Annotated in this window: 49 protein-coding genes and 1 pseudogene (2 of these 50 cut by a window edge); 31 read left to right on the top strand and 19 right to left on the bottom strand. The window is 73.2% G+C overall.

The annotated features are described in order from the left end of the window. Together ACZ4NT_RS16855 and ACZ4NT_RS16850 are read left to right on the top strand one after the other, a co-directional pair. Positions 1-622, top strand: partial view of an 8-oxoguanine deaminase gene (locus tag ACZ4NT_RS16855; protein WP_467726009.1) — the final stretch only. Its footprint begins 755 nt before the window's first position; only the last 622 of its 1,377 coding nucleotides appear in the window; its start codon lies off the left edge, out of view; it ends in the stop codon at positions 620-622. Between the two features lie 364 nt (positions 623-986). Continuing rightward, positions 987-2,330 carry a nucleobase:cation symporter-2 family protein gene (locus ACZ4NT_RS16850; RefSeq protein ID WP_467726124.1) on the top strand — a complete coding sequence of 448 codons (1,344 nt, stop codon included), beginning with the start codon at positions 987-989 and terminating at the stop codon, positions 2,328-2,330. Between the two features lie 122 nt (positions 2,331-2,452). Here the strand turns inward: ACZ4NT_RS16850 and ACZ4NT_RS16845 are convergent, their stop codons facing one another. Then, a complete protein-coding gene (locus tag ACZ4NT_RS16845; protein ID WP_121406841.1) occupies positions 2,453-3,268 on the bottom strand; it encodes a chitosanase in 816 nt (271 codons plus the stop codon). A gap of 191 nt (positions 3,269-3,459) precedes the next feature. Next, positions 3,460-4,944: an MFS transporter gene (locus ACZ4NT_RS16840; RefSeq protein WP_121407553.1), complete on the bottom strand. Its 1,485-nt coding sequence runs from the start codon at positions 4,942-4,944 to the stop codon at positions 3,460-3,462. Between the two features lie 90 nt (positions 4,945-5,034). Between ACZ4NT_RS16840 and ACZ4NT_RS16835 the strand changes: the two genes are divergently transcribed. Beyond that, positions 5,035-5,436: a winged helix-turn-helix transcriptional regulator gene (locus ACZ4NT_RS16835; protein WP_467726007.1), complete on the top strand. Its 402-nt coding sequence runs from the start codon at positions 5,035-5,037 to the stop codon at positions 5,434-5,436. 70 nt (positions 5,437-5,506) lie between these two features. Here the strand turns inward: ACZ4NT_RS16835 and ACZ4NT_RS16830 are convergent, their stop codons facing one another. The 4 genes from ACZ4NT_RS16830 to ACZ4NT_RS16815 all read right to left on the bottom strand — a co-directional run bounded on the left by ACZ4NT_RS16830 (position 5,507) and on the right by ACZ4NT_RS16815 (position 8,798). Further along, positions 5,507-5,929, bottom strand: coding sequence for an acyl-CoA thioesterase (locus ACZ4NT_RS16830; RefSeq protein WP_121406844.1), 423 nt, complete (start codon positions 5,927-5,929; stop codon positions 5,507-5,509). 129 nt (positions 5,930-6,058) lie between these two features. Further along, the gene (locus ACZ4NT_RS16825; RefSeq protein ID WP_467726005.1) at positions 6,059-6,688 is read right to left on the bottom strand and encodes a hypothetical protein; all 630 of its coding nucleotides are present in this window, start codon (positions 6,686-6,688) and stop codon (positions 6,059-6,061) included. A gap of 68 nt (positions 6,689-6,756) precedes the next feature. Beyond that, positions 6,757-7,356: a histidine phosphatase family protein gene (locus ACZ4NT_RS16820; RefSeq protein WP_121406848.1), complete on the bottom strand. Its 600-nt coding sequence runs from the start codon at positions 7,354-7,356 to the stop codon at positions 6,757-6,759. Positions 7,357-7,589: 233 nt separating this feature from the next. Beyond that, positions 7,590-8,798 (bottom strand): pyridoxal phosphate-dependent aminotransferase, encoded by a 1,209-nt coding sequence (locus tag ACZ4NT_RS16815; RefSeq protein ID WP_467726003.1) that lies wholly within the window; start codon positions 8,796-8,798, stop codon positions 7,590-7,592. Positions 8,799-8,884: 86 nt separating this feature from the next. Here ACZ4NT_RS16815 and ACZ4NT_RS16810 point away from each other — a divergent pair, with 86 nt between their 5' ends. Next, positions 8,885-9,517 (top strand): winged helix-turn-helix transcriptional regulator, encoded by a 633-nt coding sequence (locus ACZ4NT_RS16810; protein ID WP_467726001.1) that lies wholly within the window; start codon positions 8,885-8,887, stop codon positions 9,515-9,517. 73 nt (positions 9,518-9,590) lie between these two features. Here the strand turns inward: ACZ4NT_RS16810 and ACZ4NT_RS16805 are convergent, their stop codons facing one another. The 3 genes from ACZ4NT_RS16805 to ACZ4NT_RS16795 are packed head-to-tail and all read right to left on the bottom strand — an operon-like array spanning position 9,591 to position 13,215. Next, positions 9,591-10,406, bottom strand: a complete 816-nt coding sequence (locus ACZ4NT_RS16805) for a hypothetical protein (RefSeq protein ID WP_121407554.1) — start codon at positions 10,404-10,406, stop codon at positions 9,591-9,593. Next, complete coding sequence (locus ACZ4NT_RS16800) at positions 10,406-11,671, bottom strand: VWA domain-containing protein (RefSeq protein WP_467725999.1); 1,266 nt, start codon at positions 11,669-11,671, stop codon at positions 10,406-10,408. The genes ACZ4NT_RS16805 and ACZ4NT_RS16800 overlap by 1 nt, the downstream gene beginning before the upstream one ends. A gap of 32 nt (positions 11,672-11,703) precedes the next feature. Then, entirely contained in the window at positions 11,704-13,215 is a 1,512-nt protein-coding gene (locus tag ACZ4NT_RS16795) for an IucA/IucC family protein (RefSeq protein ID WP_467725997.1), read from the bottom strand. A gap of 139 nt (positions 13,216-13,354) precedes the next feature. Between ACZ4NT_RS16795 and ACZ4NT_RS16790 the strand changes: the two genes are divergently transcribed. The 3 genes from ACZ4NT_RS16790 to ACZ4NT_RS16780 all read left to right on the top strand — a co-directional run bounded on the left by ACZ4NT_RS16790 (position 13,355) and on the right by ACZ4NT_RS16780 (position 16,205). Beyond that, complete coding sequence (locus tag ACZ4NT_RS16790; RefSeq protein ID WP_467725995.1) at positions 13,355-14,887, top strand: IucA/IucC family protein; 1,533 nt, start codon at positions 13,355-13,357, stop codon at positions 14,885-14,887. A 114-nt stretch (positions 14,888-15,001) separates the two neighbouring features. Next, positions 15,002-15,925 (top strand): HipA family kinase, encoded by a 924-nt coding sequence (locus ACZ4NT_RS16785; protein ID WP_467725993.1) that lies wholly within the window; start codon positions 15,002-15,004, stop codon positions 15,923-15,925. Between the two features lie 4 nt (positions 15,926-15,929). Continuing rightward, the gene (locus ACZ4NT_RS16780) at positions 15,930-16,205 is read left to right on the top strand and encodes an Rdx family protein (protein WP_467725991.1); all 276 of its coding nucleotides are present in this window, start codon (positions 15,930-15,932) and stop codon (positions 16,203-16,205) included. A 64-nt stretch (positions 16,206-16,269) separates the two neighbouring features. On the opposite strand, the gene aceB is transcribed toward ACZ4NT_RS16780, so the two are convergent. Beyond that, positions 16,270-17,895, bottom strand: a complete 1,626-nt coding sequence (gene aceB / locus ACZ4NT_RS16775; RefSeq protein ID WP_467725990.1) for a malate synthase A — start codon at positions 17,893-17,895, stop codon at positions 16,270-16,272. Between the two features lie 271 nt (positions 17,896-18,166). Next, complete coding sequence (locus ACZ4NT_RS16770; protein ID WP_467725988.1) at positions 18,167-18,766, bottom strand: nucleotidyltransferase family protein; 600 nt, start codon at positions 18,764-18,766, stop codon at positions 18,167-18,169. Between the two features lie 208 nt (positions 18,767-18,974). Between ACZ4NT_RS16770 and ACZ4NT_RS16765 the strand changes: the two genes are divergently transcribed. After that, complete coding sequence (locus tag ACZ4NT_RS16765) at positions 18,975-19,289, top strand: DUF5955 family protein (protein ID WP_467725986.1); 315 nt, start codon at positions 18,975-18,977, stop codon at positions 19,287-19,289. Positions 19,290-19,572: 283 nt separating this feature from the next. Here ACZ4NT_RS16765 and ACZ4NT_RS16760 read toward each other — a convergent pair whose 3' ends face one another. Then, complete coding sequence (locus ACZ4NT_RS16760; protein WP_121406872.1) at positions 19,573-20,385, bottom strand: IclR family transcriptional regulator; 813 nt, start codon at positions 20,383-20,385, stop codon at positions 19,573-19,575. 254 nt (positions 20,386-20,639) lie between these two features. Here ACZ4NT_RS16760 and allB point away from each other — a divergent pair, with 254 nt between their 5' ends. Then, positions 20,640-21,977 (top strand): allantoinase AllB, encoded by a 1,338-nt coding sequence (allB, locus tag ACZ4NT_RS16755; RefSeq protein ID WP_121406873.1) that lies wholly within the window; start codon positions 20,640-20,642, stop codon positions 21,975-21,977. Positions 21,978-22,044: 67 nt separating this feature from the next. Further along, on the top strand, positions 22,045-23,184 hold the full coding sequence (gene alc, locus ACZ4NT_RS16750; protein WP_467725984.1) for an allantoicase: 1,140 nt from the start codon (positions 22,045-22,047) through the stop codon (positions 23,182-23,184). 554 nt (positions 23,185-23,738) lie between these two features. Here the strand turns inward: alc and ACZ4NT_RS16745 are convergent. Continuing rightward, positions 23,739-24,515 carry a 3-oxoacyl-ACP reductase family protein gene (locus tag ACZ4NT_RS16745; RefSeq protein WP_121406877.1) on the bottom strand — a complete coding sequence of 259 codons (777 nt, stop codon included), beginning with the start codon at positions 24,513-24,515 and terminating at the stop codon, positions 23,739-23,741. A gap of 95 nt (positions 24,516-24,610) precedes the next feature. Here ACZ4NT_RS16745 and ACZ4NT_RS16740 point away from each other — a divergent pair, with 95 nt between their 5' ends. Together ACZ4NT_RS16740 and ACZ4NT_RS16735 are read left to right on the top strand one after the other, a co-directional pair. Then, positions 24,611-25,438 (top strand): AIM24 family protein, encoded by an 828-nt coding sequence (locus ACZ4NT_RS16740; RefSeq protein ID WP_467725981.1) that lies wholly within the window; start codon positions 24,611-24,613, stop codon positions 25,436-25,438. Between the two features lie 231 nt (positions 25,439-25,669). Next, a complete protein-coding gene (locus ACZ4NT_RS16735) occupies positions 25,670-26,065 on the top strand; it encodes a guanyl-specific ribonuclease (RefSeq protein ID WP_467725979.1) in 396 nt (131 codons plus the stop codon). Between the two features lie 48 nt (positions 26,066-26,113). Here the strand turns inward: ACZ4NT_RS16735 and ACZ4NT_RS16730 are convergent, their stop codons facing one another. After that, positions 26,114-26,320, bottom strand: coding sequence for a hypothetical protein (locus tag ACZ4NT_RS16730; RefSeq protein ID WP_121406883.1), 207 nt, complete (start codon positions 26,318-26,320; stop codon positions 26,114-26,116). Between the two features lie 258 nt (positions 26,321-26,578). On the opposite strand from ACZ4NT_RS16730, the gene ACZ4NT_RS16725 reads away from it, so the two are divergent. From ACZ4NT_RS16725 to ACZ4NT_RS16715, 3 genes are all read left to right on the top strand, one after another. After that, positions 26,579-27,817 carry a histidine kinase gene (locus ACZ4NT_RS16725; protein ID WP_121406884.1) on the top strand — a complete coding sequence of 413 codons (1,239 nt, stop codon included), beginning with the start codon at positions 26,579-26,581 and terminating at the stop codon, positions 27,815-27,817. A gap of 453 nt (positions 27,818-28,270) precedes the next feature. Next, complete coding sequence (locus tag ACZ4NT_RS16720) at positions 28,271-29,119, top strand: hypothetical protein (RefSeq protein ID WP_467725976.1); 849 nt, start codon at positions 28,271-28,273, stop codon at positions 29,117-29,119. A 118-nt stretch (positions 29,120-29,237) separates the two neighbouring features. After that, positions 29,238-29,909: a response regulator gene (locus tag ACZ4NT_RS16715; RefSeq protein ID WP_467725974.1), complete on the top strand. Its 672-nt coding sequence runs from the start codon at positions 29,238-29,240 to the stop codon at positions 29,907-29,909. Here ACZ4NT_RS16715 and ACZ4NT_RS16710 read toward each other — a convergent pair. After that, positions 29,906-30,922: a Gfo/Idh/MocA family protein gene (locus ACZ4NT_RS16710; protein WP_121406889.1), complete on the bottom strand. Its 1,017-nt coding sequence runs from the start codon at positions 30,920-30,922 to the stop codon at positions 29,906-29,908. The two genes, ACZ4NT_RS16715 and ACZ4NT_RS16710, sit on opposite strands and share 4 nt — an antisense overlap. Before the next feature lie 128 nt (positions 30,923-31,050). On the opposite strand from ACZ4NT_RS16710, the gene ACZ4NT_RS16705 reads away from it, so the two are divergent. From ACZ4NT_RS16705 to ACZ4NT_RS16645, 13 genes are all read left to right on the top strand, one after another. Continuing rightward, positions 31,051-31,788: a GntR family transcriptional regulator gene (locus tag ACZ4NT_RS16705; RefSeq protein WP_183117112.1), complete on the top strand. Its 738-nt coding sequence runs from the start codon at positions 31,051-31,053 to the stop codon at positions 31,786-31,788. Between the two features lie 172 nt (positions 31,789-31,960). Next, complete coding sequence (locus ACZ4NT_RS16700) at positions 31,961-32,953, top strand: sugar ABC transporter substrate-binding protein (protein WP_467725972.1); 993 nt, start codon at positions 31,961-31,963, stop codon at positions 32,951-32,953. A 68-nt stretch (positions 32,954-33,021) separates the two neighbouring features. Beyond that, positions 33,022-34,026: a sugar ABC transporter substrate-binding protein gene (locus tag ACZ4NT_RS16695; RefSeq protein WP_467725970.1), complete on the top strand. Its 1,005-nt coding sequence runs from the start codon at positions 33,022-33,024 to the stop codon at positions 34,024-34,026. Next, complete coding sequence (locus ACZ4NT_RS16690) at positions 34,023-35,078, top strand: ABC transporter permease (RefSeq protein WP_121406900.1); 1,056 nt, start codon at positions 34,023-34,025, stop codon at positions 35,076-35,078. The genes ACZ4NT_RS16695 and ACZ4NT_RS16690 overlap by 4 nt, the downstream gene beginning before the upstream one ends. Then, positions 35,045-35,926, top strand: coding sequence for an ATP-binding cassette domain-containing protein (locus ACZ4NT_RS16685; RefSeq protein WP_467726121.1), 882 nt, complete (start codon positions 35,045-35,047; stop codon positions 35,924-35,926). Before ACZ4NT_RS16690 ends, ACZ4NT_RS16685 begins: the two co-directional genes overlap by 34 nt. A 60-nt stretch (positions 35,927-35,986) precedes the next feature. Next, positions 35,987-37,168: an ROK family glucokinase gene (locus ACZ4NT_RS16680; protein ID WP_467725967.1), complete on the top strand. Its 1,182-nt coding sequence runs from the start codon at positions 35,987-35,989 to the stop codon at positions 37,166-37,168. Further along, a complete protein-coding gene (locus ACZ4NT_RS16675) occupies positions 37,165-37,746 on the top strand; it encodes a sugar kinase (RefSeq protein ID WP_121406906.1) in 582 nt (193 codons plus the stop codon). Before ACZ4NT_RS16680 ends, ACZ4NT_RS16675 begins: the two co-directional genes overlap by 4 nt. A gap of 259 nt (positions 37,747-38,005) precedes the next feature. Further along, entirely contained in the window at positions 38,006-41,251 is a 3,246-nt protein-coding gene (locus ACZ4NT_RS16670; RefSeq protein ID WP_467725965.1) for a DEAD/DEAH box helicase, read from the top strand. Next, positions 41,248-43,956 (top strand): SWIM zinc finger family protein, encoded by a 2,709-nt coding sequence (locus tag ACZ4NT_RS16665; RefSeq protein WP_467725963.1) that lies wholly within the window; start codon positions 41,248-41,250, stop codon positions 43,954-43,956. The genes ACZ4NT_RS16670 and ACZ4NT_RS16665 overlap by 4 nt, the downstream gene beginning before the upstream one ends. 529 nt (positions 43,957-44,485) lie before the next feature. Then, positions 44,486-45,796: a sulfite oxidase gene (locus ACZ4NT_RS16660; protein ID WP_121406909.1), complete on the top strand. Its 1,311-nt coding sequence runs from the start codon at positions 44,486-44,488 to the stop codon at positions 45,794-45,796. 84 nt (positions 45,797-45,880) lie between these two features. After that, positions 45,881-47,176, top strand: coding sequence for a bifunctional 3-oxoadipate enol-lactonase/4-carboxymuconolactone decarboxylase PcaDC (gene pcaDC / locus ACZ4NT_RS16655; RefSeq protein WP_467725961.1), 1,296 nt, complete (start codon positions 45,881-45,883; stop codon positions 47,174-47,176). Positions 47,177-47,300: 124 nt separating this feature from the next. Next, positions 47,301-47,936, top strand: coding sequence for an MBL fold metallo-hydrolase (locus ACZ4NT_RS16650; RefSeq protein ID WP_121406912.1), 636 nt, complete (start codon positions 47,301-47,303; stop codon positions 47,934-47,936). A gap of 39 nt (positions 47,937-47,975) precedes the next feature. Further along, entirely contained in the window at positions 47,976-48,755 is a 780-nt protein-coding gene (locus ACZ4NT_RS16645; RefSeq protein ID WP_121406914.1) for an exodeoxyribonuclease III, read from the top strand. A gap of 41 nt (positions 48,756-48,796) precedes the next feature. Here the strand turns inward: ACZ4NT_RS16645 and ACZ4NT_RS16640 are convergent, their stop codons facing one another. After that, positions 48,797-50,566 (bottom strand): SGNH/GDSL hydrolase family protein, encoded by a 1,770-nt coding sequence (locus tag ACZ4NT_RS16640; RefSeq protein ID WP_467725958.1) that lies wholly within the window; start codon positions 50,564-50,566, stop codon positions 48,797-48,799. 258 nt (positions 50,567-50,824) lie between these two features. Between ACZ4NT_RS16640 and ACZ4NT_RS16635 the strand changes: the two genes are divergently transcribed. Both ACZ4NT_RS16635 and ACZ4NT_RS16630 read left to right on the top strand, forming a co-directional pair. Next, on the top strand, positions 50,825-51,265 hold the full coding sequence (locus tag ACZ4NT_RS16635) for a DUF6278 family protein (protein WP_121406919.1): 441 nt from the start codon (positions 50,825-50,827) through the stop codon (positions 51,263-51,265). A gap of 283 nt (positions 51,266-51,548) precedes the next feature. After that, positions 51,549-52,292 carry an amino acid ABC transporter ATP-binding protein gene (locus tag ACZ4NT_RS16630; RefSeq protein WP_121406921.1) on the top strand — a complete coding sequence of 248 codons (744 nt, stop codon included), beginning with the start codon at positions 51,549-51,551 and terminating at the stop codon, positions 52,290-52,292. Between the two features lie 425 nt (positions 52,293-52,717). Here ACZ4NT_RS16630 and ACZ4NT_RS16625 read toward each other — a convergent pair whose 3' ends face one another. Together ACZ4NT_RS16625 and ACZ4NT_RS16620 are read right to left on the bottom strand one after the other, a co-directional pair. After that, positions 52,718-54,301 (bottom strand): alpha/beta fold hydrolase, encoded by a 1,584-nt coding sequence (locus ACZ4NT_RS16625; RefSeq protein ID WP_121406923.1) that lies wholly within the window; start codon positions 54,299-54,301, stop codon positions 52,718-52,720. A 192-nt stretch (positions 54,302-54,493) separates the two neighbouring features. After that, complete coding sequence (locus tag ACZ4NT_RS16620) at positions 54,494-55,249, bottom strand: hypothetical protein (protein ID WP_467725955.1); 756 nt, start codon at positions 55,247-55,249, stop codon at positions 54,494-54,496. Between the two features lie 103 nt (positions 55,250-55,352). Between ACZ4NT_RS16620 and ggt the strand changes: the two genes are divergently transcribed. After that, the gene (gene ggt, locus ACZ4NT_RS16615) at positions 55,353-57,146 is read left to right on the top strand and encodes a gamma-glutamyltransferase (protein ID WP_121406926.1); all 1,794 of its coding nucleotides are present in this window, start codon (positions 55,353-55,355) and stop codon (positions 57,144-57,146) included. Positions 57,147-57,221: 75 nt separating this feature from the next. Here ggt and ACZ4NT_RS16610 read toward each other — a convergent pair. Next, positions 57,222-57,671, bottom strand: a pseudogene (locus tag ACZ4NT_RS16610) (M24 family metallopeptidase); its annotated part runs 134 nt beyond the window's last position; the annotation flags it as partial.

Raw genomic sequence — 57,671 nt, 5'->3', positions numbered from 1 at the left:
GGGCCCGACCGAGTACTTCGAGTCCACCGGCTGGCTCGGCGAGGCCGTCTGGATGGCCCACTGCGTCCACATGAACGACTCCGACATCGCCGCCTTCGCCCGTACGAAGACCGGCGTGGCGCACTGCCCCTCCTCCAACGCCCGTCTCGCCGCCGGCATCGCACGCGTCCCCGACATGCTGGCGGCCGGCGTCCCGGTCGGCCTCGGTGTCGACGGCACGGCCTCCAACGAGTCGGGCGAACTGCACACCGAGCTGCGCAACGCCCTGCTGATCAACCGCCTCGGTGCCCACCGCGAGGCCGCTCTGAACGCCCGCCAGGCACTGCGCCTCGGTACGTACGGCGGCGCCCAGGTCCTCGGCCGCGCCACGCAGATCGGCTCCCTGGAGGCGGGCAAGCTCGCCGACCTGGTGCTGTGGAAGCTCGACACCCTGGCCCACGCCTCGATCGCCGACCCGGTGACCGCGCTGGTCTTCGGCGCGGCGGCCCCGGTCGCACTCTCGCTCGTCGACGGGAAGCCGGTGGTGGAGGACAGCCGCCTGCTGCACGTCGACGAGGACGCCGTCGCCCGCTCCACGCGGGCGGAGGCGCAGCGCCTCGCGCGGATCGCCGCGCAGGCCTGACAACCGGAGATCTCCGGCTGAGGGGGACGGCCCTCGGCCGGTAGCCATGGACCCGAGCGGGGTTCGTGGTGGCCGTGTCCGGGGAGCGCGCACGCAGGTGCGGGCTCCCCGGAACGGTCTCCGTCGCGGAGCCGCCGGTGGACCGGGGTCCCGCGTCGGCCATCGTCGAGGAGGCTCCCTCCGCGACGTATCGTCCCGGTCCCGCACGACCGCGCATCACCTCCCTGAAACCCGCGTCGCCGCCGTGGCGGACGCGTAACCGACCGGAGGAGCCGCCGTGGCCGCCCAGCCCGCGCCCCGCACCGATGCAGTCCCGACTGATCAGCAGATCCACCCAGTCGACGAGAAGCTCCCGCCCCTGAAGATGGCGGCCAGCGGCCTTCAGCACGTGGCCGCCATGTACGCGGGAGTGGTCGCCCCGCCGTTGATCGTCGGCGCCGCCGTCGGTCTGTCCGGCACCGAACTCACGTTCCTGACCGGCGCCTGCCTGTTCACCGCGGGCCTCGCCACCTTCCTGCAGACCCTCGGCTTCTGGAAGGTCGGAGCCAGACTCCCGTTCGTCAACGGCGTCACCTTTGCCGGCGTCGCGCCGATGACCGCGGTGGTGGCCTCGGCCGACGACAAGAGCGACGCGCTGCCGATCATCTTCGGCGCCGTCATCGTCGCCGGCGTCCTCGGCTTCATAGCCGCGCCCTTCTTCTGCAAGGCGGTCCGCTTCTTCCCGCCGGTCGTCACCGGCACCGTGATCACCCTGATCGGCATCTCGCTGCTGCCCGTCGCCTTCGGCTGGGCGCAGGGGCCGAACCCGGCGGCGGACGACTACGGTTCGAAGACCTATCTGGGCCTCGCCGCCATCACACTCGTCCTGGTGCTGCTGCTGCGCCGCTTCACCCGGGGCTTCGTCAAGCAGATCGCCGTGCTGCTCGGCCTGGTGCTCGGCACGCTCGTCGCGATCCCGTTCGGCGTCACGGACTTCGGTCCCGTCGCCGACGCGGACGTGGTCGGCTTCCCGACCCCGTTCCACTTCGGCGCCCCCCAGTTCCAGGTCGCAGCGATCCTCTCGCTGTGCGTCGTGATGGTCGTCTCGATGACCGAATCGACCGCCGACATGCTGGCGTTGGGCGAGATCGTGGAGCGGCCCGCCGACGAGAAGACCATCGCGGCCGGCCTGCGCGCCGACACCCTCGGCTCGGCGCTGAGCCCGCTCTTCAACGGGTTCATGTGCAGCGCCTTCGCGCAGAACATCGGCCTGGTCGCGATGACGAAGGTGCGCAGCCGGTATGTCGTCGCCACCGGCGGCGGGTTCCTGGTGCTGATGGGCCTGTGTCCGATGGCCGCCTCGCTCATCGCGGTCGTCCCCCGTCCGGTTCTCGGCGGCGCGGGCGTCGTCCTGTTCGGCTCGGTGGCCGCGAGCGGCATCCAGACCCTCGTCCGGGCCGGTCTGGAGCGGGACAACAACGTCCTGATCGTCGCCGTGTCGCTGGCCGTCGGCATCATCCCGATCACAGCGCCGGAGTTCTACCACGCCTTCCCCGAGACGGCGAAGATCGTCCTGGATTCGGGGATCTCGACCGGCTGTGTGGCGGCGGTGCTCCTCAACCTCGTCTTCAACCACCTCGGCAAGGGCCAGGACGCGGAGGACGTCACCCATCCCATGGAGGCCGGTGAGGAGCTCGGCCCGCGCGGCAAGGCGCTCCCGGCCCACTGACGACCCGACGCATCCCGGCGGTCCGGCCTTTGGACAAGGCCGCGCGGCACCCGGAGGGCGCGGCACCACGGTGGTGCCGCGCCCTCCGCCGTCCGTACCGGGCGCCGTACCCGGTGGACGGGTCAGCCGATGTGGAAGCTGTCCCCGTAGACCTTCCAGTCCAGCGGCGTGTCCAGGTTCAGGTTCCGCTTCTGCAGGAAGACCCGCTGGGCCGTGTCGACGCGGCTGGTGTCCGAGTGGGCCTCCTCCTGCTTCATCGCCCAGACGCGCGCGTCGAGGAACGCGTTCAGGTACGTCACCTCGTCGCCTCCCTGGGCCGGCGGCTTGGCCCTGGCCACCGCCCGGCGGCGGATGCTGCCGAAGCCGGTGCTGTCGCCCCCGTCCCCGTGCATCACGATGGCGTCGTAGTACGCGAACTGGCCGAGCACGCCGATGCCGTCGGCCTTGCCCTGGCGGACGGCCGGGTTGAAGTAGACCCGGTCCCGCTCGTCGTTCTGGGCCTGCTGGAAGACCGTGTCCTGGGCGGCCCTGCGCCAGTCGGCCGGGAAGTTCGGGTCGAGTCCGTCGTGCGAGTCGGTCCCGTCCACCTCGCGCAGCGCGGGCAGGTACTTGGCCAGTACGTTGCCCGGCTTGCGCCGGGCGTAGAGCTCGACGAGGTCGAGCATGTCGCCCGTGCCCGAGCAGAAGCCGATGATCCCGGCGGTGTAGCCGCGGCCGTCGCCGATGTCCTCGATGTACTTGTACTGCGCCTTCCAGTCCAGCGAGGAGTTCTCCGCGCTGGAGACCAGTTTCATGGCGATCTCCTTCTTCGCCGGGTCGTCGAGGCCGACCGGTGCGGCCGTGGCCGTCTGGGACGCGACGACGGGCGCCGCCACCAGGGATGCTCCGAACAGCGCGAGCAGGGTGCGACGTGAGGTGCGTATGTGGGGGGTGTGCACGGTGCCTCCAGTAGGGGGAGTACGTCGTTCACGAACTGTTAGGAAGGTTTCCTACCAGACTTTGCGAGTGACGTATACCCGTCAAGAGAGGCGCGTCCCTCCGGCCGTGTCCGCATGACCCGAACGGCCCCTGGCCACGGGCCCGTTCGGGTCCGCGCTCCCCTCGGTCGAGGCGCGGGAGGGGCTGCACGTCACGGGGAGACGTTCGCCGCGGAACGACCCCCGGTCGCGGACGTCTCCTCCGCCGCGGGCGCGGCCGCGACGCGTCCCGGCCGCAGCGCCCCTGCCGCCAGCGCGAGCGCCGCCGCCGCGAGCCCCGTCCCCACCGCGAACGCCAGCCGGTAGCCGTCCGCGGTCGCCGCCACGGCCCGCTCGCCCTCGCCGAGCAGCCGCTCCGTACGGCCCGACGCCAGGGTCGTCAGGATGGCGAGACCCAGTGAACCCCCCACCACCTGGGTGGTGTTGAAGAGCCCCGAGGCCAGCCCCGCGTCCTCCTCCCGGGCCCCCGACATGGCCAGCCCCGTCACCGCGGGCATCGCCGCCGCGAAACCGGTGGCGAGCAGCAGCAGCGCCGGCAGGACGTCCGTGACGTAGTGCCCGTCGACCGGTGCGCGGGCCAGCAGCCCCATGCCGGCCGTCACCAGGGCCAGCCCGGCGAGCAGCACCCGGTGGGAGCCGAAGCGCGCGATCGTGCGCGCGGAGAGGCCGAGCATCAGCACCCCGATCGCGACCGGCGCCGGCAGGAAGGCCGTACCGGTGAGCAACTCGCCATAACCCAGCACGCGTTGCAGGTACAGCGCGCCGATGTACTGGAAGCCGTACATCGCGCCGATCATCAGGACCTGCACGGCGTTGGCACCGGTCAGGACGCGGGAGCGGAAGAGCCGGAGCCGCAGCAGCGGGCGGGCGGCGCGGGCCTGGCGCACGGTGAAGGCGGCGAACAGGGCGAGCGATGCCGCGGCGAGGGCGAGCGTGCCGCCCGGGGCGCGGTCGCCCGCCCCGACGATCGTGTACACCGTCAGCATCAGTGCGCCCGTGACCAGTGCCGCGCCGGGGTAGTCCGCGCCGCCGCCGAGCCCGGTGCCGCGGTCCCGGGCGATGACCCGCAACGCGGCGGCCCACGCCAGCACGCCGATCGGCAGGTTGATCAGGAAGATCCAGTGCCAGTCGAGCGCCTGGGTCAGCGCCCCGCCGAGAAACGTCCCGAGAGCGCCGCCCGCCGCCCCCACCGCACTGAACACCGCGATGGCCCCGGCCTGTTCGCGCGGCTCGGGGAAGAGCGCCACCAGCATGCCGAGGACGACCGCGGAGGTCATCGCGCCGCCGACGCCCTGCAGTGCGCGGGCCGCGACGAGCATCCCCTGGCCGGTGGCCACGCCGCACAGCAGGGACGCGGCGGTGAACACGGCGAGCCCGGCGGTGAACATGCGGCGGCGGCCCACCAGGTCCCCGAGCCGCCCCGCCAGCAACAGGAGTCCACCGAAGGGGATCAGGTACGCGTTCACGACCCAGGCGAGGCCGGGGCCCGAGAAACCCAGGTCGTTCTGGATCGCGGGCATCGCGACGGTCACGATGTTGCCGTCGAGGATCGTCATCAGGGTGCCCGCGCACAGGACGATCAGGGACGCCCGGCGGGAGTGTGCGGCTCGGGTCGGTGACTCGGTCCGGGTCGGCATGGCGACGGCCTCCGTGTTCTCCAAAGGTGCACGACTTGTAACGAAGAACATCGTGAGTGACCATGAGGACAGGCATAAGGAGGAACTTCGATGTCCCAGGGGAACACCGGTGTTACCTCGCAGGCCGTGCTCGCGCAGGCGTGCCCGGTCCGCGAAGTTCTTGACAGGGTCGCGGGCAAGTGGAGCGTGCTGATCATCGTCGCGGCCGCCCACGGCCCGATCCGCTTCACGGAGCTGGAGCGCAGCGTCGAGGGCATCAGCCGCCGCATGCTGACCCTCACCCTGCGCAATCTGGAGCGCGACGGACTCGTGACCCGCACCGTCCACGCGACGGTACCCCCGAAGGTGGAGTACGAACTCACGGCCGTGGCGAGCGAGTTGCACGCAACCCTGCTCTCGCTCACGGACTGGGCCGAGCGGCACCGCGTCACGATCGCCGAGTCCCGCGCGGCCTACGACGCCGTGCACCGGCCCGAACTGCTGGACGCCTAGGCCCTGTCCGATGGGTCCGGTGCCGGTTCGCTCCTCGGGGGCGGTGCCGGCGTCGTAAGGCCGTGCTCGGTCAGAGGCCGAACAGGGCGGGCTCGTCGGCCAGCGTGCGGAAGCGCTCGGCGGGGTCGGCGACCAGCCTGCGCCGCTGGAGGTCCATCAGGCCGCCGACCCCCGTCAGCTCGGCGGCGACCGTGCCGTCGAGCTTGCGGATGGTCTGCTCGATCCGGAAGGTCTTGCCCTCGCCCCAGACGAAGGCGCACGTCACTTCGGTCTCGTCCCCGGCGCGCAGCTCGCGCAGATAGCGGATGGTCGTCTCCAGGGCGACCGGCCCCACGCCCTCGGCCATCAGGTCGGTCTGCCGGATTCCCGCCGCCTGCAGCAGGGACCACCGGGCGTGCTCGGCGTACTGCAGATACACGCTCTGATTGAGGTGCCCCTGTACGTCGGTCTCGTACCCGCGGACGGTCACTGCCACGGAAAACGGCTCTGCCACGACTTCCCCTTCACGATCCTGCGACGGTCGGACGCACCCGGGGACGGACGGCCGCCCGCCCCGGGTCCCACGGTGTCAACTCCCTCGCCCCACGGGTCATTCCGCGCCCCAGGAGCATCGGCCCGGCGCTCACGTCCGCCGGGGCGAGGCGAGCAGGTACGAGGACCCGGTGCGCGGCTCCGCGTGCGTGCTGACCTGCCAGCCCGCTCTCTCCAGTGTGGTCGCGCAGGCCCGCAGCCGCTCGGCGTCCGGGTCGCGCACGGCGACGGCCTCCGGCTGCGGGGTCGCCCGGACCCGGTAGCCGGGGCCCGCCGCCCCGTCCGGGGGGTGCCCCGCCGCCTCCAGGGCAAGCGCGGCGGCCTGCACCAGGTGCGCCCGCTCCCAGCCGCAGGGACGGTCCGTGGCACCGCTCGGGCCGGTCATCCGGCGCAACTCCAGGAGTCCCTGCCAGGCACTGTGCACCTCACGCGTACGGGAGGGGCCGGGCGCGGCGTCCTCCTCGCCGCCGATCCGGGCGGCGAAGACCCCGGAGGCCCCGGTGGCGGGCGCGGCGGGCACCTGCTCGGGCGCGGCCTCCTCATCGCGCAGGCGATGACCCGCCGGTGTCAGGAAGTGGTCGTGCGGCGGCCTGGGGTGCCGGAAGGCGAGTCCCCGCTTCACCAGGGAGTCCAGCTGGGTCTCCGTCCCTCGCAGCCGCCCCGTCACGGGGTCGGCGGCGTCGATGACGCGCCGCTGGGCGGCGGTCGGCGGTCGGGTCACTGCACGCTTCCTCCCCACGGGGTCCGGTCCGGAGGCCGGCGCCCGAAGACACCGGCACCTTCCGAAGACTACGAGGGAGGTCTGACATTCCAGCTCGCGACGACCGGCCGCCCGTGCTCCGTACTGAGCCGGCAGGCCGTCCCGGTGGCGAGCAGGAACAGCGCACCGCCCGACGGCGGCAGCCCCAGGCGCCGCGCGGTCAGGACCCGCAGGAAGTGCCCGTGGGCGACCAGCACGACGCTGCCCTCCGTGTTCGCCAGCGCCGCGTCCACCTTGGCCAGCATCCGGTCGGCCCGTTCCCCGACCTCCTCGGGGCTCTCGCCGGGGTGCTCGTCGGGCCCGGGTGCCACCCCGTCCCGGAAGAGGAACCAGTCCGGCCGGGTCCGCTGGATCTCGACGGTGGTCCTGCCCTCGTAGCCGCCGTAGTCCCATTCGCGCAGGTCGGCGTCGATCCGCACGTCGTCGAGTCCCACCAGTTCCGCCGTCTCCCGGGCCCGCCGCAGGGGGCTGGCGAAGGCGGTGCCGATGCGGTGCGAGCCGATGAGCGGAGCCAGGCCGCGCGCCTGCTCGCGGCCCTTCGCGGTCAGCGTGACGTCCGTCCAGCTGGTGTGCCGGCCGGTGAGTGCCCACTCGGTCTCGCCGTGCCGCACAAGAAGCAGATCACCCATCGCGGCGCCCTCCTGTCGCTCTGCCCGTACGGTCTCACCGGGTCCGGCGGCGCGCAGCACCGGATCGGCCAGACGGCTGCCCGGCCGCGTCCGGAGGAGGAGCCGGGCGGCGGCCCGGCGTCCCGCGGCGGCGCCGTGCCGTGCTGTCCCGCCGGACCGGTGAAGGCGGCGGCCGGGGCGTTTTCCCGTGGTCGGGCGGGCTCGGGCGGCACCGGTGGCCGGGCCGGGCCGCGCTACTGACGGTAGCCGCTCAGGAAGCGTCCGATGCGGCTGATCGCCGCGTCCAGGTCGTCGGCGTGCGGCAGCGTGAGGATGCGGAAGTGATCGGGGCGGGGCCAGTTGAAGCCGGTGCCCTGGACGACCTGGATCTTCTCGCGCAGGAGCAGGTCGAGGACGAACTTCTCGTCGTCGTGGATCCGGTGCACCTCGGGGTCGATGCGCGGGAACGCGTACAGCGCGCCCTTCGGCTTCACGCAGGAGACGCCCGGGATCTCGTTGAGCTTCTCCCAGGCGCGGTCGCGCTGTTCGCGCAGCCGTCCGCCGGGTGCCGTCAGTTCGTGGATGGACTGGCGGCCGCCGAGCGCGGCCTGGATGGCGTACTGGGCCGGGGCGTTGGCGCACAGCCGCATGGAGGCGAGCATGGTCAGCCCCTCCAGGTAGCTGCGGGCGTGCTGCTTGGGCCCGGTGACGACCAGCCAGCCGGAGCGGAACCCGGCGACGCGGTAGGTCTTCGACAGGCCGCAGAACGTGAGGACGACCAGGTCGGGAGCGAGCGCCGCCGCGGAGTGGTGCACGGCGTCGTCGTACAGGATCTGGTCGTAGATCTCGTCCGCGAACACCATCAGGCCGTTGCGCCGGGCCAGATCGAGGATGCCCTCGACGATCTCCCGGGGGTAGACGGCGCCGGTCGGGTTGTTCGGGTTGATGATCACCACGGCCCGGGTCCGGTCGGTGATCTTCGCCTCCATGTCGGCCAGATCCGGGTACCAGTCGGCCTGTTCGTCGCAGAGGTAGTGCACCGCCTTGCCGCCGGCGAGGGTCGCGACGGCGGTCCAGAGCGGGAAGTCCGGTGCGGGGATGAGGACTTCGTCGCCGTCCTCGATCAGTGCCTGCACCGCCATCGAGACCAGCTCGGAGACGCCGTTGCCGAGGAAGACGTCGTCGACGTCGACGTCGAGGCCGCGCTCCTGGTAGCGCTGGGCGACCGCGCGGCGGGCCGAGAGGACACCGCGCGAGTCCGTGTAGCCGTGCGCCTGGGGGAGCATCCGGATCATGTCCTGGATGATCTCCTCCGGCGCCTCGAAGCCGAAGAGCGCGGGGTTGCCGGTGTTGAGGCGCAGGACGCTGTGCCCTGCCTCCTCCAGTGCGTTGGCGTGCTCGATCACCGGACCACGGATCTCGTAACAGACCTCGCTGAGCTTGCTCGACTGCCGGAACTCCATGCGGTGCGCACCTCCGTGTTGTGGTGTTGCTTGGTTTTACCAAGTAGGCGCTTGGAAAGTCCAACAACATGTCTAGACTGCGTCGCATGTCACCTCGCCGAAGCTACGACCAGTACTGTTCCGCAGCCCGGGCCCTCGACGCCGTCGGTGACCGCTGGACGCTCCTGATCGTCCGCGAACTGCTCGCCGGCCCGCGCCGCTACACCGATCTGCACGCGGATCTGCCCGGCGTCAGTACGGACGTCCTGGCCTCCCGGCTCAAGGACATGGAGCGCGACGGGCTGACCACGCGGCGCCGCCTGCCGCCCCCCGGCGCGGCGTACGTGTACGAACTGACCTCGCGAGGACGGCAGTTGCTGCCCGTGCTGCAGGCGCTCGGGGAGTGGGGTGCGCCCGCACTGGAGGAGCGGCGCCCCACGGACGCGGTCCGCGCCCACTGGTTCGCGCTGCCGCTGCTGCGCTGCCTCGCGGGCGAGGGTGACGGGATCGTCCAAGTGTGCCTCGAAGAAGGCGAGTTCTACGTCCGTGCGGGGGCCGGCGAGGGGCCCGTGTTCGGGGAGGGCCCGGCCCCGGTCGAGCCGGACACCGGGCTGACGCTGGACGCGCGGACATGCACCGCGCTGAGCCGCGGCGCCCTGACGCTCCGCCAGGCGGTGCGCGAGGGACGGGTGGAGGTCTCCGGCGAGGGAGCGCTGGCCAAGGCGCTGCGCGGCGAGTGACGTCCGACGCGGACGCGAGGAGGCCCGCCGTGCCGGGGCACGGCGGGCCTCCTCCCGCAGGTGTCGCGCAGGATCAGGCGCCCGGCGGCACCCGGGACGGCCGGCCCGAGCCGCGCGTCAGCGTGTATCCGCCGACTCCGGCGAGCGCCGCGAGGACGCCGCCGACCGCGGTCCACACCCACCGGTCGGTCCACCAGCCGGAGGACCACCCGTCGTCGGGCTCGATCGAGGACAGCACCGCGCCCGTCGAGTCGGAGTCCTCGTCCGACTGCTCGGACGCCGTGGCGGTCCCGGGGACCAGCGGGCGGGCCAGCGACCCGTCCACGGCGGCGGAGCCGCCGATGTCCCGGGAGTCCACCCGGATTTTCGTGTCCACGGGCAGCCCCAGGTCGGACACCTGGAGGTCCACGGCCGTCAGCCGTACGTAGTACGTGCCCGGCAGCGGGTCGGCGGCCCACATCTCCGACCAGGCGCGGACCGTGCGCAGCGTGCAGGACAGCTCCAGCGTCGCCGCGTCCTGGGCGGCCGTGCGCGTCTGCGCCCCGTACTGGCAGGCCTGCCTGCGCCGCAGACCGTCGTACACGTCGATCTGCCAGGTCTGGGCGGCGTGCCGGGTGGAGGCCTCGGGCAGCTTCACCGTCGCCTTCACAGTGGGCCGCTGCCCGGCGTCCGCGGGGAACGACCAGTACAGGTAGTCGCCGGTGGAGCCGTCGGCGGTGGCCTCCTGACCCTGGTCGATCTCGGTCGCCGTACGGAACGACGTGCCGGCCTCCGTGGGCGCGTCACCGCCGTCCGACGGGCTCGCCGAGGGCGAGGAGTCGGCGAACGCCGGGGAAGCGGCGACACCGAGCACGAACAGTGCCGCGGTCAACATACGGGCGATACGCATCAGTTGGTCCTCCAGACCGCGACCCGCCAGCGGGAGATCCAGCCCCACAGCAGACCCGCGAGGAATCCGGTGAGCACCAGGGCGCCGAGCAGCCACCAGCCGCGCCCGAGACCGAACGCGGCGACGTCAGCGGCCTCGTCGGGACCGTCGACGACGTCGATCGTCAGCTCCAGCGGCAGACCGGGTGCGGTCTTCACGCCGCCGGCCGCCGAGAAGGAGTGGGACACCTGCAGGCACACGGCCTCGGCGGGCGCGTCCTCCTCGTCGCTCTCCGCCTTCGGATAGCGCAGCCCGGTGGACGCGACGTCGGTACGGCCGTCGCCCGCCGCCTCGCCGCGGACGATCTCGCGCCCGTGCGCGGTGACCGCGCGCAGCAGCACCGAGTGGTCGGGGGCGACCCGGCGGTCGGCGGCCACGCTCACCGAGGCGCGCAGCTCCTTGCCCGGCGGGACGTCGACGCGGTACCAGCGGTGCTGCCCGAACTCCGCCCGGTCGGTGTAGAGGCCGGACTTCAGGGCCGGGGCCTTCGCGCAGGCGTCGGCACCGTCCACGGCGACCGGCGTCACCACCGGATCTGCGGCCCGCTCGACCAACTGGCCGACCCGGTCGGAGAGTTCCTCCTTGTGCCGGACGGCGGTGTAGGTGCCCCCGGTGGCGTCGGCGATGCAGCTGAGCTGGTCACGGGTCTTGGCGTCGGGCACCAGGCCGAGGGTGTCGATGGTGAGGCCGATGCCCTTCGCGGCGATCTCGCGGGCCACCTCACAGGGGTCCAGCGGCCGGCAGGTGTCCTCGCCGTCGCTGATGAGCACGATCCGCCGGGTGCCCTCCCCGCCGTCCAGGTCGTCGGCCGCCTTGAGCAGCGCGGGTCCGATCGGTGTCCAGCCCGTCGGCGCGAGCGTCGCCACCGCGGTCTTGGCCTCGGTCCGGTCCAACGGCCCGACCGGGTAGAGCTGTTCGGTGTCCTTGCAGCCCGTCTTCCGGTCGTCGCCGCGGTAGTTGGCGCCGAGCGTGCGTATGCCGAGCCGGACCTCCTCGGGTGTCGCGTCGAGCACCTCGTTGAACGCCTGCTTGGCCGCGGACATCCGGGACCCGCCGTCGATGTCCCGGGCGCGCATCGAACCGCTGACGTCCAGGACGAGTTCGACCTTGGGAGCCGCCTGCTCCGCCGGTTCGTCGGCGGCCGCTCCGGCCGGGAAGGCTGCCCCGGCCGTCAGGGCGGCGAGCAGGGCGCAGATTCCCGCCGCCAGCCGTTGTCTTGTGATCATCGGCGGATCCTATTGATCAAAGGTGCCGCGCTTCAAAACGAGCGGGTGGCGGCGCGGTGCCCGGAGACCGGGTTGGGCAACCGCGTCCACAGGTCGCCGGGCCTTCCGGGCGACAGCCGCATCAGCGTCAACGCCTTCGTGGGCAGCGGTTCTTCGAGCAGCGCGGTGAGGTCGGGGGTGCGCGGCAGATCCCGTACGGCCGCGGACAGCGCCGCGCCCAGCACGGCCGAGGAGCCCGCCGTCGCGCCGAGCGCGCCGCCCACCAGCGAACCGAACAGCTTGCGGCGCAGGGCGGTCTCGTCGTCCGTGACCATGCGCCCGGACAGCTCCGGCGCCGGGATGCCGTGACGGGCCAGACGGGCCGGACTGACGCGGATGTCGGCGAGATCGCGGTAGAGGAGCCGCAGCGGGACGCCCGTGGCGGAGAGCACCACGAGCAGGTTCTGACCGTGCGCCTCCAGCGCGACGCCCAGGTCGAGCAGGCGCAGACAGGCGGCCAGCGCCAGCCGGGTGAACGCGGCCAGCCAGGAAGCCGATCGGGGCAGTTCCGTGGTGGCGAGGGCCGCCACCGGGACGACCCGCTCGCCGCCACGCGCGTACGCCTCCGGGGACTCGCGGACCACCGCGGCCAGGTCGGGGGAGCCCGCGGTGGCGGCGCCGAGCGTACGGGTGACGTCCAGGAGGCCGTCCGTGCGCGCGGCCACGGTCTCCATGAACGCCGAGACCGTCTCGGACATCGTGATGGAGTAGACGGAGATGTCCCGTACGGACGAGGTCAGCCGCGCGCTCAGGGCGGTCTTGATGTGCGGACCGTCCGGCAGGGCCAGCGTGCGCAGCGACATCAACGGGTGCGCGGCGGGCCCCTTGTGACTCGGCGTGCCCAGCACATGGTCCGCCTGCCAGGGGTGGACCGGGATCAGGACGCGTCCGCCGTCGCGCAGCCAGTCGGGCCACACGCCGGTGACGAGACAGTCGTCCACGGCCGCCGACCGCAGCTCCACCACCGGCCGGTGCTCGGGACCGTACGCCAGCTGCTCGGCCACCGAGAACCCGGGGCGCGCACGGCAGTTGGGGTGGTACGGATGGCCGTCCACCACCCGCTGCTCCCATTCCCAGCTCGTCTCCGCGGGCCGGTCCGGGTCGGGCCGTCCGGCGCGGGAGAGTGCCAACGAGGCGACACTGTTCGCGAGTTCCGACGCGAAGGCGGCTCCGTGCGCGACACCCAGGGCGGACACCAGCTCGTCCGGTCCGCCGTACGTCCGGTCCTCCAGCCGGACTTCGGCCGCGTACGCGGTGGTCGCGTAGGGGTCGGCGGGCGGCCCGTGCAGCCGGCGCCCGTCGGAGAGCCGGACGGTCAGACTGTCGCGTCCCCCCTCCCGGCCCTCGATCCACGGCAGCGGCTCATGGGCCAGCGCACGCCACAGCCGGGACAGCACGGCCGCCCGCGCGCCGGGCAGCTCCGCCGCGTACGGCGCCGACAGATCGGGTCGTACGGCGTCGAGTTCGGCGGCGAACTCGGCCACGGACCGGGAAGGACGGTGCACGGTCGGACTCCTTGGGTACGGGGACCGCGCCGCGGCCGCCGGCGGACGCCGGACTGGCCGACAGCGCACTCGCCCACTGGTCACGCACGGTCATACTGATCACCAGAGAACAGTGCACCGTACGGAACGTGGGGAACGAATGGACCGCATGGACTCCCTGCACCCCGGGCCCTCCCTGGACGACATGGCCGAGGCGGCCGACGCCTGTGCCGCCGCACCGCTGCTCAATTGTCTGCTGCGGGAGGCCGCGGAGCCCGCCGAGGGCCCCGGCGTGCACCGGCTTCTGGCCAGCGGCCGGCTGCTGCGCGTCCGCGGCACCCGGCGGCCCGCCCGTCCCGAGGTCCGCGCGGACGGCACATGGCGTCGGCTGACCCACGCCGAACTGGTGAAACTCACGGCCGAGGAGCTGCGCCGCCTCACCGGCCTGTCCAACTCCGAGCTGCCCGCCGAGATGATCGACAGCCGGGACGCGGTCGCCGCGCTGCTCGCCGCCCGCGCGGGCGCGCGGCCGCCGGACGACCTGTACCGCCGCTCCGAGCAGTCCCTGGTCACCGGGCACCCGCACCACCCCGCCCCCAAGGCGCGGGGCGGCGGCCCGGTCGCGGGCTGGCTGCCGTACGCGCCCGAGGCGTACGCCTGTTTCCCGCTGGAACTGCTCGCCGTGCGTGAGGACGCGGTGGTCGAGGAGGGCGACCCGGCGGCGCTCGACGCCCTCGGCGCGGTCCCGCCCGGCTACCGGCCGCTGCCCGCCCACCCCTGGCAGCTCGACCTGGTGGCCGAACGCCCGGAGATCCGGGCCGCCCTCGCGGACGGCCGGCTGCTGCGCCTGGGCCGTACCGCGCGCCCGCTGTGGCCCACCGCCGCCGTGCGCACGCTGTACGCCCCCGGGGACGATCTCTTCCTCAAGTTCAGCCTCGATGTGCGCATCACCAACGACATCCGCCGCCTGTGGCGCCACGACCTGCGGAAACTGCGCCGCACGGACGAAGCGGCCGGCTCCGCGTTCGCCACGGCGGACGGATCCGCCGCCTGGCTGTCCGACCGCGGCTACCGCACCGCGGACTTCGCGTTCGAGGAGCTGGCCGTCCTCGTCCGCGACGGACTGCACGGCCACCTCCTGCCCGGCGCCACCCCGCTCCTCGCGGCCGCCCTCGTCGAGGGCTTCGACGGCAGCCCCCTGGACCGCACCGACGACCCCGGCGCCTGGTGGGCGGCGTACCTGCGGCAGGTCGTGCCGCCGGTCCTCGACGCGTTCGCGCGCCACGGCGTCGTCCTGGAGGCGCACCTGCAGAACACCCTGGTCGCCGTGGACGCCGACGGCATGCCCGTCCAGGCGCTCTTCCGGGACGCGGAGGGCGTCAAGCTGCTGGGCGAGGTGTCCCGCGCCGCCGGCTGGGAGCGGCTGGTGTACTGCCTGCTGGTCAACCACCTCGGCGAACTCGCCGCCCTGCTCGCGGAACGCCACCCGGGCAGCGACCCGTGGCCCGCCGTACGGCGCGAGCTGACCCGGTACGACGACGCGCACCGGCTCCCCGAGATCGGGAACCTCCTCGCGCGCACCGACCTCCCCGGCAAGACGAACCTCCTGCTGCGCTGGACGGGCGCCGACGGCGCCGACGCCCGCTACCTGCCGCTCCCCAACCCGCTGCTCCGGGCCGCGCCCGACGCGTGAGGGGCCGCGCCCGACGCGTGACGGGCCCCGGCCGGCCCCGGCGGGCCGCGGCCCCCGTCCGGGCGCCGCACCGGGCACGGCGGGCCCGCCGTGCCCCTGATCTACAGTTGCCGTGTGCTGCGCGAAGTGACTGCCGTCCGATACGTGACCCCGCTGCGGGCCGGCGGGTCCGTGCCCGGTGTCGTCGAGGCCGACGACCTCGGGACGTACGTCGTGAAGTTCACCGGCTCCGCGCAGGGCCGCAAGGCCCTGGTCGCCGAGGTGATCGTCGGGGAGCTGGGACGCGCCCTCGGCCTGCGGATCCCGGAGCTGGTGCTGGTCCACTTCGACCCCGCGATCGCCGCGCACGAGCCGCACCAGGAGGTCCAGGACCTGCTGCGTGCCAGCGCCGGACTCAACCTCGGCATGGACTACCTCTCGGGAGGGCGGGACTTCACTCCGGAGATCGCCGCGGAGTTCCCCGTCGACCCGCTGGAGGCGGGCAGGGTCATCTGGCTGGACGCCCTCACGGCCAACGTCGACCGGACGGTGCACAGCTCGAACCTGATGGTCTGGCCCACGCTCGGCGTCGCCCCGCCCCGGCTCTGGCTGATCGACCACGGCGCGGCGCTCGTCTTCCACCACCGCTGGGACGCCTCGGCGCCCGAGAAGGCCTACGACTTCCGCCACCACGCGCTCGGCTCCTTCGCCCCGGACCTGCGGGCGGCCGACGCCGAACTCGCCCCCCGGGTCACCGAGGAGCTGCTCCACGCCGTCACGGCCGAGGTGCCGGACGCCTGGCTCGCCGACGAGCCCGGTTTCGCCGGCCCGGACGAGGTGCGAGAGGCCTACGTCCGCTATCTCGCCGCCCGCGTGAAGACCTCCGGTGCCTGGCTCCCCACCGGATTCCCGACCCGGGAGCAGCTCGCCGCCGAGGACGCCCGCCGCGCGGCCAGGACGCAGCGGGGCCGCCCGGACTGGCTCAAGCGGGTCCCGGACCTGCACGGCAAGCCGGCCGCCGAGCAGGACTGGTCCGTGCACCTCGAAAGGAAGCCCTGAACCCGTGACGTCCCCGCACCGCGTCCAGATCGAGTACTGCACCCAGTGCCGCTGGCTGCCCCGGGCCGCCTGGCTCGCCCAGGAGCTCCTGACCACGTTCGAGACCGAGCTGGCCGAACTGTCGCTGAAGCCCGGCACGGGCGGCGTCTTCGTCGTCCGGGTCGACGGCGAGGTGGTCTGGGACCGCCGTGAGCAGGGCTTCCCGGAGCCGACGGCCGTGAAGCGCCTGGTCCGCGACCGGGTGGCACCGCACCGGAGCCTCGGCCACTCGGAGAAGTGACCCGCGGACACGACCGCGCCCCCGGTGCTGTGCGGTACCGGGGGCGCAGTGCCGTGCGGGGGTGTCAGCCCGCGAGGCGCTCGTACGCCGGGAGGGTCAGGAAGTCCGCGTAGTCCTCGTCCAGGGCGACCTGGAGGAGCAGGTCGTGGGCCTGCTGCCAGTTGCCCGCGGCGAAGGCCTCGTCGCCGATCTCGGCGCGGATGGCGGCCAGCTCCTCGCCCGCGATCCTGCGGGCCAGCTCCGGCGTCGCCTTCTCGCCGTTCTCGAACTCCACGCCCGCGTTGATCCACTGCCAGATCTGCGACCGGGAGATCTCGGCGGTGGCCGCGTCCTCCATCAGGTTGAAGATCGCGACCGCGCCCAGCCCGCGCAGCCAGGCCTCGATGTAGCGGATGCCGACCTGGACGGCGTTGACCAGACCGTCGTACGTCGGCTTCGCGTCGAGCGAGTCGACGGCGATCAGGTCGCCGGCGGCGACGGAGACGTCCTCGCGGAGCCGGTCCTTCTGGTTCGGCCTGTCGCCGAGGACCTTGTCGAAGGACGCCATGGCGATCGGGACCAGGTCGGGGTGCGCGACCCAGGACCCGTCGAAGCCGTCGCCCGCCTCGCGGTCCTTGTCGGCCTTGACCTTCTCGAAGGCGACCTTGTTGACCTCCTCGTCGCGGCGGGAGGGGATGAACGCCGCCATGCCGCCGATGGCGTGCGCGCCGCGCTTGTGGCAGGTGCGCACCAGGAGTTCGGTGTACGCGCGCATGAACGGGGCGGTCATCGTGACCGCGTTGCGGTCCGGCAGGACGAACTTGGCACCGCCGTCACGGAAGTTCTTGACGATCGAGAAGAGGTAGTCCCAGCGGCCCGCGTTCAACCCGGAGGCGTGGTCGCGGAGTTCGTAGAGGATCTCCTCCATCTCGTACGCCGCAGTGATCGTCTCGATCAGGACGGTCGCGCGGACGGTGCCCTGCGGGATGCCGACGTAGTCCTGCGCGAAGACGAAGACGTCGTTCCAGAGGCGGGCCTCCAGGTGGGACTCCGTCTTCGGCAGGTAGAAGTAGGGGCCCTTGCCGAGGTCGAGGAGGCGCTGCGCGTTGTGGAAGAAGTACAGGCCGAAGTCCACGAGCGCGCCGGGCACGGGGGTGCTGTCGCCGTCCACCAGGTGACGCTCGTTCAGGTGCCAGCCGCGCGGACGCATCACGACGGTGGCCAGCTCGGCGTTGTCCTTCAGGGCGTACGACTTGCCCGTGCGCGCGTCGGTGAAGTCGATGCGGCGCTCGTAGGCGTCGGTCAGGTTCAGCTGGCCGAGGATCACGTTCTCCCAGGTGGGCGCCGAGGCGTCCTCGAAGTCCGCGAGCCAGATCCGGGCGCCCGAGTTCAGGGCGTTGATGGTCATCTTGCGGTCGGTGGGGCCGGTGATCTCGACCCGGCGGTCGTTCAGCGCGGCCGGAGCGGGGGCCACCTTCCAGGAGTCGTCCGCGCGGACGGCGGCCGTCTCCGGGAGGAAGTCGAGCGTGGAGGTGCGGGCGATCTCGGCGCGGCGCTCCGCTCGGCGGGCGAGGAGTTCGTCACGCCGCGGCGTGAACAGCCGGTGCAGCTCGGCCACGAAGGCGAGGGCCGCGTCGGTGAGGACCTCATCCTGCCGGGGCAGGGGCTCGGCGTCGACGATGGCCAGCGGGGACGGCGCTGGTGCGGACATGAGCTGTCACTTCCTTCAGCGAGCTACGTACGAGGGGGCTTACGGCTTCTCACGCGGTACGGCTTCTCACGAACCGCTCGAGCGAACCCTGTGAGGAGCGCGTACGCCGCGGCACTGGGTGCCAGGGGCTCCGGGTGCGACGGACGGCGCCCTCGGAACGGTCGGGCGCTTCTGAGCAGTGGATACTAGTTTCCTCATGGTGGAAGTTCAATGGTTTGTTGATGTCGAGATTCTCCGGGTCGACAGAAGGTGGCGCTCGGTGCCACGCCGTTCACTCAAGGTGGGCCAGGTCCGCCTCGGTGTCGATGTCGTACGCCTGCGCCACGTCGCCGCACTCGACGAGCGTGATCGCGTCCCGGTGGTCCCCGAGGTAGGCGCGCGCCCCGCGGTCCCCGGTGGCGGCATCGGCGACGCCCGCCCAGTGCTCGGCGCCGAACAGGACCGGATGGCCGCGCTCGCCGTCGTATCCGGCCGCGGCAAGCGTCCCCGGGGACTCGTACGCCTCCAGGACCCGGGCCACCGCCTCCGGCCCGATCCCCGGCTGGTCCACGAGCGCGACGAGTGCCGCTCGCGCCCCGGTCCCCGCCAGGGAGGCGAGGCCGGCCCGCAGTGACGTACCCATGCCCTCCTCCCACGCGGGGTTGTCCACGAGCACGCACCCCTCCAGTGCCGCCCGCTCCCGTACGTCGGCGGACCGGGCGCCCAGCACCACATGGACACGGGTGCAGCCGCCCGCCCGGAGTACCTCGACCGCGTGTTCGACGAGTGGGCGTCCGCGATGGGACAGCAGCGCCTTCGGGCGGCCGCCGAGCCGCCGTCCGCCTCCGGCCGCGAGCAGCAGGCCCGTGACCTGTTCCTTCTTCTCCGTCATGCCCCCTGCATACCCGACCCCGCGCGGGCGTGCGCCCGTGGCGCGTGAGCGGCGTGCGGCCCGCGGGCTGAATTTCGGTCCGCGGAGTGGCGCCCGGCGCGGCGGGTGGCGTTTACTGACCCGCGTCCCCGGGCGCCCGACCAGCGCCACGGGGGGAGTTGGACGTGAACGTAGGGCTTCGCACAAGGGCGTGCGAGGGGGGAGAGCTGTGTTGCGGAGCTTGGGGCAGAGGTCGGTGGCCGGCAGCGACGAGGACCCGAGGGTGGCGGAGCTGAGGTCCGCCGTCTCCCGGCTGCGCCGTGAACTCGCCGCCGTTCCGGCGGAGTTCCCCGACCGCGGCATAGCCGAGGACGAACTCGCCGCGCTGGCCGCGATGGCCGTCGGCGGCACCCCCGAGACCCCGCGACTGCGCCGCTCGCTGCTTCTGATCGCCGGGGCCATCGGCTCGGTCAGCGCCTTGGCGGCCGGCCTCGCCGACGTGCGCAGGGCCGTGGAACTCTTCGGGCCGCCGCCGGGGCGGTGAGGCCGCCTGCCGCCGTGACGGTGAAGTCTGTCGCTGCGGCGGTGACGCGTGGCGCCCGCACGGTGACGGCGCCGTCGCGGTCGTCGGGCTCGCGCGTGCGGTCGTCAGGCCCGCCCTCGCGGCGGTGAGGCCTGCCCGCGCGACGGGGTGCGCGCCCGCTCGACGGGGTGCCCGCCCGGGCTCGCGGGGCCGCGTGGGCGCAGGCTGGTGCCGATGCTGCACATACGCCGCCGCGCCCGACCGGTGAGGCGGGCGCGGCGGAACGGATGAGGGAGGAGACCGGTCAGGTCGCGGGGCCCGAGCTGGCCAGGGCCTCGGACAGCTCCGCCGCCACCTGCTGCAGCACGGGGACGATCTTGTCCGTGGCCGCCTCGGTGACGCGCCCGGCCGGGCCCGAGATCGAGATCGCGGCGGCGGTGGGGGAGTTCGGCACCGAGACGGCGAGGCAGCGGACTCCTATTTCCTGCTCGTTGTCGTCGACCGCGTAGCCGATGTGGCGGACCTCCTCCAGCGCGGCGAGGAAGCCGTCCGGCGTGGTGATCGTCTTCTCCGTGGCGGCGGGCATGCCGGTGCGGGACAGCAGCGCGCGCACCTCGTCGTCGGGGGTGTGCGCCAGCAGGGCCTTGCCCACCCCGGTGGAGTGCGGCAGCACCCGGCGTCCCACCTCGGTGAACATCCGCATCGAGTGCTTGGAGGGCACCTGGGCGACGTAGACGATCTCGTCCCCGTCGAGCAGCGCCATGTTCGCGGTCTCGCCGGTCTCCTCGACCAGGCGGGCGAGGTACGGGCGGGCCCAGGTGCCCAGCAGCCGGGCGGCGGACTCGCCGAGCCGGATGAGGCGGGGGCCGAGAGCGTAGCGGCGGTTGGACTGCTGGCGTACGTAGCCGCAGGCGACCAGCGTGCGCATCAGGCGGTGGATGGTGGGCAGCGGGAGCCCGCTGCTGGCGGAGAGCTCGCTCAGACCGACCTCGCCCCCGGCGTCCGCCATCCGTTCGAGCAGGTCGAAGGCGCGCTCGAGGGACTGGACACCACCGCTGGCGGCGGAAGACTTGGCGGCGGCTTGTGCGGGGGCGTCGCTGGCGCTGGACGTCGGCACGGCGCGGTCCTTTCAAGGGCAGGCGGGCAGAGAGGCAGCCTACCCGGCAGTCGGTTGACTCCCCGGTTGTGCGTAGCTACGTTCTGCTCACCGGAATTCTAATTCCGCTTTGTGGAAACGTCCAGAGTGGGGCGCGTCGGGCGCAGAGTGGAGAAGAGGGCTCTTGACGGCACGGGGGCGGGAGTGAAGACTCCTTCAACAGAACGTTGAATTCCGTTACGCGGAAGTAAACAGCGGCAGAGAGAGGGGTCCGGGTGTCCGACGTCGAACTGGTGCTGCGCTCGACACGCGTCATCACGCCGGAGGGGACGCGCGCCGCCTCGGTCGCGGTCGCCGCCGGAAAGATCACGGCCGTACGCGCGCACGACGCCGAAGTGCCCGCCGGAGCCCGGCTGGAGGACTTCGGCGACGACGTCCTGCTGCCCGGCCTCGTCGACACCCACGTGCACGTCAACGACCCCGGCCGCACGGAGTGGGAGGGCTTCTGGACCGCCACGCGCGCCGCGGCGGCCGGCGGGATCACCACGCTCGTGGACATGCCGCTCAACTCCCTCCCGCCGACCACCACGGTCGACCACCTGGGGGTCAAGCGGGACGTCGCCCGGCCCAAGGCGCACATCGACGTCGGCTTCTGGGGCGGCGCCCTGCCCGACAACGTCAAGGACCTGCGCCCGCTGCACGACGCGGGTGTCTTCGGCTTCAAGGCCTTCCTCTCGCCCTCGGGCGTGGACGAGTTCCCCGCGCTCGACCAGGAGCAACTCGCCCGTTCCCTGGCCGAGATCGCCGGCTTCGGCGGGCTGCTCATCGTGCACGCGGAGGACCCGCACCACCTCGACGCCGCCCCGCAGAAGGGCGGCCGCAAGTACGCCGACTTCCTCGCCTCGCGCCCGCGTGACGCCGAGGACACCGCGATCGAGAACCTCATCGCCCAGGCCAAGCGCCTCGACGCCCGGGTCCACGTGCTGCACCTGTCGTCCAGCGACGCGCTGCCGCTGATCGCGGCGGCGAAGGCCGAGGGCGTCCGGATCACCGTGGAGACCTGTCCGCACTACCTCACCCTGACCGCCGAAGAGGTCCCGGACGGGGCCAGCGAGTTCAAGTGCTGCCCGCCGATCCGCGAGGCCGCCAACCAGGACCTGCTCTGGCAGGCGCTCGCCGACGGCACCATCGACTGTGTCGTCACCGACCACTCGCCCTCCACGGCCGACCTCAAGACCGAGGACTTCGCCACCGCGTGGGGCGGCATCTCGGGCCTCCAGCTGAGCCTGTCCGCGGTGTGGACCGAGGCCCGCAGGCGGGGCCACGGCCTGGAGGACGTGGTCCGCTGGATGTCGACGCGGACGGCGGAGCTGGTCGGACTCGACCGGAAGGGTGCCATCGAGGCGGGCCGCGACGCCGACTTCGCCGTCCTCGCCCCCGACGAGACCTTCACGGTGGACCCCGCCGGGCTGCAGCACCGCAACCGGGTCACGGCCTACGCCGGCCGGACCCTCAGCGGCGTCGTCAGGTCCACCTGGCTGCGTGGCGAGCGCATCGTGGCCGACGGCCAGTTCACCGACCCGGCCGGGCAGCTCCTCGCCCGGCACCCCTGACCGGCTCCGCGCGCCCGCACCCGCAGCGGCCGACTCCCGACAGACCCGAAAGGCAGATCTGATCATCGTGACGGCGATTACCGGCTTCACCGGCGACGCGAACCCCTACGGCGGCGGAGACCCGTACGCGGACTACCGCACCGCCGACCTCCCCTTCACCCAGTACGCCAACCTCGCCGACCGGCAGCTGGGTGCCGGGGTCATCGCCGCCAACGACGAGTTCTTCGCGCAGCGGGAGAACCTCCTGGTGCCGGGGCGCGCCGAGTTCGACCCCGAGCACTTCGGTCACAAGGGCAAGATCATGGACGGCTGGGAGACCCGTCGCCGGCGCGGCGCCTCGGCCGGGCACCCGTGGCCGACCGCGGAGGACCACGACTGGGCGCTCGTCCGCCTCGGCGCCCCCGGGGTCGTACGCGGCATCGTCGTCGACACCGCCCACTTCCGCGGCAACTACCCGCAGGCCGTGTCGGTCGAGGGCACCTCGGTCCCCGGTTCCCCCTCCCCGGAGGAGCTGCTCGGGGACGACGTGAAGTGGACGATGCTCGTCCCGCGCACGGCGGTCGGCGGCCACGCGGCCAACGGCTTCGCGGTCTCCGTCGAGCAGCGCTTCACGCACCTGCGGGTCAACCAGCACCCCGACGGCGGCATCGCCCGCCTGCGGGTGTACGGCGAGGTCGTGCCGGACCCCGCGTGGCTCGCCGTGCTCGGTGCCTTCGACGTCGTCGCGCTGGAGAACGGCGGTCACGTCGAGGACGCGTCCGACCGCTTCTACTCGCCGGCCACCCACACGATCCAGCCGGGCCGCTCCCGCAAGATGGACGACGGCTGGGAGACCCGCCGCCGCCGGGACACCGGCAACGACTGGATCCGCTACCAGCTGGCCGCCCAGTCGGAGATCCGCGCCATCGAGATCGACACGGCGTACCTGAAGGGCAACTCGGCGGGATGGGCCTCCGTCTCCGTCAAGAACGACCCCGACGGCTCCGGCGGTGCGGACGGCTCCGGCGAGTGGACGGAGATCCTTCCGCGGACCCGCCTCCAGCCCGACACGAACCACCGCTTCGTCCTGGACGCGCCCGCCGTCGCCACCCACGCGCGCGTGGACATCTTCCCCGACGGCGGCATCTCCCGTCTGCGCCTCTTCGGCTCTCTCACGCAGGAGGGCACCGCCCGCCTCGCGACCCGGCACCGGGAACTGGGCGCCTAGCCCCCGTCCGGAGGGGCCCGCCGATCAGCCCCTCCGGAGCCCGTCCCGACGCCAGTCCCGGCGTCCACCTCCGGCGTCGATCCCCGGGGTCCACCTCGGCCCTCCCCGCGTCGATCCGGGGCGTCCACTTCCGTCTCTTCCCGGGTGGATTCGGGCGTCCACTTCCGGTCCTTCCGGCGTCGATCCCCGGCGTCGACCTCCGTTCCTTCCCGCGTCGATCCGGGGCGTCCACTTCCGTCTCTTCCCGGGTGGATTCGGGCGTCCACTTCCGGTCCTTCCGGCGTCGATCCCCGGCGTCCAATGGCAGCCCCTCCGGCGTTTGAGGAGCGGGGTCCGGGGCGGAGCCCCGTGTCGGGACGGGAAGGGGCGGAGGGGGCGAAACCCACCACCCCGAGCCGGACCGACGGCGCCCCCGAGCCGGACCGCCCGCGCCCGGAGAAGGAACCTCGGCGCCCCCGAGCCGGACCGCCCGCGCCCGGAGAAGGAACCTCGGCGCCCCCGAGCCGGACCGCGGGGATGCCCCAGGCCCGCTGCACCGCTCCCCGGGGGCAGACCTACGCCGCATGTCCTCCGTCCACGGAGAACTCGGCCCCCGTGACGAACGACGCCTCGCCCCCGGCGAGGAACGCCACCACCGCCGCGACCTCCCCGGCGGAGCCGAACCGGCCCAGCGCGGTCATCGCCACCTGGCCCGCCGCGAACGGCCCGTCCGCCGGGTTCATGTCGGTGTCGACCGGGCCCGGATGGACGATGTTCGCGGTGACACCGCGCTCACCCAGCTCCCGCGCCAGCGCCTTCGTCAGCCCCACCAGCGCCGACTTGCTCATCGCGTACAGCGTGCCGCCCGGCCCCGGCACCCGCTGCGTCATGCACGTGCCGACGGTGACGATCCGTCCGCCTCGCTCCATGTGCGCGGCCGCGGCCCGGGAGGCCAGGAAGACACCGCGCACGTTCACCGCGAGCACCCGGTCGGCGTCCGCGAGGGTCAGGGATCCGACGGGGCCCAGCACCCCGACGCCCGCGTTGTTCACCAGCACGTCCAGCCGTCCGAACGCCTCCACCGTCCGGTCCACCGCCCCGGCGGCCTCCGTGGCGTCCGCGGAGTCGGCCCGGAGCGCCAGCCCGCGCCGCCCGAGCGCCTCGACCTCCCGTACGACGGTCCGCGCCGCCTCCTCGTCCCGCTGGTAGGTGATCGCCACGTCGGCGCCCTCCCGGGCGAGCCGCAGCGCGGTCGCCGCGCCGATCCCGCGGCTGCCCCCGGTCACCAGGGCGGCTTTGCCGTGCAGGGTGGTCGAGGGGATCTCCGGTGTGCGTGCAGTCGTTGATGTCATGGCTCCATCCCAGCCGCCGGGCGAGGGGAGTGCTGGCGGTGAACGGACGCCGAACTGCCCGGAACTCTTCCCTCCGTTTCGCGCGTTCTCCGGTCGTGACCCTTCAACAAGAGATCGTCGGCAACGCCATGCAGATGGCGGTCGTGAACCTGGCCCCCGGCCGGACCGTGTACTGCGAGGCCGGGAAGTTCCTGTTCAAGACCACGAACGTGACCATGGAGACCCGCCTCTCCGGCCCCGGGGGAGCGGCGGGGGGCGGCGGCCGACCCGGTGCGGGCGGCGGGAGCGGAGGCATGGGCGGCATGCTGCGCCAGGCCATGGGCACCGCCGTGCAGGCGGGCCAGCGTGCGATGGCCGGCGAGTCGCTCGCCTTCCAGTACTTCACCGCCACGGGTGGTGAGGGCACCGTGGGCTTTGCCGGTGTGCTGCCCGGCGAGATGCGCGCCCTGGAGCTCGACGGAACGCGCGCGTGGTTCGCCGAGAAGGACGCCTTCGTGGCCGCCGAGTCGACCGTGGACTTCGGTATCGCCTTCCAGGGCGGCCGCACCGGTCGCAGCGGCGGCGAGGGCTTCGTCCTGGAGAAGTTCACCGGCCGGGGCACGGTGATCATCGCGGGCGCGGGCAACTTCATCGACCTGAACCCCGCGGACTTCGGCGGCCGCATCGAGGTCGACACGGGCTGCGTCGTGGCGTTCGAGGAGGGCATCCGGTACGGCGTCCAGCGCATCGGCGGGCTGAACAGGCAGGGCCTGATGAACGCCGTCTTCGGCGGTGAGGGCCTCTCGCTCGCGACCCTGGAGGGCAACGGCAGCGTGATCCTCCAGTCGCTCACCATCGAGAGCCTCGCCAACGCCCTGCGCAAGGCCCAGGGCGGCGACAAGCAGGGCCCGACGGGCGGCCTGTTCTCGACGAACGCGGGCTGAGCGCCACCGCCGGGCCTTCCGCTCGGGGTGCCGGCCCCGCCGCGCCCGCCGCCGTCACCGCTCGCGGCGGAGGGCGCACCGAGGCATCCGCACGGGCGCGAAGGTGGATGTGAGAGCGGCGTGAGGGCATTGGGCGACAGGTGAACGCCCTGAAAACACATGGGAGTTGGCGGTGAAATCGGCAGCCTTGACGTTGACGTGCCACGCTCTACGCGCGTCATGCCAAGGCGCATGAATTTCCCCCCACGCACCACTCGTATCGGCGCCGCGGCCGCCCTCCTGTCCGCCCTGCTGGTCGGCGGGACCGTCACCGCGAACGCCGCCGACGCGTCCGTCTCCGCCGTCGGCAGCATCTGCTACAGCGCGCTGCCGTCCCAGGCGCACGACACCCTCGACCTGATCGACGCGGGCGGCCCCTTCCCGTACTCGCAGGACGGGACCGTCTTCCAGAACCGCGAAGGCGCCCTGCCCTCCCAGGGCTCCGGCTACTACCACGAATACACGGTCATCACGCCCGGCTCCTCGACGCGCGGCGCCCGCCGGATCGTCACGGGTGAGGAGTCCCGGGAGGACTACTACACGGCGGACCACTACGCCACGTTCGACCTGGTCGACTTCGGCTGCTGATCCCCGGCGGCCCGCCGCCGGCCCCACCCGTGAGCCGGGGGACCGCGTTCAGCCGGACCCCCGACGCCCGGCGGCCGCGAACAGTGCGAACGAGAGCACGACGAGCGCGACACCCGCGTGGATCTCGTGCCCGCCGCGGAAACCGAACCGCTGCACGACGCCCCAGCCGTGCCACGGACCGGTGACCTCCTGCACCAGACCGAGGGCGCCCTGGACCAGGGCGACGCACGCGGGAATCTCCAGCAATCGCTTCACCCGCGCATCCCCGCCCCGCGGACCCCCCGCCCCCATCGGCCGCGGGGCGGGACGGGCGTGCCGGAAGCCGGAACCTTTCCCGGGACGTGCACGACCGAGGTCGGCCCACGCCAGGGAAATGCCGCCGAAAGTCGCTGCCGTGCCGACTTCGGTAGGCGATCACCCGCGCGAGCGGGTGCTCCCGCCCGCGGCTGCGTAGATTTGTCGACCGTGAGCGAAAGAGATCCGGCCTCCGCGCCCCAGGGCACGCCGGAGCGGATGGTGCCGGCGCCGCGCCCACTGCCGGGGCCGCGCTGGCTGCTGCCGTCCGCCCTGACCGCCGAGCTGGAATCCGACGGAGCCGGGCGGTCCGGACGGCCCCGTCGCACGGTGCGCGACTGGTTCGTCGACTTCGGGTGCTTCCTGCTGGCGGTGGGCACCGGACTGCTGGCCGCGGACACCCTGAGCGGCGACCCGGGCACCCCGCACGGCCTCGCCGTCGCCGACCAGTGGATCGGTGCCCTGGCCTGCGCCGCGGTCTGGCTGCGCCGCCGATGGCCCCTCGGCCTCGCTGTCGCGGCGATCCCGGTCGGGCTGCTCTCCACCACCGCCGGCGGCGCGGGCATGGTCGCGCTGTTCACCCTCGCCGTGCACCGGCCGTTCCGGTACGTCGGCTGGGTCGGCGGCGCCTCGCTCGCGCTGGCACCGCTCTTCTTCTGGCTGCGCCCCGATCCCGAGCTGCCCTGGGCCGCCGCGGTCGCCCTCACCGCGCTGGTGACGGTCGCCGTGGTCGGCTGGGGCATGTTCGTCCGGTCCAAGCGGCAGCTCCTGCTGAGTCTGCGGGACCGCGCACGGCGGGCGGAGACGGAGGCGGAACTGCGGGCCGAGCAGGCGCAGCGGCTCGCCCGCGAGTCCATCGCCCGCGAGATGCACGACGTGCTCGCGCACCGGCTCACGCTGCTCAGCGTGCACGCGGGTGCCTTGGAGTTCCGGCCCGACGCCCCCCGGGAGGAGGTCGCGCGTGCCGCCGGGGTGATCCGGGAGAGCGCGCACGAGGCACTGCAGGATCTGCGGGAGATCATCGGCGTGCTGCGGGCGAGCGAGGGCGGCGACGCGTCGGGCCGCCCCCAGCCGACGCTGGCCGCGCTGGACGCCCTGGTCTCCGAGTCGCGCGAGGCCGGCATGAAGGTCGTCCTCGACCACCGCGTCGGCGACCCGGCCGGCGTGCCCGCCTCGATCGGGCGCACCGCGTACCGCATCGCCCAGGAGGGTCTGACGAACGCCCGCAAGCACGCCCCCGGCACCGAGGTCACGGTGTCCGTCTCGGGCGCCCCGGGCGACGGGCTCGCCGTCTCCGTACGCAACCCCGCGCCCCCGGGGGCCGTTCCACCCGTTCCGGGGTCCGGTCAGGGGCTCATCGGCCTGACCGAGCGCGCGACCCTCGCGGGCGGGAGGCTGGAGCACGGCGCCGCGGACGGCGGAGGCTTCGAGCTGCGGGCCTGGCTGCCCTGGCGCTGACCGTGTCCCGCACGGCCCGTGCCCCACACCGCCGCCCGCCCAGGTTCCCCGTGCGGCTCTCCCGGCCCCGGCATACCCCTCCGTCGCGCCCTGCCGCGGGTGCCCGGACGGCGGCCGGGGGCTCACCTGCGGGGCGTGCGCGCCTCGCCCGCGGTGATCATTTCGGGGCGCACGGAGCGTATCGGGGGCGCGCGACGGGGAAAGGTGCGCAACTTCCGGTCCTGCTGCGTATGAGGCAGGTGACTTGGGCCGGAACACTTGCCACTCGCGCATCAGGGGGACCGCAGCGTGACGTTCGGGGGACACAATCCGTATCAGCCGCCACCGGGGCCGTACCAGCCGCCGGGGCCTTACCAGCCACCGCAGGGAGGATGGCCTCCGCACCCGGGACCGTACATCCCGCCGCAACCCGGACCGTACCCGCCGTACCTGCCGCCGCAGCCGCCCGCCTCCGTGTGGCAGCGGCTGCGCGAGGACGAGTGGCCGCCGCTGCGTGAGCTGGTCGGCGGCAGGATCCGCGGCTGCGCGTGGTCGCTGCTGCTGATCCCCTGCACCTGGGCGGTGTTCCTGCCCGTCGTGCTCGGCTACCCGCTGGCCCGCTCGGCCCGCCGCTCGGCGCGGCGCATCTTCCCCGGGCGCGGTCATCGCCGGGTCGAGGACGCCGACGTGATGCGCGTGCAGAAGACCCGCGCCTGGCTCGCCACCCTCATGTCCGTGGTGATCCTCGTGGCCTACGGCAAGCCGGAGGACATGGCTCAGGCGGAGGAGCAGTTCATGTTCCGTCTGATCGTCACGCCCTGGCTGCTCCTGGTGAGCACGCCCGTCGTCGTGGGCCTGCTCTTCCGGTGGGCTTCCCCTGCCGCCAAACACAGCATGCGCGTCCGGCTGCGCGCGGCGGGGAAGTCGGCGGTCTGGTACATCGGGGCCTTCACCGCGGTGCCGCTGACCGGACTCGGCACGTACGGCATCCAGCAGGCCGCGGGGCCCGACGCGGCCGGCTGGACGATGATCGCGCTGATGGTGCCGCTGCTCTGGGTGGTGCTCTTCGTCGTCTTCGCCACCGGCCCGGCCGTCCGGAGCGCGTTCAACACGGCCCAGGTGCACGCGGCGCTGCCCGCCCTGCTCACCGGCGTCCTGGTGTGGGAGTGGGCGGTCATCGGCCTGGTGACGGGAGGGCCGCCGCCGGGACCGCCTCTGGTGCAGGTCTGCGCCCTCCTCGGCGGACCGGCCTCGGTGACGGCTGTGGTCTGGTGGGAGATCGAGCGGCTGCGCACCCGCTACGGCGTGGCCCTGCGAGGCTGAGCGCGCTCCGACAAGCGCTGCCCGTGGCCCCGCGGACCCGTCCGCCCGGGCGGGTCCCGCAGCGGCGGACCGTGCACGAGGGGGCCGGACGGGGGAGCGGCGTCACTACGGTGGTGCCATGACTGCGATCCGACTGCTCCTCGTCGACGACGACCCCCTGGTGCGGGCCGGGCTGTCCTTCATGATGGGCGGCGCCGACGACATCGAGATCGTCGGCGAGGCCGCCGACGGCGGGGAGGTCGAGGCGCTGGTCGACCGCACCCGGCCCGACGTCGTCCTCATGGACATCCGGATGCCCACGGTGGACGGGCTCACCGCCACCGAGCGGCTCCGCGGCCGCACGGACGCGCCCCAGGTCATCGTCCTCACGACCTTCCACGCCGACGACCAGGTGCTGCGTGCGCTGCGCGCGGGCGCCGCCGGGTTCGTCCTCAAGGACACGCCGCCCACGGAGATCGTCCAGGCGGTACGACGGGTGGCCGCGGGCGACCCGGTGCTCTCGCCCGCCGTCACCCGTCAGCTGATCGAGCGCGCCGCCGGAGCACCCGCCGACACCCGCCGGCGGGCCGCCCGTCCCCGCATCGAGACCCTGAACGACCGCGAGCGCGAGGTGGCCGTCGCGGTCGGCAGGGGCGGCTCCAACGCCGAGATCGCCGCGGAACTCTTCATGAGCGTCGCGACGGTCAAGACCCACGTCTCCCGCATCCTCGCCAAGCTGGGCCTGAACAACCGGGTCCAGATCGCCCTGCTCACGTACGACGCGGGCCTCCTGGAGGAGGACATCCCCTAGACGGTCTCCCGCCCGCCCGGGATCTCCGCCAGCCGTACCGGGCGGTGTTCGAGGCGGGACAGCTCGCAGGCCTCCGCGATGCGCAGGGCGTGCAGGGCCTCCCGGCCGTCGCACGGGTTGGCGCGCTCCCCGCGGACCACCTCGACGAAGGCGGTGAGCTCGGCCTCGTACGCCGGTCCGAAGCGCTCCAGGAAGCCGGTCCAGGGCTTGTCGGCGGGCGGCGGTCCGGCCGGCTCGGTGGAGGCGATGGGCGTACGGTCGTCGAGGCCGACGCCGATCTGGTCCAGTTCGCCGGCCAGCTCCATGCGCACGTCGTAGCCGGCGCCGTTCAGCCGGGTCGCCGTCGCGGTGGCGAGGGTGCCGTCGTCGAGGGTGAGGACCGCCGCGGCCGTGTCGATGTCGCGCGCCTCGCGGAACATGGCCGGTCCCGCGTCGGAACCGGTGGCGTACACCTCGGTCACCTCGCGGCCGGTGACCCACCGCACGATGTCGAAGTCGTGGACCAGGCAGTCCCGGTAGAGCCCGCCGGAGAGCGGCAGATACGCGGCGGGTGGCGGTGACTGGTCCGACGTCATCGCCCGGATCGTGTGCAGCCGCCCGAGCCGGCCGGCCCGTACCGCCTCGCGCGCGGCCGTGTAGCCCGCGTCGAAGCGGCGCTGGAAGCCGAGCTGGAGGATCGTCCCGGCCGCGTCGACCTCGGCGAGAGCGGCCAGCGTGGCCTGCAGGTCGAGGGCGATGGGCTTCTCGCAGAAGACCGGGAGCCCGGAGCGGGCCGCCCGGCCGATCAGTTCGGCGTGCGCCGAGGTCGCGGCCGTGATGACCACGGCGTCCACGCCCCAGGTGAAGATCTCGTCCGTACCGGGTGCCACCGTGGCGCCGAGCCGGTCGGCGAGCACGTGCGCCCGCGCGGTGTCAGCGTCCGTGACGATGAGGGAGCCGACGTCGCGATGGCGGGTGAGGGCGGTCGCGTGAAATGTACCGATACGACCCGTTCCGATAAGTCCGATGCGCATGGGAACAAACTGAGGGCGCACCCCGCACCCTGTCAATGGTTTGTCCTGACAATCGAACTTCACAACTTCCCGTCATCATTTCCCGCAGCTACGCTCGGCCCGTGCCGAAACCAGATGTGGATCCGACCGTGTCGCTCCAGCTCAGCGTCGACCGCAGCAGTCCGGTCCCGCTGTACTTCCAGCTGTCCCAGCAGCTGGAGGCGGCGATCGAGCACGGCACCCTGACCCCGGGCAGCCTGCTCGGCAACGAGATCGAGCTGGCCGGCCGCCTCGGTCTGTCCCGGCCCACGGTCCGGCAGGCCATCCAGTCCCTCGTCGACAAGGGCCTGCTCGTCCGGCGCCGCGGCGTCGGCACCCAGGTCGTGCACAGCCAGGTCAAACGCCCTCTGGAGCTCAGCAGCCTCTACGACGATCTGGAGGCCGCCGGGCAGCGGCCGGCCACCCGCGTCCTGCACAACGTCGTCGAGCCCGCGTCCGCCGAGGTCGCGGCCGCGCTCGGGATCGCCGAGGACAGCGACGTGCACCGCGTGGAACGGCTCCGACTCGCCCACGGTGAGCCGATGGCGTACCTGTGCAACCACCTGCCCCCCGGACTGCTCCGGCTGGACAGCGACCGGCTGGAGTCGACCGGCCTGTACCGGCTGATGCGGGCCGCCGGTATCACCCTGCACAGTGCCCGCCAGTCCGTCGGTGCCCGCGCCGCCACCGCCGAGGAGGGCGAGCGGCTCGGCGAGCCCGCGGGCGCACCCCTGCTCACCATGCAGCGCACCACGTTCGACGACACCGGCCGCGCCGTCGAGTTCGGCTCGCACACCTATCGCGCCTCGCGCTACTCCTTCGAGTTCCAGCTCCTCGTCCGCCCCTGAGCGGCCCCCGCGCGCCGTCGGAGCGGTCCGGGCGCGCCCCGCGACCGGCACCGGCGGCCGCTGAAATCTCAATCGTAAGAATGTTCTGACAAACCCATTGACGGGTGCGCGGGCCCGAGGCTAGAACTCCCCTCAGCCGCAACGGGGCGGCGGGAGAGAGGGTGGTCCCACCATGCGTACAGCCCGCACAGCAGCAGCGGTGATAGCCGCGATCGCGCTCGCCGCCGGGTGCAGCAGCTCCGGCGGCAAGGACTCGGAGGACGACGCCGACGGCGGCGGAGGCGGCGGCAAGTCCGTCAGCACCCCCCGGCTGAAGATCGCCATGGTGACCCACGCGGGAGCCGGCGACACCTTCTGGGACATCGTCCAGAGCGGCGCCAAGCAGGCGGCGGCCAAGGACAACGTGCAGTTCCTGTACTCCAACGACAAGGAGGCCAAGGGACAGGCCGAACTCGTCCAGTCCGCGATCGACAAGAAGGTCGACGGCATCATCGTCTCGCTCGCCAAGCCCGAGGCCATGAAGGACGTCCTCGCCCGGGCCGCCGACGCGGGCATCCCGGTCGTCACGATCAACTCCGGCTCCGAGTTCTCCAAGCGGTTCGGCGCGCTGTCGCACATCGGCCAGGACGAGTCGGTGGCCGGTGAAGCGGTCGGCGACGAGCTCGGCGGGCGCGGCCTCAAGAAGGCGCTGTGCGTCATCCACGAGCAGGGCAACGTCTCCCTGGAGCAGCGCTGCGCTGGCGTCAAGAAGACCTTCGGCGGCTCGGTCGAGAACATCAACGTCGAAGGCACCGACGCGCCCTCCGCCCAGTCCGCGATCGAGGCGAAACTCCAGGCCTCCAAGGACATCGACGCGGTCGTCACGCTCGGCGCGCCCATCGCCGCCGTCGCCGTGAAGGCCAAGGAGGACGCGGGCAGCAAGGCGGAGATCGACACCTTCGACCTGAACGCCGAGGTCGTCAAGCGGCTCAAGGCCAAGGAGGTCGGATTCGCCGTCGACCAGCAGCCCTACCTCCAGGGCTACCTCGCCGTCGACGAGCTGTGGCTCCACGCGTACAACGCCAACGCCCTGGGCGGCGGCAAGCCGGTCCTCACCGGCCCGCAGATCATCACCGAGAAGGACGTGCCCGCCCTCGAGAAGTACACCGCGCGCGGTACCCGATGAACACGTGCACCCTCCCTGTGTTCGATACTTGGGCGGACCAAGTAACACAGCAAGAAGGGCACGGCCTCGTGGCACGGACTCGGACATGGGTATCCATCGCGCTGGCAGGGGCGCTCGGCGTGTCCCTCGCGGGCTGCAGCAGCACCGGCGGCAAGCGCGCCGAGGACGCCCGCAAGGCCGCGTCCGCCCAGGGGAAGGCGGCGGTGAACACCCCCCGCTGGACCTTCGCGATGGTCACCCACTCGGGCGATGGCGACACGTTCTGGGACATCGTCCAGAGCGGTGCGGAGCAGGCGGCCCTCAAGGACAACATCAAGTTCCTGTACTCGCACAACGCCGAGGCCCAGCAGCAGGCGCAGCTTGTCGACGCCGCCGTCGACAAGAAGGTCGACGGCATCATCGTCTCGCTCGCCAAGCCCGACGCGATGAAGGCCGCCGTGGCCCGTGCCGAGAAGGCCGGCATCCCGGTGATCACCGTGAACTCCGGCTCCGAGCAGTCCAAGGCGTTCGGCGCGCTCACGCACATCGGCCAGGACGAGACCATCGCCGGCGAGGCCGTCGGGGACGAGCTGAACAAGCGTGACCGCAAGAAGGCCCTGTGCATCCTGCACGAACAGGGCAACGTCGGCCACGAGCAGCGCTGCGCCGGCGTGAAGAAGACCTTCGACGGCGACGTGCAGAACCTGTACGTCCAGGGCACCGACATGTCCGCCGTGCAGTCCTCCATCGGCGCCAAGCTCCAGGCCGACAAGTCCATCGACACGATCGTCACGCTGGGCGCCCCCTACGCGGACACGGCCGTGAAGGCGAAGAAGGACGCCGGCAGCGAGGCCGAGGTCGACACCTTCGACCTGAACGCCAAGGTGGCCTCGGAGCTCAAGGACGGCACGCTCGGCTTCGCCGTCGACCAGCAGCCCTACCTCCAGGGGTACGAGGCGGTGGACCTGCTCTGGCTGTACCAGTACAACGCCGACGTCCTCGGCGGCGGCAAGCCGGTCCTCACCGGCCCGCAGGTCATCACCAAGGACCAGGCCGGCGCGCTCGAGGAGTACACGAAGCGGGGGACGCGATGACCGCGACAGCACCGGCGCCGGCGCCGGAGGCCAAGACCGACGAACGGCTCCTGAAGACCTCGCCGCTGCGCAGGCTCCTCGGCCGCCCCGAGCTCGGCTCGGTGGTCGGCGCCGTGGCCGTCTTCCTGTTCTTCTCGATCGTCGCGGACAGCTTCCTGCAGGCCTCCAGCCTGAGCACGGTCCTGTACGCGGCGTCGACCATCGGCATCATGGCGGTCCCCGTCGCCCTGCTGATGATCGGCGGCGAGTTCGACCTCTCGGCGGGCGTCATGGTGACGTCGTCCGCGCTGATCTCGTCGATGTTCAGCTACCAGATGACGGCGAACGTGTGGGTCGGCGTCCTCGTCTCCCTCGTTGTCACACTCGCGATCGGCGCCTTCAACGGCTTCATGCTGACCCGCACCAAGCTGCCGAGCTTCATCATCACGCTCGGCACCTTCTTGATGCTGACCGGCATGAACCTCGGCTTCACCAAGTTCATCAGCGGCACCGTCTCCACCAAGTCGATCTCCGACATGGAGGGCTTCTCGTCCGCCAAGGACGTCTTCGCGTCCGTGCTCACCATCGGCGGCGTCGACTTCAAGATCACCATCCTGTGGTGGTTCGTCCTGGTGGCCGTCGCCTCCTGGATCCTGCTGCGCACCCGCGTCGGCAACTGGATCTTCGCGGTCGGCGGCGGCAAGGACGCGGCCCGCGCGGTCGGCGTGCCGGTCAACCGGACCAAGATCGGTCTCTACATGGGCGTCGCCTTCGCCGCCTGGATCTCCGGACAGCACCTGCTCTTCTCGTTCGACGTCGTGCAGTCCGGCGAGGGCGTCGGCAAGGAGCTGATCTACATCATCGCGGCCGTCATCGGCGGCTGCCTGATCACCGGCGGCTACGGCTCGGCGGTGGGTTCGGCGGTCGGCGCGTTCATCTTCGGCATGACCGACAAGGGCATCGTCTTCGCCGAGTGGAACCCCGACTGGTTCAAGTTCTTCCTCGGAGCGATGCTGCTCCTCGCGACCCTGCTCAACGCCTGGGTCCGCAAGCGCGCGGAGGCCACGAAGTGACGGACAAGACGGCTGTCGAGGAACGTACGGCGCTGGTGGAGCTGGCCGACGTCAGCAAGTACTACGGCAACATCCGCGCCGTGGAAGGCGTGTCCCTGGAGGTGCACGCGGGCGAGATCTCGTGCGTGCTCGGTGACAACGGCGCGGGCAAGTCGACCCTCATCAAGATCATCGCCGGGTTGCACCAGCACGACTCCGGGACCTTCCGGATCGAGGGCGAGGACACCCGGCTGTCCTCCCCCCGCGAGGCCCTCGACCTCGGCATCGCCACGGTCTACCAGGACCTGGCCGTCGTCCCGCTGATGCCGGTGTGGCGCAACTTCTTCCTCGGCTCGGAGCCGACGAAGGGCGCCGGCCCGTTCAAGCGGCTGGACGTCGACTTCATGCGCAGGACGACCCACGCGGAGCTCCTGCGCATGGGCATCGACCTGCGCGACGTCGACCAGCCCATCGGCACCCTGTCGGGCGGTGAGCGGCAGTGCGTGGCGATCGCCCGCGCCGTCTACTTCGGCGCCAAGGTCCTCGTCCTGGACGAGCCCACCGCCGCCCTCGGTGTGAAGCAGTCCGGTGTGGTCCTCAAATATGTGGCCGCTGCACGGGACGCGGGGCTGGGTGTTGTGTTGATCACCCACAATCCGCACCACGCGTACCTCGTGGGGGACCGGTTCGTGCTCCTCAAGCGCGGCGCCATGTTCGGCAGCCACACCCGGGACGAGATCACCCTCGACGAGCTCACCCGCCAAATGGCGGGCGGCAGCGAGCTGGACGACCTCCGCCACGAGCTGGAGCGCGCCCCCGTTCCGACCCACCTCGGCGGCCACTCCCGGGACGACGTCCCCGAGGAGTGACGGGCGCTTGTCAGGGCGCCGCCATGCAGGGCCGCGGCGGTGTGAGGCAGAATCGGCGCGATGAGCACCTACCGCGACCTCGCCCTGCCCCGAGCTCTCGGCTCCGCTCGCGCCGGGAGCGCACCCATCGGTTCCCGCCGGGCGACCGTCCTGACCGTGGGCACGCGTGAGCGCCGATCCCACCTGACGGCGCCCCGCGTCCCCACCGTGGGCATCGACATCGGCGGTACGAAGGTGATGGCGGGTGTCGTCGACGCCGACGGCAACATCCTGGAGAAGGTCCGCGCCGAGACGCCGGACAAGTCCAAGAGCCCCAAGGTCGTCGAGGACACCATCGTCGAACTGGTGCTGGACCTCTCCGACCGGCACGACGTGCACGCCGTCGGCATCGGCGCGGCCGGCTGGGTCGACGCGGACCGCAACCGGATCCTGTTCGCGCCCCACCTGTCGTGGCGCAACGAGCCCCTGCGGGACCGCATCGCCGGACGCCTGGCCGTTCCCGTCCTGGTGGACAACGACGCCAACACGGCCGCCTGGGCGGAATGGCGCTTCGGCGCGGGCCGCGGCGAGGACCACCTCGTCATGATCACCCTCGGGACCGGCATCGGCGGCGCCATCCTGGAGGACGGCCAGGTCAAGCGCGGCAAGTTCGGCGTCGCGGGCGAGTTCGGCCACATGCAGGTGGTGCCCGGCGGACACCGCTGCCCGTGCGGCAACCGCGGCTGCTGGGAGCAGTACAGCTCCGGCAACGCCCTGGTCCGCGAGGCCCGTGAACTCGCCGCCGCGGACTCCCCGGTGGCGTACGGGATCGTCGAGCGCGTCAAGGGCAACATCCCCGACATCACGGGCCCGCTCATCACGGAACTCGCCCGCGAGGGCGACGCCATGTGCATCGAACTCCTGCAGGACATCGGCCAGTGGCTCGGCGTGGGCATCGCCAACCTGGCGGCCGCCCTGGACCCCTCCTGCTTCGTCATCGGCGGCGGCGTCTCGGCGGCCGACGACCTGCTGATCGGCCCGGCGCGCGATGCGTTCCGCCGCCACCTCACGGGCCGCGGCTACCGCCCCGAGGCCCGGATCGCGCGCGCCCAGCTCGGCCCCGAGGCCGGCATGGTCGGCGCCGCCGACCTGGCCCGCCTGGTGGCCCGCCGCTTCCGCCGGGCCAAGCGCCGCCGCGTCGAGCGGTACGAGCGCTACGAACGGTTCGCGGAATCCCGCCGTACGACCACGGAGTCGCTGTGACGGCCTCCCTGCCGCGCCAGGCGACATCGCCGGACGAGCCGCCGAGGCCGCCCGAGGACCGGCGTCATGTGATCCGCCGCCGCGCGCTGACCCTGCTGATCATCGTGCTCCTCATCGGCGTACCCGCCGGCTATCTGGTGATCTCCGCCGACCAGAGCCGCAACAGCGGCAAGGACAAGGAGGCCAAGTACTCGGCGACCGGCCTCACCGAGGGCTGGCCCTCCCGCGTCCAGCGCCGCCTCTACAAGGTGCCCGTGCCGGGCGACTCCACCGACGTCGCCTACTACGAGACGAACAACTGGAAGACCAGCCGCCTGTACGTCCAGTTCCGCACCAGCGACAAGGAGCTGACCGAGTTCTTCCAGAACATCGGGACCAACCGCTCCGAGCTGCGAACGGACGACATCACCATCAGCACCCGTGACCAGCGGATCACCGGCTGGGAGTTCACCGGCCCCGGCCCGTGGTCGGGACTCGTCCACCGGACGAAGAACCCGGCGCCCAACCACGACGTGGTCGTGAACCTGTCCGACCCCGAGCACCCCATGGTGTACGTCGTCTCCCGCACGACTCCCTGACGGGGCGGGCACAGGGAGGGACGGTTCCGGGCGTCGGACCGGCGCAGGCGGCGGAGCCGTCGGACGGGGCCGGTGCCCGACGCGGAGGCCTCCGGAGCCGGTGGGCGTCGCCCGCCGGTCGACCCGCAGCGCGGTCGCTGCGAGCGGCGCTCCTTGGTCGAGGGCGGCGTCGGCGCTGGTGACGCGGCCGATTGTCGGACCCCGCCCGTAGAGTCGAAGACATCCGATGCGACGGCTGCGGGCGGGAGGTGAAGGGCGAATGAGCGGTGCGGTGCTGCCGGCGACCGCCGGTGCGGGCCGGGGTCCCCTCGGCGACGCCTCGGCGGACCCCGCCCATCGCGGCGGCCCGCCTGCCGTGCCCGTGCGGCTCGCGGCCGTCTTCCTGCCCGCGCCGCTGCCCCGCGACGGGCGGATCGCCTTCTGGGACCCGGACGCGGAGGACGCGGGCCGGCCGTCTTCCGGACGGGACCCGGAGACCGGCGGCGCCGAAGCGTCCGCCGCCGCGCGGGGGAGCGGACCGATGCCGGCGGGCGGGCAGGGCGCTCACGACCGCGGATCGAGCGCGGCGGTGCCCGGCCCTGAGGATTCGGGGACGACAGCAACCGGCGGGCACGGCGCCGACGAACGGGCGGCGGCGGACGTGCTCGGCGCTCGCGAAGGGGGACCGACGCCGCCGGCGCTCGGCGCCGAGGAACCGTGGCCGACCGCAGCCGACGGGCTCCGTGCAGACGAACGGGGGGCGACGACGGCCAACGCGCTCGGTGCGGACGTACGGGGGGCGACCGCAGCCCGCGGGCTCGGGGGGTCCGGCGCCGGGGCGAGCGAGCTCACCGAGTTGACGGTGGTACGGCGGCACGGAGCCGGGGTCCGTCGGGTGACCGTGCCCGCGCGGACCCTGGGGATCGCCGACGCCCTGCCGCTGCTGGCCGGCGCCCGGCGCCACCCCGGGGCCCATCCCGCCACCGCCTGCTGGGGCGCGGCCACCCTGCACGCGCTGCGGCTCGTCGCGCGCGGACGCCTGCTCCCCGGCCTGACCGCCGACAGCCACGACGCCTGGCGAGCGGGACCTCTCGACCCCGAGGACGTCGCCCACCTGCGGGCGGTGGCCGCGGCCCTGCCTCCCGAAGGCCACGCGGTCCCGCTGCCGGGCAGCGGCCCGCTCCGGCTGCCCGAACCGGAAGCGCTGATGCGCTCCTTCCTGGACGCGGTCGCCGACACGCTGCCGCGCACGCCGGCCGCGCCGTACGCCTCCGGGCGGCCCTTCGCCCAGCGCGGCCCGCTGCATCTGCCGGGGGCCCACGACTGGGCGGCCGAGGTCGCCGCCGGCATGGACGCGGGCGTCCGCATCTCGCTGCGCCTCGACCTGTCCGCCTACCAGTTGTTCGACGACAGCGAGGACGCGCACCGCGCGGGGGCCGCCGTCGTCCAGGTGCACAGCCTCGCCGACCCCACGCTCGTCGTGGACGCGGCCGAGCTGTGGGCGGGCGCGGCCGACACGACGTTCGGGCCGCGGGCGCGCGTGGACGCCGCCCTCGCCGTCCGCCGCGCGGCGCGCATCTGGCCGCCCCTGGACCGGCTCTCCGAGCAGGACGTGCCCGACGTGCTCGCCCTCTCCGAACAGGAGCTGTCCGATCTGCTCGGGGTGGCGGCGACCCGTCTCGGCGCCGCCGGCGTCGCCGTGCACTGGCCCCGGGACCTCGCCCAGGACCTCACCGCGGCCGCCGTGGTGCGCCCGGCGCCCGGCTCGGCGACGGACGGGACGGGCTTCTTCGAGAGCGAGGAGCTGCTCCGGTTCCGCTGGCAGTTGGCGATCGGCGGTGATCCGCTCAGCGAGGCCGAGATGGACGTCCTGGCCGAGGCCCACCGTCCCGTCGTGCGCCTGCGCGACCAGTGGGTGCTCGTCGATCCGGCTCTCGTCCGCAAGGCGCGCAAGCGTGAACTGGGCCTGCTCGACCCGGTCGACGCGCTCGCCGTCGCGCTCAGCGGCAGCGCGGAGGTCGACGGCGAGACGGTCGAGGCGGTACCGGTGGGTGCCCTCGCCGCGCTGCGCGACCGGCTGACGGCGGGCGTGCCCCCCGTGCCGCCGCCACCCGGCCTCGCGGCCACCCTCCGGGACTACCAGCTCCGAGGCCTCGCCTGGCTGGACACCATGACCTCGCTCGGGCTGGGCGGATGCCTCGCCGACGACATGGGACTCGGCAAGACGATCACCCTGATCGCCCTGCACCTGCGGCGGGCCCGCAGCGAGCCGACGCTCGTGGTCTGCCCCGCCTCGCTGCTGGGCAACTGGCAGCGGGAGATCACCCGCTTCGCCCCCGGCGTGCCCGTCCGCCGCTATCACGGGCCCGACCGCACCCTCGAAGGCCTCGGCGCCGGCTTCGTCCTGACGACGTACGGGACGATGCGGTCGGCGGCGACCCGGCTCGCCCAGCAGCAGTGGGGCATGGTCGTGGCCGACGAGGCGCAGCACGTGAAGAACCCGTTCTCGGCGACCGCCAAGGCGCTGCGCACGATCCCGTCCCCGGCACGCGTGGCACTGACGGGCACCCCCGTGGAGAACAACCTCTCGGAATTGTGGGCGCTCCTCGACTGGACCACCCCCGGACTCCTCGGCCCCCTCAAGTCCTTCCGCGCCCGGCACGCGCGCGCCGTGGAGAACGGCGAGGACGAGGAAGCCGTGGACCGGCTGGCGCGGCTGGTCAGGCCGTTCCTGCTGCGCCGCAGGAAGTCCGACCCGGGAATCGTCCCCGAACTGCCGCCCAAGACCGAGACTGACCACCCCGTCCCCCTCACCCGGGAACAGGCCTCCCTCTACGAGGCGGTCGTCCGGGAGTCGATGCTCGCGATCGAGACCGCCCAGGGGATCGCCCGGCGCGGTCTCGTGCTCAAGCTGCTCACCTCGCTCAAGCAGATCTGCGACCACCCGGCGCTGTTCCTGAAGGAGGGCACGGGCGCCGCTGCCCAGGGCCTGGCAGCCCGGTCCGGGAAGCTGGCCCTGCTCGACGAACTGCTCGACACACTGCTCGCCGAGGACGGCTCCGCGCTGGTCTTCACGCAGTACGTGGGGATGGCCCGGCTCCTCTCCGCCCACCTCGCGGCCCGTGCGGTCCCGGCCGAGCTGCTGCACGGGGGCACGCCCGTGGTCGAGCGTGAGCGCATGGTGGACCGTTTCCAGAGCGGCGCCACCCCGGTCCTGGTGCTCTCCCTGAAGGCCGCCGGCACGGGCCTGAACCTGACCCGGGCCGGCCACGTCGTGCACTTCGACCGCTGGTGGAACCCGGCCGTCGAGGAGCAGGCCACCGACCGCGCCTACCGCATCGGCCAGACCCAGCCGGTCCAGGTCCACCGCCTGATCACCGAGGGCACGGTCGAGGACCGCATCGCGGAGATGCTGGAGGCCAAGCGAGCCCTCGCCGACGCCATCCTGGGCGCCGGCGAGGCATCCCTGACCGAGCTGACCGACCGTGAGCTGTCGGACCTGGTCTCCCTCCGGAGGACCTCGTGAACACCCCGGCGGACGACCGCGAGCGGCAGCCGGGGGAGGGGGACGCCGGACGGCCCCCGGTTCCGGTTTCGCCTCCGGAGCACGCGGCCGGACCCCTGCCGGAGAGTCACGTCGACCGGTCCAGGGCAGGGGAGGACACCGGATCGTCCCCGGCCGAGGACACCGACCGCTCCCGTGTCGAGGAGGGCGGCGACCAGTCCTCGGTGGGCGGGGGCGTGCGGCTCGCCGGCCGTTTCCCGTCGGAGCAGGACACTGACCGCCCCCGTGGCGAGGAGGACACCGACCCGTCCCCGGCCGTGGAAACCGACCGGACCCGTGCCGAGGGGGACGCCGACCGGCTCTCGGTGGGCGGGGGCGTGCGGCCCGCCGATGAGGCGCGACGGGCTCTGCGAGCCGCTCGGGAGCGCGAGGCGCAGGTGTCCGAGGCGGGCGGTGAGCGGGCGGCCGCCGCCTCCGTCCGCCCGGCCCGGGGCGCGGCGGCCCGGGGACCGGTGACCGGTGCCCGACCCGGCGACGCGGCACGCGAGGCGCTGCGGCGCGCGGCGGCGACGGCGGGCGCGGCGGACCCCGTACGTGGGGCGGCGACGGCGGACCCCGCACGCACCGCGGCGACAGCGGATGCGGCGGACCCCGTGGGCGAGGCCTCCTCCGTGGTCGCGCCCGGCGTCGAAGAGCCCACCGCGGAGGGCCGCCCGGCCGTGGCGGACGCCCAGGCGGAGGCCGTCCACGCGGAGAGCGCGCACGCCGAGATGCCGGGCGGTACCGAGGAGTCCGCGGCGCGTGGCGACGGGACCGCGCGTCCCGCCGACGTCGCACGGGAGGCTCTGCGTGCCGCACGCGGAGCCCGGGGTACGGAGCGGAAGGCCGCTCCCCGCAAGGGAGTCGAGCGCGCGCGTCGAGCCGGTCAGGGCCGGCCGACGGGCTCTCCCGATCGCGGGGAGACACCGCGCCCCGTCCCGGGCAACCGAGCCCAGGATCTGCGGGACCTCCTCGCCGGAGCCTTCGCCCTGCCCACCGACGACGGTCCGGCCGATCCGCCGTCGGAACCCGCCGAGGACGCACCCTCCCCGGCAAGGGCCCACAGCGGTACGGCACCGACGGCTCGGTGGACCGCCGGGGAGGAGACTCGGGACGAGCCGGCACCGGACGGCACGGAGGACGCCACCGCGTCCGCCACCGCCCCGGCCGGGGACGCTCCGGCGAGCGCCGGTGACGGGACGCGGAGCGGGCCCGCCCGGGCCGAGGACACCGCGGCCGCGGAACCGGCCCGCGGGGCGCACCCGGCACGGACCGCGGCCGCGGCCACGGGCGCCGCACACCGCCACGACCCCGCCGAAGCCGCCGAGCCCGCGTCGGGGGCGGCCGACGGACGGGGCACCTCCGTGTCGGGGCCGGGCGGTGGACCGGGCTCGTCCGCGCCCGGCACCGGGCAGCGCAGCATGGCGTCGCCGGCTCGGGACGGGGAGCTCCGCCGGACGTTCCCGGCGTTCCCGGCCGGGCGGACGGACGCCGGAGAGCCGTTCGCCGAGACCTGGTGGGGGAACGCCTGGGTGACCGCGCTGGAGGAGGCCGCGCTGGACCGGGCGCGGCTGGCCCGAGGACGCGGATACGCGGGACGGGGGCACGTGGACGCCATCACGGTGACCCCGGGACTCGTGCTCGCCTACGTGCACGGCACCCGGCCGCGCCCGTACCGCGTCCAAGTACGGCTGAGGACGCTCACCGACGCCGACTGGGACCGGTTCCTGGACGCGGCCGCCGAACGGCCGGGACACATCGCCGCGCTGCTCGACAAGGACATGCCCCAGTCCCTGGCCGACTGCGGCGTCCCCCTCCTGCCCGGCCCCGGCGACCTGCACCCGCAGTGCAGCTGCCCCGACTCCGGCCACCCCTGCAAGCACGCGGCGGCCCTCTGCTACCAGACCGCGCGCCTGCTGGACGAGGACCCCTTCGTGCTCCTCCTGCTGCGCGGTCGCGGCGAACGGGAACTGCTCGACGCACTGTCCCGCCGCAACGCCGCGCATGCCGCCCGGGCGGCCCAGGAGCGGGAGCCGGCCCCGCTGCCGGGCGTCCGGGCCCGGGATGCCCTCGCACCGCGCTCGCTGCCGCCCCTTCCACCGCCGTTGCCCGCGCCGCCGCACCCCGAGCAGCCGCCGGCGTATCCGGGCGCGCCGGGCGGCCCCGACCCCTTCTCGCTCGACCAGCTGGCCACCGACGCGGCCGCCCGCGCCCACGCGCTGCTCACCGCCGGGCGCGATCCGGTCGCGGACCTGACGCTGTGGCAGGACGCGGTGCGGCTCGCCGCCGCCCGACCCGGCTCCGGCCTCACGGCGAGCACCCGCGTCCTGTACTCCTCGCTCGCCACGGCCACCCGGCGCACCCCCGCCGAGCTGGCGCGGGCGGTGGCGGCCTGGCGCCAGGGCGGCATCGAGGGACTCGCGGTCCTCGAAGAGGCCTGGGATCCGCCGGCGGGCCGCTTCGACCGGGCCCGCCCGCTGCTTCTCGCGGCCGACCTCCCCGCCTTCCGCCCCTGGCGCAACCACCTCACGCACCCGCGCGGCCACGTCCAGCTCCGGCTCGGCCGGGACGGCCTCTGGTACGCGTACGAGTCCGAACCGGGCCACGACGACTGGTGGCCGCGCGGCACCCCGGACCTCGACCCGGTGGGCGCCCTCACCGGCCTCGGCACGCCCGACGACGTCTGAGCGGTCGCGCTGCCGGAGACCACGTGTCCCGTGCGTGCCCGACGGCTTCCGGACGGCGGACCGGCCGGACCCCTGCCCGGCATCCCGGCATCCCGGCATCCCGGCATCCCGGGTACCGGGTACCGGGTACCGGGGATCCGACTCCGCCGATTCGACGGCGAGGCGGCGCGGCGGCTCGTACGATGGCGCCCATGATGCTCAGCAGCCACCGCCTCGCTCCGCGGTACCGCGCGCTCCCGTCGCGCCGCTGTTGTTGATCCTCCGCCCGGCGCGACGCGCCTGACGCATTCCGAAGTGGCCGTACGGCAAAGGCACTTCGCGCGGAGCCGGTGACCGGGCCCGCCCGTGTGCGTCCCCCCGCCTCCGGCCCCCGGCTCCGCCCCGGCCACCCCTCTCGGGACCCCGGCACGTCTCCGTGCCGAGGCCCTCCCGCGGGCCGTCCGGCGGGACCCGCCACCGTCGCACCGTGCTCGTACGCCCTCGCGTTCCCCGGACAGTCGCCACCGCCCCGAAAGGCAGGCCCCCGCCCATGTCCCACTCCGAACTCGCCTACGACCGCCGCAGACTGCGCCAGTGGCTGGCGGGTGACGCACGGGCCGACGGCGTCGCCCGGCGCGACCTGCTCAGGCTGCTCGCCGCGGCCGGACTCACCGCGGCCGCTCCCGTCGCCCTGAGCTCACCGGCCGCGGCGGTGACGCGGGCGTCCGCCCCCGCGAGCCCGGCGGCCGGCGCCCCGGCCACCGGCACGGCCGCCGCACCCGGCATCGTCAAGGCCCTTCCGGACGAGTGGTTCACCGTCCGCGGCACCAACGCCGAGACGAAGTTCGCCGCCCTCGCCGGCACCGGTCTGCACACCCCCGCCGACCGCTTCTTCGTACGCAACCACACCTCGACGCCCGTCCTGGACGCGGACACCTGGACGCTCACCGTCCACGGCGACGGCCTGCACCGCGCGAAGCCCGTCGAGTTCACGCTCGCGGACCTGAAGCGGCTGCCGGCGACCACCCGTACCGCGTTCGTGGAGTGCGCGGGCAACGGCCGCAGCCTCTTCACCGGTCAGCAGGGGCAGCCCGTGACCGGTACGGCGTGGACGCTCGGTGCCGTGGGCACCGCCCGGTGGCGTGGCGTGCGGCTGGCCGAGGTGCTCCGGCGGGCCGGACTGAACCGCCACGCCGTGGACGTCATGCCCGTCGGCCTCGACGCCGAGTACGTGACCGCGGACGGCACGAACCTCGGACATGTCCGCCGGCCCCTGCCCCTGTCCAAGGCTCTCGACGACGTCCTCCTCGCCTACGAGATGAACGGCGAACCGCTGCCGCCCGACCACGGGCACCCGGTGCGTGTGCTCGTGCCTTCCTGGGTGGGCATCGCCTCCGTCAAGTGGGTCGGCGGCATCGAGGTGTCCGCGCAGCCCCTCTACTCGCCCTGGAACACCGACTTCTACCGGCTGTTCGGCGACGCGTACCCCGCCGGGGGCAGTGCGCCGCTCACCCGGCAGACCCTCAAGAGCGCCTTCGAACTCCCGTGGGAGGCGAGCCTCCCGGCCGGCGTCGAGCGGCGGCTGACCGGCCGCTCCTGGTCGGGGACCGGGGCGGTGGCCCGTGTCGAGGTGAGCACCGACGGCGGCGGCAGCTGGCGCCGGGCCCGGCTGCACGACACCCCGCGCCGCGGCTCCTGGGTCCGCTGGTCCACCGATTGGCGGCCGGCGGCGCCGGGCCCGTACACGTTGCTGGCGCGGGCCACCGACACGACGGGCCGCACCCAGCCGGAGACGACCGTGCCCAACACGCAGGGCTATCTCTTCGACGCGGTGGTCCGGCATCCGGTGAAGGCGGTGTGAGGGTCTGCCGGTGATGCGGGGAGCCGGGCGCGGAGTCCGGGGGCCCGCGCCCGGGCCGGAGCGCGTTGCGGTTAGCGTGGTGCGGTGAGTGAGACGAAGACCCCTGCCCTCCAGTACCGCTTCGACGGCCCCGACGACGCTCCGGTTCTCATCCTCGGCCCCTCGCTCGGGACGACGTGGCACATGTGGGACCGGCAGATACCGGAGCTGGTGAAGCACTGGCGGGTCTTCCGTTACGACCTCCCCGGGCACGGCGGGGCGCCGGCGTACCCGGCCGGTTCCGTCACCGAACTGGCCGGGCGGCTGCTCGCGACGCTCGACGCACTGGGCGTACAGAGATTCGGGTACGCGGGCTGCGCGTTCGGCGGCGCGGTCGGGGTGGAACTCGCGCTGCGCCACCCGCAGCGGCTCGCCTCGCTCGCGGTGATCGCCGCCTCGCCCCGGTTCGGCACGGCCGACGAGTTCCGCCAGCGCGGTGTGATCGTCCGCACGAACGGGCTGGAGCCGATCGCACGGTCGGCCCCGGAACGGTGGTTCACGGGCGGGTTCGCCGCGGCCCAGCCCGCGATCACCGAGTGGGCCGTGCAGATGGTGCGGACCACGGACCCCGGCTGCTACATCGCCGCCTGCGAGGCGCTCGCCGGGTTCGACGTACGGGCCGAGCTCGGCCGGATCGGCGTGCCCACGCTGGTCCTGGTCGGCTCCGAGGACCAGGTCACCGGGCCCGCCGAGGCCCGCACCCTGGTCGCCGGCATACCGGACGCCCGGCTCGCCGTCGTCCCCGGCGCCTCCCACCTGGTCCCCGTGGAGCAGCCCGCGGCGGTCACCGACCTGCTCGTACGGCATTTCTCCACCGCCTGGCAGAACGCCTTCGACTCGGCGACCGGCCAGACGGCGATCCCGCCGACCCCCGTGAAACCGGTGCTGAACCCGCCCCCTCCGAGCACGCCGGTCGCCGAGATCGCCTCCGCCGTCGCGCAGCCGGACACGCTCGGCCGGCCCGACCCGTACGACATGGGGATCAAGGTCCGCCGGGAGGTCCTCGGCGACGCGCACGTCGACCGGGCGCTGGCCTCGGCCGACGCCTTCTCCGGGGACTTCCAGGAATTCGTCACCCGGTACGCGTGGGGCGAGATCTGGGACCGGCCGGGACTGGACCGGCGCTCGCGCAGCTGTGTCACGCTCACCGCGCTGGTCGCGGGCGGGCACCTCGACGAGCTCGCGTTCCACACCCGCGCCGCCCTCCGCAACGGCCTCACCCCGGACGAGATCAAGGAAGTGCTGCTCCAGGCCGCCGTCTACTGCGGCGTCCCGGCCGCGAACAGTGCCTTCAGGGTGGCGCAGGAGGTCATCCGGGAGGAGACCACGCCCCAGGAGTGAGGTTCCGGGTCCCGTCCGCGGGCCCGTTCGCCCGTGCGGACGGGACCCGGGACGGGACCCTCCGGGCGGCGGGAGCACCGCCCTGAGCAGCCCATCGGCCCGCGGGCGGAGGCAGGATGGACTCATGAAGCTCACGAAGAAGTCGCACGCCTGCGTCCGCCTGGAGAAGGACGGGCAGACGCTCGTCCTCGACCCGGGCGGGTTCAGCGAGGAGGACGCCGCGCTGGGCGCGGACGCGATCCTCGTCACCCACGAGCACCCCGACCACTTCGACGAGGGGCGGCTGCGGACCGCCATGGAGGCCAATCCGGCCGCCGCGATCTGGACCCTCGCCTCCGTCGCGGAGAAGATCTCCGCCGCCTTCCCGGGCCGGGTCCACACCGTCGGCCACGGGGACACCTTCACCGCGGCGGGCTTCGACGTGCAGGTGCACGGCGAGCTGCACGCGGTCATCCACCCGGACATCCCGCGCATCACCAATGTCGGCTACCTGATCGACGGCGGACGGGTCTTCCATCCCGGTGACGCGCTCACGGTCCCCGACCGGAGCGTCGAGACGCTGATGCTGCCGGTGATGGCTCCCTGGAGCAAGATCTCCGAGGTCATCGACTACGTCCGCGAGGTCCGGCCGCAGCGCGCGTACGACATCCACGACGCGCTGCTCACCGACCTGGCCCGGCCGATCTACGACAACCAGATCGGCGGCCTGGGCGGCACGGAGCACCTGAGGCTGGCGCCGGGAGCGTCGGCGAAGGTCTGAGCGAGGGCGTTGTCGTACCCGCCCGGTAGGTTGGAGGGCATGCGCATCGCCACCTGGAACGTGAACTCGATCACCGCCCGACTGCCGAGGCTGCTGGCCTGGCTGGAGAGCAGCGGCACCGACGTGCTCTGCCTCCAGGAGGCCAAGGTCGCCGAGGAGCAGTTCCCGGTCGACCAGCTGCGCGAGCTGGGCTACGAGTCCGCGGTCCACGCCACCGGCCGGTGGAACGGCGTGGCGGTGCTCTCCCGCGTCGGCATCGAGGACGTGGTGAAGGGCCTGCCGGGCGACCCCGGTTACGACGGCGTCCAGGAGCCCCGCGCCCTCTCCGCGACCTGCGGCCCCGTGCGCGTCTGGTCGGTGTACGTGCCGAACGGCCGCGAGGTCGACCACCCCCACTACGCGTACAAGCTCCAGTGGTTCGAGGCGCTGCGGGCGGCGGTCGCGGGTGACGCGGCCGGCAGCCGTCCGTTCGCGGTGCTGGGGGACTACAACGTCGCTCCGACGGACGACGACGTCTTCGACGTCGCCGCCTTCGAGGGCGCCACCCACGTCACCCCGGCCGAGCGGGCCGCCCTGGCCTCGCTGCGGGAGGCCGGCCTCTCGGACGTGGTCCCGCGCCCCCTCAAGTACGCGCACCCGTTCACCTACTGGGACTACCGCCAGCTCTGCTTCCCCAAGAACCGCGGCATGCGCATCGACCTGGTCTACGGCAACGAGGCCTTCGCCAAGGCCGCCACCGACGCCTATGTGGACCGGGAGGAGCGCAAGGGCAAGGGCGCCTCGGACCACGCGCCCGTCGTGGTCGACCTGGACGTCTAGCCGGGCCCGGGGCCCGAGCCGCCGTCGGGCCGGCGCCGGATCTACGGTTCGAGCAGGCCGAGGTCGACGGACTCCGCGAGCGCCGTCAGCCCCGCGTCTCCCGGATGCAGGTGATCGCCGCTGTCGTAGGCGGGGAGCAGCCGCGCCGGGCGGGCCGGGTCCCGCAGCACCGCGTCGAAGTCGAGCACGCCGTCGAACTCCTCGTTGTCCCGGATCCACGCGTTCACCGCGACCCGCTGGGCGTCCGCCGCCGCGGTGCAGAGCGCCTCGCCCTCGCAGGGCGCGATCGTCGCGGCGAGGACCCGGATCCCGCGGGCCCGGGCCCGGTCCGCGATCTCGCGCAGCCCGGCGACGACCTGGTCCGCGGACGCGCCCCAGCGCACGTCGTTCACGCCCTGGAAGACAACGGCCGTACGGACGGACGTCTGGGCGAGCACGTCGCGGTCGAGGCGGTGCAGCGCGCTCACCCCGCCGCTGTCGGTGGAGACCCCGTCGCCCGGATAGCGGTCGGTGACCACGCGGTTCGCCGAGATGCCCTGGTTGAGGATCCCGTAGTGCGGGATCCCGGAGGAGGCGCGGATCCGGTCGGCGAGCAGGTCGGGCCAGCGCCGGTCGGCGTCCGGCGTCGACTTCTCGCCGTCGGTGATGGAGTCGCCGAGCACGGCCACGGACCCCGGGCCGCCGCCCACGTCCACCCCAGTCAGCAGCGGCCAGTTGGTGATCGTGGTGGTGTACGCGTCGGGTGTGCCGTCGCCGGCGTGGTCACCCGGCTCGCTCACGTAGGAGTGCTGCACCGCGAGCCGGTGCACGGGCGCCGCCGTCACCGTGCCCGGCAGATGGAAGCTGACGAGCAGACCGGCATCGGCGGGTACGTCGAAGCCCACCGGGTCGCTGAAGGCCTGGGCCCCCGCGGGCAGGGTGGTGCCGGCCGCGCCCCGGAAGGACAGCGGAACCGGTGTGGCGGCCGGGCGCGCCCCCTCCGCCTGTACCGCCACCGTCGCACTGCCGATCGTCACGGGAGCGGACGCGAAGGTGTTGTCGAACCGGATCCGCACCCGGGGTCCGCCTGCCGAGGTGTGCACGACGAGCCGCAGTGTCCGGTCCGTCCAGGGCCCCACGCTCTGGTAGCCGGACGTCGACGCGGCCCAACTTCCGGTCCAGGCGCGCGTCGGGGGACGTACCGCCAACGCGAACACATGCAGCCCCCGGCTGTGCGGGAGCCGTACCGAAGCGACCTCGCGGCCTCTCGCGAGCGGCACCGTCACGACGTACAGCCTTGCCTTCTGGGCGAGTTGGCCCTCGGGGGTGTTGACGTGCGGCAGGGCCACGGCCTTGGTGGCGAGGGGACCGGCACGCCAGTCCGGGGCGGTCAGCCGGTACGAGGAGACGGAGCCGTCGGCGTACCGCACGGCGCCGGTGCCGCCGACGTCGCCGCCGCCCGTGCCGGCGACCAGGAACGCGAGCGCGTCCCCGTGGCCCCGCAGCCGCACGCTCTGCCCGTCGGCGCGCACGTTGTCGGGATCGCCCGGGTCCCTGTGCGGCCACGTCAGGCGGGCCCCCTGGATCGTCAGCGCGCGCCCCGGCGTCCAGCCGGCGGCCGTCAGGTCCTGCGCCGACAGGGAGCCGCCCAGACCGTCGAAGTCGGCCTCGTCCGGTCGCGCGTCGTCGCTGACCGCCGTGTTGTCGAAGAGCCGCTCCAAGGGCAGCGGCACGGTTTTCTGCGACGAGGTCGCGGACCCGGCGTACGCGGCAGGCGCGCCGCCCAGCAACAGGCCCAGGACCACGACCGCTCCCACGAGACATCGGCGCACGCCCGGCTCCTCCCAGAGCGGTGACTGACGTGGTGACAGGTGCACCATGAAACTAGGGAGGGTGCCGGGACGCGTCAATGAGCCGCGTACGAACGAGCGGTGAACGCGCCCCGCCGTGCAGCCGGTCGTCGCCGGGGCGCGCGGGGCACGGGGCGCGGTCATTTGGATGATTCCGTGATCAACTGCCGCAGGATACATTCGTGGACATGTCGGGAACGCGGGCCCGTCGGCGTTCGTTCCCTCATCGAGAGGCCGGTGATGAACATCCCCTTCTTGAACAAGTGGCGCAGGCGGCATCTCGCGGACCGCGGCCAGGTGCTCGCCGCGGCCTTCGAGGACGACCCCGAGGGCGTGACCGAGCTGCTCTCGGAGTGCGAGCTGCTCCGCTCCCAGGCCGCGATGGCGGGGCTCGAACTGGACGACACCCCGGCCTCGTTGACCGCCCTGGACCAGCTCCTGCCCCGCTGGCGCGACGACCCGGAGGCGCTGCCCTGGCTCGCCAACGACGCGGGCCTCTACCTGGGCACGGTCGTGGTCCGCACGGTCCCCGGCGCCACCTGGCACGTGTGGCCCGGCGGCAGCCCGGCGGTGCGCCTCGCGTCGGGCCGCGAGATCCCGGTCATCGAGGCGGGCCTGGACTGGGCCGTGACGGGCGCCCCGCAGCTGTCGCAGGTGTACGCGGAGGCGGCCGAGGGCTAGGGGGAGCCCTTGCCCGCCCGTACACCGTGTCACCCGTCCGGGGCGCGGGCGACGGGGCTCCGCGGGCGGCCGCCGTGCCGGCCGGACGCAGTGTCCCGGACCGTGCCGGACCGCGTGAAGCAGACCTGCGAAAGGGCCCCGGATCATGCGGCCCGGTGCCACGATGTCATCGTCGTACCGCGGCAAATACGGTTAATCGGGGGCAGGGCGTGTCGTCCGGTGAGTCCCGTTGCGCGTGGATAGTTTGCGCTGACCGACACAGCTGAAAGTGGGCAGGTCCGGGATGGCCGTCGAGCCGCTGATCGAACTGCGTGACGTGAACAAGTACTACGGCGAGCTGCATGTCCTGCAGGACATCAACCTCACCGTCGCCAAGGGGGAGGTGGTCGTGGTCATCGGCCCGTCGGGGTCGGGCAAGTCCACACTGTGCAGGGCGATCAACCGACTGGAGACGATCCGTTCCGGGTCCATCACGCTCGACGGACAGCCGTTGCCCGAGGAGGGCAAGGACCTCGCCAGGCTTCGCGCCGAGGTCGGCATGGTCTTCCAGTCCTTCAACCTCTTCGCCCACAAGACCGTGCTGCAGAACGTCTCGTTGGGGCAGGTCAAGGCCCGCGGCCGGAAGAAGGCCGAGGCCGACAAGCGCTCGCACGAACTCCTCGACCGGGTGGGGCTGGCCTCGCAGGCCGCCAAGTACCCGGCGCAGCTCTCCGGAGGCCAGCAGCAGCGCGTGGCCATCGCCCGCGCCCTCGCCATGGACCCCAAAGCCCTCCTGTTCGACGAGCCGACCTCGGCCCTCGACCCGGAGATGATCAACGAGGTGCTGGAGGTCATGCAGCAACTCGCCCGCGACGGGATGACGATGGTCGTCGTCACCCACGAGATGGGCTTCGCGCGTTCGGCCGCCAACCGCGTCGTCTTCATGTCCGACGGCCGCATCGTCGAGGACCGCACTCCCGAGGGGTTCTTCACCGATCCGCACAGCGACCGTGCCAAGGACTTCCTCTCCAAGATCCTCAAGCACTGAGGGGAGGGAGTTCCGATGACCCGCACCGTCCCCGGGACACGTGTGGGCCGCGCGCCCGGCGTGCGCACGGCCCGGCGCCCTCCGAACGTGTCCGCGCCGCGCCGGGCAAGGGCCCTACTGCCCGCCGTCGTGGGCCGGTTGGCGGCGGGACGGCCGGGGTCGCCGGTCACCCGGGGGGAGTTCCCCCGCACCGGGAGGCCGGCCGCGGCGAACCTCGACTACGCTGGGCCGTTCATCCCCGTGGTGACGGTGACCTCGCCGATCCGCATCGGGATGTGCGTGCCGCTCCTTCGGTCCACCTCAGGGTGGTCCGGCGCGAGCGGCGCAGTCCCGAGACCGAGGCCGTGGCACCGGCCGAACCAGGGACGCTGCTGCCGGGTGTGCAGTAGCTGAGAGGGCCAGGCCCGCCCGGCAGCAGCCGGAGATCACTGCTCGCGCAGGGGCACCGTCACATACGACGGGTCGTGCTCCGGTGAGGAGAAGGTCAGCTGCGCGCCGGACGGGTTGTGCTCGATGTAGAGCGGGTCGACCGTGTCGACGACCAGGGCGAGACGATGCCCTGCCGGGACGTCGTAGGCCGTGGAGAAGAGCTCCAGGTCGACGCCGAACGGCTTGCCGGGCGTCTGCCCGTGGAAGGTGTACGGCGCGTTGCTGACCAGCTTGCCGAGGCCGAGCGGGCCCACGTCGTACAGGTACGCGACGAGGGTGCCGCTCTCCTTGGTCCCGGTGACCGTCGTGTGCACCCTCGCCGTGCCGCGCACCTGCTGGGCGGTGGCGTACTTCGGCGACTGCCACACGGCCGCCCAGCGGCGCGGCAGCAGCGGGATCGAGGCGACGGGCGGCAGCTGAGCGAGCTGGTCGAGGACGCTGGACAGGACGACCACCCCGCCGTTCGCTCCCGAGTCCACGTTCGTGTGGATGGTCGTCTCGCCGGCCAGGGAGATCTTCTTCGACGCCGCGCCGACCGACTTCCAGTCCGGGTAGCCCTCGTAGCCGCCCGCGGAGCGGGGCTTGAGCCGCACCGGCTGTTCCCGCTCGACGCCGTTGTCCTCGCCCTTGAGGTGGTGGTCGAACCAGCGGCCGGTGTCCGTCCACACGTCGTTGGGTAGTCCGAGCAGTCCGGTCGCCTCGGCGGTGGCGTGGTCACCGGGGCGGAACTGCAGGCGCTTGGGGCCGGTCAGCCGCTCGTAGAAGTCCGCGTACTGGTTCGGCGGGAAGATCGTGTCTCCCCAGGCGTTGGCGAGCATGACCGCTGTGCCGTTGGCGTTGATCCGGTCGACGGCGTAGGCGGCGGAACGTTTCTTCCCCCACGCGATCATTTCCTGTTCCTTGGACAGGTTCGAGCCGAGGAAGTTCTTGAGGGTCTCCTGGAATTCGGCGCTGGGGCGGCCGGTGAGGTGGCCGGTGCCGCCCAGCAGCGCCGCGGCCTGGACGTGCTCGGTGCGGCCCGAGTAGATCGAGTCGATGAGGTCGGCCCAGCCGCTGAGGGCGGCCACCGCCTTGATGCGCTTGTCCTGGGCGGCGGTGAGGAGGGTGATGCCCGCGCCGTACGAGACACCCGCCATGCCGATCCTCGCTGCGTCGGCCGGCGTGTTCGCCAGCGCCCAGTCGATCACCTTGGACGCGTCCGCCGTGTCGGGCGGGCCGGCCACTTCTATCCGCCCGCCCGACTGCCAGAAGCCGCGGGTGTTGTAACTGACCACGACGTAACCGGAGTTCGCGAGCTTCTGGGCCTGCGCGAGGTACTCGATCTGCGGCACGGACCAGCTCGTGGGAAGCACGATCAGCGGGTAGCGCCGGGTGGCGTCGGCGCCTGCGGGGGTGGCGACGTTGGCCTTGAGGAGCGTGCCGCCGTCCCCGGTGATGTCCACGAAGCGGATGCCCGCCGTGCTGCTCGTGGCCGGCGCCGCCTGCGCGGTGGGGGCGAGGCCGAGGGCTGTGCCGGCGATCAGGGTCGCCGAAACGGCTCCTGCGGCGGTGGTTCGCAGGGCCTTGCGCGGATGTCCCACGGGTCACTCCTCACTCGTGTCAGTGCAAAGTGACCCGACGGTAACCTCGGGTTCCTACTAGGGGTAACCCGTCGGTAAGTTACGCCGGAGTAACGATTGTTGAAGTGTTCATTTCGTGCGCGTGCCGCCCGCTGAAGTGCGCGTTCCGCCTGCTGAAATGTGCGTTTCGTGAGGGGTGTCGGTGCGGTCCGGTCACTGCGCCCGGTGCGAGGCGGGGGCCGTCGTCACCGGGGCCGGGGCCTGTGCGGCGCGGGTGACGTCCCCGACGAGCTCGACGACATCGGGCCCGTACGCCTGCGAGTTGACGACCTTGAGCAGCAGCACGAAGGAATCGGTCCGGTACTTGCGGGCCAGCCGCTCGTGGTTCCGCGCGAGATAGCGCGACGCCGCCTGATTGGTGATCGCGCGCTGCCCGCAGAACAGGAAGACGGGCCGGGCCGCCCGCCCGAGGTCCGCGGTGAGCCGCGCCAGGATCACGTACTCGCCCCTGCCCGGCTCCAGGCGGTAGCGCTCGCTGCCGATCTGGAAGGCCCCGCGGTCCGGGCCCGGTTCGGCATCGGTGTTCACCCGGATGCCGGGCAGCAGCGAGTGCAGGTGCGCGGCCATGCGCCGGTTCGAGGCGGGCCCCCCGACGCAGAACTCCGTACGCTCCCCGAAACCCTGCTGCGCCGCGTCGTGCGCCACCACCTGGGCGTGCGCGCCGCAGTCCTTGATCAGGGCCGAGAGTTCCAGCAGCGCGAACACGTCGTGCCGCATCACGGTGAGTTCGGGCCCGCCGGCCTCCCGGTTCACCACGAGGAGCGACTCGGAGTTGTCCGGGAGCCCGAAGAAGGCCTGCTTGCGCCGGAGTCTGCGTTTCCACAGGTAGGTCCGGGCGAGCCAGCCCAGGCAGGCGCTGATGCCCGCCGCGACCACGCCGAGGACGATGTTGCGCACGTCGTCATTCATGGGCGCGCATGCTAGCGGTCGGACCGAACGGCGTTCGAGGGGGTCCTGACGCGAGCGTGCGGGGAAGTTACGCTGCGCGGATGGCTGTTGACTGGAGGTACGGATGCGTCGCCCTGTCTCACGGAGTCTGGCGGTCCTGGCGGCTTCGGCCGCGATGGTGTCGGTGGGCGCGGCGGCCCCTCCCTCGGCCCGTGCCGCGGAGAAGGAACCGGTCGCCGTCGGCTACGGCGGCGCGGTCGCGAGCGTCGACGCGGACGCCTCCGCCGCCGGCATCGAAGTGCTGAGGCAGGGCGGCAACGCGGTCGACGCGGCGGTCGCCACGGCGGCGGCACTCGGCGTCACCGAGCCGTACTCGGCGAGCATGGGCGGGGGCGGCTACTTCGTCTACTACGACGCCAAGTCCCGTAGCGTGCACACGATCGACGGCCGTGAGACGGCTCCGCTGACCGCCGACGAGAACCTGTTCGTGGAGGACGGCAAGCCGATCCCGTTCGCGGACGCCGTCACCAGCGGGCTCGGCGTGGGGACACCGGGGACGCCGGCCACCTGGCAGCGGGCGCTGGACAGCTGGGGCAGCAAGCGGCTCGGTTCCCTCCTGAAACCCGCCGAACGGCTGGCCCGGGACGGCTTCACGGTCGACGCGACCTTCCGCTCGCAGACGGAGTCCAACCAGGCGCGCTTCAAGGACTTCCCGGACACGGCCGAGCTGTTCCTGCCGGGCGGAGCGCTGCCGGTGGTGGGGTCGACCTTCAAGAACCCCGATCTGGTGCGCACGTACCAGGAGCTGGGGCGCCGCGGGGTGGACTCGGTCTACCACGGGCGGCTCGGGCGGGAGATCGTGGACACCGTGAACCGTCCGCCGGTGGATCCGGCGTCGGGGCGCGTGGCCCGCCCCGGTGATCTGTCGCTGAAGGACCTGGCGGCGTACGAGGCGAAGAGGCAGGCGCCGACGAGGGCGGCCTACCGCGGTCTGCAGGTCTACTCGATCGCCCCCTCCTCCTCTGGCGGCACCACGGTCGGTGAGGCGTTGAACATCCTGGAGCGGACCGACCTCTCCCGGGCAAGCGAGACCGGGTACCTGCACCGCTACATCGAGGCGAGCCGGATCGCGTTCGCGGACCGGGGGCGCTGGGTGGGCGACCCCGCCTTCGAGGACGTACCGACCCGCGACCTGCTGTCGCAGCGGTACGCGGACTCGCGGGAGTGCCTGATCAAGGACGACGCGGTGCTGACCAGCCCGCTCGCGCCGGGAGACCCGCGCCACCCCGCGGCCTGCTCCGCCGCGGGCGATCCGGCGCCCACGACCTACGAGGGTGAGAACACCACGCATCTGACGGTGGCCGACAAGTGGGGCAACGTCGTCGCCTACACGCTGACCATCGAGCAGACCGGTGGCAGCGGCATCACGGTCCCGGGTCGCGGCTTCCTGCTCAACAACGAGCTGACGGACTTCTCCTTCACCCCGGCGAGCCCGGGCGTCCCCGACCCGAACCTGCCGGGCCCGGGCAAGCGCCCGCGCTCCTCGATCGCCCCGACGATCGTGCTCGACCGGCACGCCAGGCCGGTGGTCGCCCTCGGATCCCCCGGCGGCGCGACCATCATCACCACCGTGCTGCAGACCCTCACCGGGTTCGTCGACCGCGGACTGCCGCTGGTCGACGCCATCGCGGCGCCCCGGGCCAGCCAGCGCAACCAGACCACGACCGAGATCGAACCCGCCCTGTGGGAGAGCCCGTTGAGGGCCCGGCTGGAGTCCCTCGGCCACGCCTTCCGGCAGAATCCGGAGATCGGCGCGGCGACCGGCGTCCAGCGTCTGCCGGACGGCAGGTGGCTCGCGGCGGCGGAGCGGGTGCGCAGGGGCGGTGGTTCGGCGATGGTGGTGCGGCCGTCGCGGTGACGGGCCCGGCAGGAGACGCCGGCCTCGCGACGGGGCCCGACGGGACACGCCGCCCGCCGGGATCCGCCGCGGTCGGCGGGCGGTCAGGACGCGGGGGCCCGCGTCCGTGACGGCCACGGTGTGCTCGGCGTGTGCCGCGCGGGCCGTCCTCGGTGCACAGGGTCCCGCCGCCGGGGGCGGCGTGGAAGCCGTCGGTGCCGCCTGCGATGAGCATCGGTTCGATGGCGAGGACCATGCCGTGCCGGAGGGACAGGCCGTGCCGCGGGCGGCACTCGTTCGGGACCGGCGGATCCTCGTGCATCCGGCGGCCGATGCCCCGGCCGCCGAACCCGTCCGGGAGGCCGTACCCCGCCGCGCGGCACACCGTGCCGACGGAGTGCGCGATGTCGCCGATGCGGTTGCCGACCACCGCCGCCCCGATGCCCGCCGCCGGCGCCCGCTCGGCGGTCTCGACGAGCCGGACGTCGGCGGGCCGCGGGGTGCCCACGACGGAGCTGATCGCCGGTTCGCCCACCCAGCCGCCCG

The organism is Streptomyces sp. NPDC026417 (assembly GCF_055567695.1).
This window is presented reverse-complemented; position numbering and strand designations above follow the sequence as displayed.

Coding starts and splice junctions, on each gene's coding strand:
- ACZ4NT_RS16810 (WP_467726001.1), top strand. CDS start 8,885: ATGTCACCTCGCCGAAGCTACGACCAGTACTGTTCCGCAGCCCGGGCC.
- ACZ4NT_RS16670 (WP_467725965.1), top strand. CDS start 38,006: ATGAGCGGTGCGGTGCTGCCGGCGACCGCCGGTGCGGGCCGGGGTCCC.
- ACZ4NT_RS16840 (WP_121407553.1), bottom strand. CDS start 4,944: ATGCCGACCCGGACCGAGTCACCGACCCGAGCCGCACACTCCCGCCGG.
- ggt (WP_121406926.1), top strand. CDS start 55,353: ATGCGTCGCCCTGTCTCACGGAGTCTGGCGGTCCTGGCGGCTTCGGCC.
- ACZ4NT_RS16680 (WP_467725967.1), top strand. CDS start 35,987: ATGAGCACCTACCGCGACCTCGCCCTGCCCCGAGCTCTCGGCTCCGCT.
- ACZ4NT_RS16660 (WP_121406909.1), top strand. CDS start 44,486: ATGTCCCACTCCGAACTCGCCTACGACCGCCGCAGACTGCGCCAGTGG.
- ACZ4NT_RS16645 (WP_121406914.1), top strand. CDS start 47,976: ATGCGCATCGCCACCTGGAACGTGAACTCGATCACCGCCCGACTGCCG.
- ACZ4NT_RS16715 (WP_467725974.1), top strand. CDS start 29,238: ATGACTGCGATCCGACTGCTCCTCGTCGACGACGACCCCCTGGTGCGG.
- ACZ4NT_RS16770 (WP_467725988.1), bottom strand. CDS start 18,766: ATGACGGAGAAGAAGGAACAGGTCACGGGCCTGCTGCTCGCGGCCGGA.
- aceB (WP_467725990.1), bottom strand. CDS start 17,895: ATGTCCGCACCAGCGCCGTCCCCGCTGGCCATCGTCGACGCCGAGCCC.
- ACZ4NT_RS16745 (WP_121406877.1), bottom strand. CDS start 24,515: ATGACATCAACGACTGCACGCACACCGGAGATCCCCTCGACCACCCTG.
- ACZ4NT_RS16690 (WP_121406900.1), top strand. CDS start 34,023: ATGACCGCGACAGCACCGGCGCCGGCGCCGGAGGCCAAGACCGACGAA.
- ACZ4NT_RS16700 (WP_467725972.1), top strand. CDS start 31,961: ATGCGTACAGCCCGCACAGCAGCAGCGGTGATAGCCGCGATCGCGCTC.
- ACZ4NT_RS16850 (WP_467726124.1), top strand. CDS start 987: ATGGCGGCCAGCGGCCTTCAGCACGTGGCCGCCATGTACGCGGGAGTG.
- ACZ4NT_RS16815 (WP_467726003.1), bottom strand. CDS start 8,798: ATGGAGTTCCGGCAGTCGAGCAAGCTCAGCGAGGTCTGTTACGAGATC.
- ACZ4NT_RS16835 (WP_467726007.1), top strand. CDS start 5,035: ATGTCCCAGGGGAACACCGGTGTTACCTCGCAGGCCGTGCTCGCGCAG.
- ACZ4NT_RS16635 (WP_121406919.1), top strand. CDS start 50,825: ATGAACATCCCCTTCTTGAACAAGTGGCGCAGGCGGCATCTCGCGGAC.
- ACZ4NT_RS16650 (WP_121406912.1), top strand. CDS start 47,301: ATGAAGCTCACGAAGAAGTCGCACGCCTGCGTCCGCCTGGAGAAGGAC.
- ACZ4NT_RS16630 (WP_121406921.1), top strand. CDS start 51,549: ATGGCCGTCGAGCCGCTGATCGAACTGCGTGACGTGAACAAGTACTAC.
- ACZ4NT_RS16805 (WP_121407554.1), bottom strand. CDS start 10,406: ATGCGTATCGCCCGTATGTTGACCGCGGCACTGTTCGTGCTCGGTGTC.
- ACZ4NT_RS16620 (WP_467725955.1), bottom strand. CDS start 55,249: ATGAATGACGACGTGCGCAACATCGTCCTCGGCGTGGTCGCGGCGGGC.
- ACZ4NT_RS16710 (WP_121406889.1), bottom strand. CDS start 30,922: ATGCGCATCGGACTTATCGGAACGGGTCGTATCGGTACATTTCACGCG.
- ACZ4NT_RS16820 (WP_121406848.1), bottom strand. CDS start 7,356: ATGGGTGATCTGCTTCTTGTGCGGCACGGCGAGACCGAGTGGGCACTC.
- ACZ4NT_RS16800 (WP_467725999.1), bottom strand. CDS start 11,671: ATGATCACAAGACAACGGCTGGCGGCGGGAATCTGCGCCCTGCTCGCC.
- ACZ4NT_RS16735 (WP_467725979.1), top strand. CDS start 25,670: ATGAATTTCCCCCCACGCACCACTCGTATCGGCGCCGCGGCCGCCCTC.
- ACZ4NT_RS16790 (WP_467725995.1), top strand. CDS start 13,355: ATGGACCGCATGGACTCCCTGCACCCCGGGCCCTCCCTGGACGACATG.
- ACZ4NT_RS16725 (WP_121406884.1), top strand. CDS start 26,579: ATGGTGCCGGCGCCGCGCCCACTGCCGGGGCCGCGCTGGCTGCTGCCG.